At 73.2% G+C, this 57671-nt stretch carries 22 protein-coding genes (1 of these 22 running past the window's edge); 10 read left to right on the top strand and 12 right to left on the bottom strand.

The features are described from left to right. Together ABT336_RS06645 and ABT336_RS06650 are read right to left on the bottom strand one after the other, a co-directional pair. Window positions 1-3041 (bottom strand): beta-ketoacyl synthase N-terminal-like domain-containing protein (locus tag ABT336_RS06645; protein ID WP_350895521.1); only part of this gene is annotated, 3041 nt, incomplete at its 3' end. A gap of 55 nt (window positions 3042-3096) precedes the next feature. Next, complete coding sequence (locus ABT336_RS06650) at window positions 3097-10260, bottom strand: SDR family NAD(P)-dependent oxidoreductase (protein WP_350895522.1); 7164 nt, start codon at window positions 10258-10260, stop codon at window positions 3097-3099. A gap of 829 nt (window positions 10261-11089) precedes the next feature. On the opposite strand from ABT336_RS06650, the gene ABT336_RS06655 reads away from it, so the two are divergent. Further along, window positions 11090-12019, top strand: coding sequence for a sulfite exporter TauE/SafE family protein (locus ABT336_RS06655; protein ID WP_350895523.1), 930 nt, complete (start codon window positions 11090-11092; stop codon window positions 12017-12019). Window positions 12020-12257: 238 nt separating this feature from the next. On the opposite strand, the gene ABT336_RS06660 is transcribed toward ABT336_RS06655, so the two are convergent. The 3 genes from ABT336_RS06660 to ABT336_RS06670 form a co-directional block, all read right to left on the bottom strand. Then, complete coding sequence (locus ABT336_RS06660; protein WP_350895524.1) at window positions 12258-13634, bottom strand: cation:proton antiporter; 1377 nt, start codon at window positions 13632-13634, stop codon at window positions 12258-12260. 61 nt (window positions 13635-13695) lie between these two features. Further along, the gene (locus ABT336_RS06665; protein WP_350895525.1) at window positions 13696-15177 is read right to left on the bottom strand and encodes a class I adenylate-forming enzyme family protein; all 1482 of its coding nucleotides are present in this window, start codon (window positions 15175-15177) and stop codon (window positions 13696-13698) included. A 14-nt stretch (window positions 15178-15191) separates the two neighbouring features. Continuing rightward, window positions 15192-16427 carry a hydroxymethylglutaryl-CoA synthase family protein gene (locus ABT336_RS06670; protein ID WP_350895526.1) on the bottom strand — a complete coding sequence of 412 codons (1236 nt, stop codon included), beginning with the start codon at window positions 16425-16427 and terminating at the stop codon, window positions 15192-15194. Window positions 16428-16556: 129 nt separating this feature from the next. Here ABT336_RS06670 and ABT336_RS06675 point away from each other — a divergent pair, with 129 nt between their 5' ends. Next, the gene (locus ABT336_RS06675) at window positions 16557-17093 is read left to right on the top strand and encodes a DUF1697 domain-containing protein (RefSeq protein ID WP_350895527.1); all 537 of its coding nucleotides are present in this window, start codon (window positions 16557-16559) and stop codon (window positions 17091-17093) included. Window positions 17094-17133: 40 nt separating this feature from the next. On the opposite strand, the gene ABT336_RS06680 is transcribed toward ABT336_RS06675, so the two are convergent. From ABT336_RS06680 to ABT336_RS06695, 4 genes are all read right to left on the bottom strand, one after another. Further along, complete coding sequence (locus tag ABT336_RS06680; RefSeq protein WP_350895528.1) at window positions 17134-17937, bottom strand: Crp/Fnr family transcriptional regulator; 804 nt, start codon at window positions 17935-17937, stop codon at window positions 17134-17136. Between the two features lie 786 nt (window positions 17938-18723). Beyond that, complete coding sequence (locus tag ABT336_RS06685) at window positions 18724-20841, bottom strand: acyltransferase domain-containing protein (RefSeq protein WP_350895529.1); 2118 nt, start codon at window positions 20839-20841, stop codon at window positions 18724-18726. 7 nt (window positions 20842-20848) lie between these two features. Beyond that, window positions 20849-21607: an enoyl-CoA hydratase-related protein gene (locus ABT336_RS06690; protein ID WP_350895530.1), complete on the bottom strand. Its 759-nt coding sequence runs from the start codon at window positions 21605-21607 to the stop codon at window positions 20849-20851. A gap of 36 nt (window positions 21608-21643) precedes the next feature. Next, complete coding sequence (locus ABT336_RS06695) at window positions 21644-22522, bottom strand: DUF6039 family protein (RefSeq protein ID WP_350895531.1); 879 nt, start codon at window positions 22520-22522, stop codon at window positions 21644-21646. Window positions 22523-22732: 210 nt separating this feature from the next. Between ABT336_RS06695 and ABT336_RS06700 the strand changes: the two genes are divergently transcribed. From ABT336_RS06700 to ABT336_RS06730, 7 genes are all read left to right on the top strand, one after another. Continuing rightward, window positions 22733-28501 (top strand): beta-ketoacyl synthase N-terminal-like domain-containing protein, encoded by a 5769-nt coding sequence (locus ABT336_RS06700; protein ID WP_350895532.1) that lies wholly within the window; start codon window positions 22733-22735, stop codon window positions 28499-28501. 25 nt (window positions 28502-28526) lie between these two features. Beyond that, on the top strand, window positions 28527-48752 hold the full coding sequence (locus ABT336_RS06705) for an SDR family NAD(P)-dependent oxidoreductase (protein ID WP_350895533.1): 20226 nt from the start codon (window positions 28527-28529) through the stop codon (window positions 48750-48752). Further along, a complete protein-coding gene (locus ABT336_RS06710) occupies window positions 48749-49684 on the top strand; it encodes an LnmK family bifunctional acyltransferase/decarboxylase (protein WP_350895534.1) in 936 nt (311 codons plus the stop codon). Before ABT336_RS06705 ends, ABT336_RS06710 begins: the two co-directional genes overlap by 4 nt. Next, entirely contained in the window at window positions 49681-49926 is a 246-nt protein-coding gene (locus ABT336_RS06715; RefSeq protein WP_350895535.1) for an acyl carrier protein, read from the top strand. The genes ABT336_RS06710 and ABT336_RS06715 overlap by 4 nt, the downstream gene beginning before the upstream one ends. A 13-nt stretch (window positions 49927-49939) precedes the next feature. Beyond that, entirely contained in the window at window positions 49940-51181 is a 1242-nt protein-coding gene (locus ABT336_RS06720) for a hydroxymethylglutaryl-CoA synthase family protein (RefSeq protein ID WP_350895536.1), read from the top strand. Beyond that, a complete protein-coding gene (locus tag ABT336_RS06725) occupies window positions 51178-52377 on the top strand; it encodes an alpha/beta fold hydrolase (protein WP_350895537.1) in 1200 nt (399 codons plus the stop codon). Before ABT336_RS06720 ends, ABT336_RS06725 begins: the two co-directional genes overlap by 4 nt. Window positions 52378-52549: 172 nt before the next feature. Next, window positions 52550-53803 (top strand): hypothetical protein, encoded by a 1254-nt coding sequence (locus ABT336_RS06730; RefSeq protein WP_350895538.1) that lies wholly within the window; start codon window positions 52550-52552, stop codon window positions 53801-53803. Window positions 53804-53865: 62 nt separating this feature from the next. Here the strand turns inward: ABT336_RS06730 and ABT336_RS06735 are convergent, their stop codons facing one another. The 3 genes from ABT336_RS06735 to ABT336_RS06745 form a co-directional block, all read right to left on the bottom strand. Further along, window positions 53866-54669: an ABC transporter permease gene (locus ABT336_RS06735; protein WP_350895539.1), complete on the bottom strand. Its 804-nt coding sequence runs from the start codon at window positions 54667-54669 to the stop codon at window positions 53866-53868. After that, window positions 54666-55649: an ATP-binding cassette domain-containing protein gene (locus ABT336_RS06740; RefSeq protein WP_350895540.1), complete on the bottom strand. Its 984-nt coding sequence runs from the start codon at window positions 55647-55649 to the stop codon at window positions 54666-54668. The genes ABT336_RS06735 and ABT336_RS06740 overlap by 4 nt, the downstream gene beginning before the upstream one ends. A gap of 75 nt (window positions 55650-55724) precedes the next feature. After that, the gene (locus ABT336_RS06745) at window positions 55725-56963 is read right to left on the bottom strand and encodes a cytochrome P450 family protein (protein WP_350895541.1); all 1239 of its coding nucleotides are present in this window, start codon (window positions 56961-56963) and stop codon (window positions 55725-55727) included. A gap of 203 nt (window positions 56964-57166) precedes the next feature. On the opposite strand from ABT336_RS06745, the gene bioA reads away from it, so the two are divergent. Continuing rightward, window positions 57167-57671, top strand: the beginning of a protein-coding gene (bioA, locus tag ABT336_RS06750; protein WP_350895542.1) for an adenosylmethionine--8-amino-7-oxononanoate transaminase. It continues 851 nt past the right edge of the window; the window shows 505 of its 1356 coding nt (coding positions 1-505); it begins with the start codon at window positions 57167-57169; its stop codon lies beyond the right edge, outside the window.

A 57671-nucleotide genomic window follows, 5' to 3' on the forward strand; every position in this document is an offset into this window, starting at 1 on the left:
GCGTCCTGCCCGGTGTGCTTGAGCAGCGCGGCGAGTTCGGCTGCGGCGCTGGACTCCCCGGCGAGCCGGTTCAGCGCGGTCAGCGCGGCCCCCGGCTCCGTCGACGCGGGTGGGGGCGACGAGCCGGGTGCCACGCCGACGGCGGCGGGGTAACCCCCGGCGGCCGGGCGGTCAGTGGTCGGGGTGGCTGTGGTCGACCCGGCCTTGGCCGGGCTGGGGGCGGTCGGGGTGGGGGAGGTCGATTCGGCGGTGGTCTGGGTGGGGGCGGTCCGGGTGTCGGCGGCCGGGGGCGCAGACGCCTGGAGGCCGAGCAGTCCGGCGGCGTCCGCGCCGAGCCGGACCAGCGGACCACCGAGGTCGAGCTTCATCCGTGGTCCGCGCCGAGGGGTGGCCGGCTTCGCCGTGGTGGTGCGAGGGGCGTCCAGGGCGGCCAGGTTCGGTTCGGCCCCCTCCACCCACAGGGCGGTGGCGACCCGGCGCAGCTGGTTGAGTCCGCCACGGTGGGCGGTGTTCACCGGCAGGGCGAGGTGGTCACGGCCCCGCAGGTTGTCCCCGACCAGGGAGGCCAACTGCCCGGAACCGACCTGGAGGAACACCCGGAACCCGGCGGCGTACATCGCCTCGACCGTCTGCCGGAACCAGACCGGCTCCATCATGTGCCTGACGAAGGTCCGGTTGACCTCGTCCTCGTCGGCCGGGAACGGGGCGGCCAGGGTGGCCGACCAGACCGGCACCCGGGTCGGGTGCACCTGCCACCGGCCCAGGGCGGCCCCGATCGAGGTGAGCCCGTCGGCGAAGGCCGGGGTGTGGAACGCCGAACGGAAGGGCAGCTTCTGGCACAGCACGTTGCGGGACCGCAACGCCTCGACCAACCGGTCCACCTGCGGCTCCGGCCCGTTGACCACCGACTGTCCCGGGGCGTTGTCGTGCGAGAGCACCACCGTCGGGAAGTCCGCGAGCAGCGGGGTCACCTGCTCGGCGCCCGCCCCGATCGCAGCGAAGACGTACCCGGAGACCTCCACCGATTCGGCGTCGAACAACGCCAGGAACTCGTCCATCGTGGTCGTACTGACCTGACCGCTGACCGCGGCGGCGGTCCACTCGCCGATGCTGTGCCCGGCGAAGGCGTCCGGGTGGACGTCGATCCGGGCCAGCGCCGTGTGCAGGAGCCGGCCCACCTCGATCAGCCCGGCCCCGTGCCGACCCAGGTCGGCCGAGGACCACTCGCGGTCGGGCAGCCCGAAGTGCGCGGCCAGGTCGGCGGTGCGCGGGGTGAACTCCGCCTCCAACCCGGGGAAGACGAAAGCGACCTTTCCACCGTCGGCGAGCAGCGGCTGCGGGCTGAACCAGATGTCCCGCCCACCCCGCCACGCCTGGCCCCGGGCGACCGCCTTGCGGGCCACCGCGAGGAGCCGGTCGGTCGGGTCGACGACGCCCAGCCGGCTGCGGCCCGGCGGGTGCCCGTCGGACCCGGCAGCGGTCTGCGCGCCGAGTCGGCGTACCTCGTGGTCGTCGCGGTCGAGCAGTGCGGCGAGCCGGGCCGGGTCCGGTGCGGCCAGCCACAGGACCTGGTCCGGTTCGGTCACCTCGGTACGGGCGGTGACGGTGACCGGAGCGACCGGCGCGCCCACCGACTCCGGGGCCTGCTCGATGATCAGGTGGGCGTTGATCCCGCCGAAGCCGAACGCGTTGATCGCGGCCCGCCGTGGACCGTCGGACTCCCATTCGCGCGCGGCGGCGATCGGGGCGAACCGGGTCGCGGCCATCTCCCGGCGCGGCGACTCGCAGTGCAGGGTCGGCGGCAGGACACCCCGGTGTACGGCGAGCGCCGCCTTGATCAGCCCGGCGATACCGGCGGCGGGCATGGTGTGCCCGATCATCGACTTCACCGACCCGATCACCGGTCTCGGGCCGCCGGCGTACGGGCCGAACACCTCGGCGACGGTGGTCAGCTCGGCGGCGTCCCCCGTCGGGGTCCCGGTGCCGTGCGCCTCCAGCAGCCCGATCGCGTCCGGGGCGGTCGGGTCCAGCCCGGCGGCCCGCCAGGCCCGGCGGATGGCCAGCACCTGACCGGAGACCGCCGGGTTGAACATGCTCGCCGACCGGCCGTCACTGGACGTCCCACTGCCCCGGATCACCGCGTAGACCCGGTCACCGTCGCGCTGCGCGTCGGCGTACCGCTTGAGGACCACCACGCCGGTGCCCTCGCCGATGAGCAGCCCGTCGGCGTCGGCGTCGAAGGGGCGGATCTCACCCCGCCGCGACAGCGCCCGCAACTGGCTGAAGACCGACCAGAAGCTGATGTCGTGCACGTGGTGGACCCCACCGGCGAGGACCGCGTCGAGCCGGCCGTTGACCAGCTCGGTGATGCCCTGGTCGACGGCGATGAGGGAGGAGGCGCAGGCGGCGTCGATGGTGTACGCCGGACCCCGCAGGTCGAGCCGGTTGGCCACCCGGGAGGCGGCCAGGTTCGGCACCAGCCCGATCGTCCCCTCCGGCTGGTACGGCCCCAGCCGCTCGTCGAACTTCTTGCGCAGCAGGTCGAGTCGGTGGGGGTCCAGGTCCGGCACCAGGTCCCGCAGGATCTGCACCACCTGGCTGGACATCCGGACCCGCTGGGCGTACCGGGCCTGGGCGGGGCTGAGGATCCCGCCCCGACCGATGATCACCCCGACCCGTTCCCCGTCGGGGAGCTTCTCCGGCCCGCCGGCGTCGTCGATGGCCCGGGCGGCGACCTCCAGGGTGATCAGCTGATCGGGTTCGATGTCCGGGACCGACGCGGGCATCACCCCGAACCGCAGTGGCTCGAAGGTGGCGTGCTCGTCGACGAAACCGCCCCGCCGGCAGTACATCCGGTCCGGCCGGTGCGCCTGGTCCGGGTCGTAGAACTCCTCGTCCCACCGGTGCGCGGGGACCTCGGTGATGGCGTCCACCCCGTCGACCAGGTTCTTCCAGTAGCTGTCCAGGTCACCGGCGTTGGGCATCAGGGCGGCCATCCCGACGATGGCGATCGGGTCGGGTGGGAACGGGGTGGCGCTCATCGGGTCCTCCGGCGGGCACTGTGGGCGGGGGCCAGGCGGCGGGGCATCGGGGTGCTCACCACCCCGAGGCGGTGTAGACCACCGAGGTGACCGAGGCGTCTGCCCAGGCCAGTTCCCGCAGCAGGGCCAGTGCGCCCTCCTCCGGGTCGATCAGGCCGATGCCGCGCCGGGCGTACTCCCGGCTCAGTTCGGCGGTGACCATGCCGCCGTGTCCGGCTCCGGGTGCCCACGGACCCCAGTGGACGGTGAGGCAGCGGGACCCGGTCCGGCCCGCCCACCTGGTGCCGATGGTGTCCAGGGCGTCGTTGGCGGCGGCGTAGTCGGCCTGCCCCCGGTTTCCGTAGGCGGCGGCGATGCTGCCGAAGAAGACCACGAACCGGGGCTTGCCCGGCAGGTCGTCCAGGGCGGCCAGGACGGTGCGCGCCCCGTCGACCTTGGTGCCGAAGACCCGCCCGAACGACGCCGGGTCCTTCTCGGAGATCAGCTTGTCCTCGATGATCCCGGCGGCGTAGACCAGGGCGTCGAGTCGGCCGTGCTCGGCGTGGAGGCGGGCCAGCAGCGCCCTCGTCGCCTCGGCGTCGCACACGTCCAGGGCGTGGTAGCGGACCTCGGCCCCGGTGGCGGTCAGCTCGGCGACGGTGGCGGCCACCTCCCGGGCGGCCAGGATCTGCCGCGCCTCCCGGTCGATCTCCGCCGGTGACCGTCCGCCCTGCCGGGCCAGCACGGCGACCAGTGCCGCCTTGTCCTGCGCCGCCGCCACCGTCGGGTCCTGCGGTCCCTGCGGCAGCGGGGTACGGCCGACCAGTTCGACCCGGCACCGGCTGGCCGAGGCCAGGACCCTGGCGAACCACGGGGTGATGCCCCGGGCTCCGCCGACCAGCACCACCACCGAGTCGGAGGTCAACCCGAGGGCACCGGCCTCGGCCACCCCGTCGCCGGCCGGTCCGGCCCCACCGGCTGCCAACACGCCCAGCTCCATCGGCACCAGGTCGGTGACGTACCTGTCGCCGCCACGCAGGCGGACCACCGGAGCGTCCCGGGAGATCAGCAGCTCCGTGACGACCTGCCGGGCCACGACCTGTGCCGGCGTACCCGTAGCGGTCGCCACGAACCGGGCGTTGAGCTGGGGGTACTCGCGGGCGATGGTGCGGAACAGACCGGGCATCCCGTCGGCGGCCCCGCCGGCGTGCTCGACCCCGGCGGCGAGCAGCCATCGCGGCCCGGCGGCGAGGGCCCGTTGCAGCAGCGGGAAGACGTCGGGCAGGAGCGGTTCGTCGAGGTGGGTCAGCCCGTCGAGGACGATCACCCCGTCGAAGCCGGTGTCGGCCTGGCCGTCGTCGAGCACCCCGAGCTGCCCGCTGGCACCGTGCGCGCCGAGCATCTCGGCCAGGTACGCCCCGACCTCCCCGCCTCCGGTGATCAGGAACCGGGCACCGGCGAGGACCGTCGCCGGGTCCCCGGGGGACGCGGGCCGGAGGGTGTCTCGGGCGACGAGTCGTTTCGGGGCCACCCCCACTCCGACCGGCGACGGGGACCCGACGCCGCTCGGCGGGGTCGGTGCGGTGGCCGGTCCGGGCGCGGCGGGGGCGACGGTCGTGGCGGTGAGGGTCGCGGTAGCGGTGACGGTGCCGCTCATCCTCTCGTCGAGCCAGGTGACCATGGCGCGGACGGTGCGGGCTTTGACGAGGTCTTCGAGTTCGCTCTCGTCGCCGTCGACGGTGAGGTCGAGTCGGTGGGCCACCTCTCCGGCGACCTCGGCGCGTTTGATGCTGTCGATGGAGAGGTCGGCTTCGAGGTCGAGGTCGAGTTCGATGAGGTCGGCGGGGTAGCCGGTGCGTTCGCTGAGCACGGTGAGGATCGCGTTCTGGAAGTCGCCCAGGCTCGGCCCGGCGGCAGCGGGCGCGGCGGCAACGGGCGCGACGACCGGTGCCGGTACGACGACCGGTGCCGGTGCCGGTGCCGGTGCCGGGGCGGTGGGTGCGGCCGGCAGCGCGGCCGGTACGGCGACCGGGGCGATCGTCGATGGGGCCGCCGGAGCCGGGGCGGGGGGTGCGACCGGTGCCGCCGCGATCGCAGTGGCCAGGGCGGTCCCCCCGTTCGTCGAGGCGACGACCTGACGCGGTGGCGCGCTCGGCGCGGCGGCGGGCGGCGCAGCCGCCGGCAGCATCGGCGCGTGGTGCTGCTCCAGCCGGTGGTCGGAGGAGTACCCGGGGGCCGGGGCCGAGCCGGGGGGCTCACCGAGGAAGGCGAGCATGACGTCCCGCTGGGCGGCGATGATGTCCCGGTTGTTGCGCAGGTACTCGCTGAGCAGGTCGCTGCGGGTGTCCCGGTGACCGGTGACGGGGGCGGCCGGGACCACCGGGACCGCCGGGACGGCCGCAACGGCGGGGGCGGCGGGGGGCGCCGGGACGGCGGGGGCGGTGCCGTTCGCTGGGGTCATCGACAGCTCCTTGACACGTCGGGGAGGGGTCATGCCACCGGGAAGACAGTTGCCGTGCTGGTCCCGGACGAGTTGGCCGTCGACGGTCCAGACCGGACGGCGGGTGGTGGTACCGACCGGGGTGTCCGCACCGACCCGGCCCTGGAACAGCCAGTCGGGGCGGACCGGCAGACCGGCGCAGGCCAGCTCGGCGATCGAGATCAGGAATCCGCGCAGCCCGTCCTGCGGCCCGCGCTCGCAGGCGACCACCTGGTGCGGTCGGCCCGCGAGGACCGCGCCGACCAGCCGGGTGAGCACCTGGCCGGGGCCGACCTCGACGAAGATGCGGGCACCGGCGGCGTACATCGCCTCGATCTGCTCCACGAAGCGCACCGGGGCGCCGATCTGCTCGGCCAGGTGGTGGCGGACCCGGTCGGCGTCACCGCTGTAGGGCGCGGCGGTGAGGTTGGACCAGACCGGGATCCGGGGCGGAGTGATCCGTTGCCCGGCGAGCACCTCGGCGAAGGTCTCCACCGCACCGGCGACCACCGGGCTGTGGAAGGCACAGGCCACCGGGATCCCCTTGGCGGACAGTCCGGCGTCCTTCAGGGCCGCCACCGCCGCGTGGACCTTCACGGTGGGCCCGGAGATCACCACCTGGTGGGGGGCGTTCCGGTTGGCCAGGACCACCTCGCTGGTCAGCCCGGAGGCGGCGAGCACCGTGGCCACCTCGTCGGCCCCGGCGGTGACAGCGGCCATGGTGCCCGGGTCGTCGCCGGTCGCACCGAGGATGGCCTGGGCCCGTGCCCGGCTCAACTCCAGCAGGGTCGGCGCGTCGAAGGCTCCGGCGACGCAGAGCCCGACGAGTTCGCCGTAGCTGTGCCCGGCCGTCATGTCGGGCCGGACGCCGAGGCGGCGCAGCAGGTGGTCGACGGCGAGCCCGCCGATGCCCAGGACGGGCTGGGCGACCCGGGTGTCGCGTACCCGGTTCTCCTGCTCGCGGCGGCCCTCGGCGTCGAAGGCCGCCGGGGGGAAGAGCAGCTCGGCGGCGGACCGGTCCAGTTCCAGGTAGTGGCGCAGCTCCGGGAAGGCGACGAAGAGTTCGGCCAACGCCCCGGGCCGCTGACTGCCCTGCCCGGGGAAGAGGAACGCCACGGTCCCGGGGCCGGACTGCGCCCCGTCGGCCGGTTGGACCAGGCCCCGACCCGGGTCGTGGTCCCCGGCGAGGGCCCGGTGCAGCAGGGTCTCCAACTCGGTGTGGTCCCGGGCGACCACCGCCACCCGTACCGGACCGGGGCGGTGGGCCGAGGTCGCGGCGACCGAGGCGGCCAGCCGGGCCAGGCGGTCCGGTGCGTCAGGGGCACCGTCGGCGGCGAGGTCGGTGAGCAACTGGCGGACCGCGTGGTGGGCGGCGGCCCGGTCGGTGCCCCGGAAGCAGAACAGCTCCGCCGGCCAGCTCCGCCGGGAGTGCCGGGGCTCCGGGGCGTCGGCGTGGGCGGCGAGCACCACGTGGAAGTTGGTGCCGCCGAACCCGAAGGCGCTGACCCCGGCGACCCGCTCGTCCGCCGGTGCCGACCAGGGCCGGGCCTCGGTGAAGAAGGCGAACGGGCTCTGCTGCGGATGCCAGGCCGGGTTGGGACGTCGCAGGTGGATGGTGGGGGGACGGACCCCGTGGTAGAGGGCGAGGGTCGCCTTGATCAGTCCGGCCAGCCCGGCAGCGCACTTGGTGTGCCCGATCTGGGACTTCACCGACCCCAGGGCGCACCCACCCGGTTCGGCCCCGGCCTCGGTGAAGAGTCGGGTGAGGGTCTCCAGCTCGGTACGGTCACCGACGACGGTGCCGGTGCCGTGCGCCTCGACGAGGCCGACCTCCCGGGGTGAGATCCCGCTGCGGTGGTACGCCCGGTCCAACGCCCGCCGCTGCCCCTCGGGACGCGGCGCGGTGAGACCGAGGGCGCGCCCGTCGCTGGCCCCGCCGAGTCCCTTGACCACGGCGTAGATCCGGTCCCCGTCGCGTTCGGCGTCGGCGAGCCGCTTCAGGACGACGCAGACCACCCCCTCGCCCAGGGCGATCCCGTCGCCGGTGCTGTCGAACGGCCGGGACCTGCCGGTCGGGGAGAGCGCGTGCGCGGAGGTGAACATCAGGTAGTCGTTGATGCCGTTGTGCAGGTCCGCGCCGCCGCAGATCATCAGGTCGCTGTCGCCGTTGCGCAGTTCCTTGCACGCGGCGTCCAACGCCGCCAGTGAGGAGGCGCAGGCGGCGTCGATGGTGTAGTTGGGTCCACCCAGGTCGAGCCGGTTGGCGACCCGGCCGGCGATGACGTTGGCCAGGACCCCGGGGAAGCTGTCCTCGGTGACCGTCGGCAGCAGCGGCGACATCTCCTCCGGGACCTCGCCCAGGTAGGCGGGGAGCATGGTGCGCAGGGTCTGTGCGTGACCCATGTCGCTGCCGGCCTCCGCCCCGAACACCACTCCGGTACGGCAGTGGTCGACGCCCGGGGCGTCGTACGGGTACCCGGCGTCGACCAGCGCCCGGTGGGAGACCTCCAGGGCGAGCAGTTGGGTGGGGTCGATGCTGGCCAGCGCCGCCGGAGGGATGCCGTAGCCGATGGCGTCGAAGGGGACCGGGTCGATGAACCCGCCCCACTTGGAGACGCTGATGCGTCCGGTGCGGCCGGGCGGGACCTCGGGGGCGTAGTACAGGTCGGTGTCCCAGCGCTGGGGCGGTACCTCGCCCACCGCGTCGGCACCGGTGAGCACCGTACGCCAGAAGCTCTCCAGGTCGGGGGAGCCGGGCAGGACACAGGCCATCCCGACGACGGCGACGTCAAGGGGGGCCACGTGTTCCTCGATCTCGGGCTCCGGTGGGCTCAGCCGGGCCCGCAGTGCGTGGAGTCGGGCGGCGTGGAAGTCGCGTACCTCGGTGGTGACGGCGTCGTGCAGCTGCGCCACGGTGGTGGTGGCGTCGCGCAGCACCGCCACCTGACCGGCCATGAACAGCCCCTCGGCGGCCTGGACCTGCTCGTCCACCGTCTCGATGACGTCACCGGCGCGGCGCAGACCCTTGCTGGCGATCCGTAGTCGACCGACGTTGAGCAGTTCCAGCCGCTCCCACACCTCGCGGTTCTCCGCCCCGGCGGCGGAGAGCTGGGTACGCAGCCGGTGGAAGTCGTCGACGAACGGGGTGTGCAGGCACCGGGTGGAGTGCCCCGGTGCGGTCTCCAACAGGGCGGTCCGTTCGGCGGTCACCGCCTCCTGCTGGAACAGCGGTTGTACGGCGCCGTGGGTGACCGCCTCGGTGGTGAACAGGTACGCGGTGCCCATCAGCACCCCGACGCGGGCGCCCCGGCGGGCCAGCGGTGCGGCCATGGTGGCGACCATCGCCGCCGACCGGGCGTCGTGGACACCACCGGCGAACAGGACCTGGATCTGTGCGGCGGCGTCCGGTTCGGCGTCGAGGTACTCGTCGAGGACGCTCAGTTGGGCCTCCCAGAGCGGGAAGCTGAACCGGGGTCCGACGTGTCCGCCGCACTCGGCGCCCTCGAAGATGAACTTGCGTGCCCCGGCGCGCAGGAACTGTTGGAGCAGGCCGGGGGAGGGGACGTGCAGGAAGGTGCTGATCCCCTGGTCCTCCAGGGCCCGGGCCTGGGGCGGGCGACCACCGGCGATGATCGCGTACCGGGGGCGGAGTTCCCTGATGACCTCCAGCTGGGCGGTGCGGAGCTCCTCCGGGGCGAACCCGAGCACCCCCACCCCCCAGGGGCGGTCGCCGAGCAGCCCGGCGGTCTCGGTGAGCATCCGACGGCACTTGTCGGCGGAGTTCAGGGCCAGGGCGAGGAAGGGCAGACCGCCCCCGTCGGCCACCGCCGCCGCGAAGGCGGCCTCGTCGCTGACCCGGGTCATCGGTCCCTGGGCCACCGGCACCCGGACCCCGAGTGCCGTGGCCAGTGGTGCACCCGGCAGGAGCAGGTCACCGGCGTCGGGGGAGTCGGCGGCGGCGAGCATCGACGCCCGCAGGCCCCGGACGGCGCTCGCGGTGTCGGTCCACCGCTGGGCGAAGAGCCCGGCCAGCCACCCGTCCTGCCCGATGGGGAGCAGTTCGGAGTCCTCGTCGTGCCGGCCGCCTCGGCGCATTCCCCGGTGGCCGTCGACGAGTGCGGTCTCCGAGCCGTCCATCCGTCGGATCGCGGCGCGTACGTCGGTGGGCAGCTCCGACTCGGGCATGAGGGCGAGCTGGGTGTCCAGGAGGACCCCTGCCGCCCCGCCCACCACTGCGGCTCCGGCGGTACGGGGGCCGATTCCGCCGACCACCCAGATCGGCAGGTCGAGGGTCTGGTCGGTGACGAGTTGCTGGAGCAGGACGAAGGAGCTCAGGTCGCTGACCCGGCCACCGGCCTCCAGGCCCCGGGCTACCAGTCCGTGTGCGCCGGCCGCTGCGGCGGCGCGGGCCTCGTCCCGACTGGTCACCTCCACGACCACCCGGTACCGGTTGGTGATCTCGGCCAGCGGCCAGGGACTGTCGGGGGTGACCAGGAGGAGTTCGACCCGGCCCCGGGCGGCGTCGTCGACCTCGTCCGGGGTGGCCTGACACCCGGCCGGGATCCGGACCCCGATCGGCCCGGGGGACCAGGACGCGGCCTGGCGCAGCGCCCGTAGTGTCCAGTCGTCCCCGGCGGCCAGGTCGAGCAGGCCCCATCCACCACCGGCGCAGGCGGCGGCCGTGATCCGGGGGCTGGGCTCGACGGCCCCGACGGGGTTCACGACCATGATCAGGTCGCGCGTGTGCGGTGCAGCGTTCATCGGGCTCCCACTTCGCTCGCGAGGATCGCGGGGTGACGGGCCGGACGGCGGCCGAACCGGCGGCCACCGAATCGTAATTCGCAGCGATCTATGTTGCAGTCCGTCATAACGTAGCGGCGCTCAGTTACGACCCGGTTAAATCTGCCCCATCCGACGGGGTTGGTGGCGATTTCCTACCAGCGTGGCGGGAATTGTCGGCGGGTTGGCCAGCGAAAACAACTCCAGCTCTCCTGGATTGGCTCACCGGTGATGTCAGGGGTCGATTGCTCGTCTCATTTATGACGCATTGTCATCGCCGGGTTGTCCCTGCGTATGGGGCGTTTGCGGGCTTCCCATCCCACGATGTGGAAGGGTGCTTGTCATGTGTCCGGATGACGGACAACGATCCCTATCCATGTTGTAGGCGTTATTCCCCACCGATTAACTTCGACATCCGAACGGCGGGTGAGGCGACGGCAAATCACCGAAATACCTGGTGGAAGTGGTTCGACATACGCGTGACGACGCTGGCGTTCCCATCCCCCGGCCCCCGGTCGAGGTGCGCGACCGCCGGGGGTACGACAGGTGTCGTTCACCGGTACGGCCGCTCCGGTCCGACGCGGCACCGGGGTCGAAGAGCGATTCTCCGCCACTTCACCGGTTAACAATCATTTCGGCCGACCCGGACGATGTGATTGGTCCCCTTCGTCTCCGACGACATGGTGAGCCGATTTTTCCGACATTCCCGCCAGCCGGGCATACACCGGCCCGCCCCTGGTGTCCGGGGCGTCTCGGCTCCCTCGCTCCGAACAGCTCAGCTCCCATTCCCCTTTTTGATCGGGCGGTAACTGTGCGGAAACTCCTCCTTCTCGCGCTCGTCGGCCTCGGTGCCCAGCTGGTCGACGGCAGCCTCGGAATGGCGTACGGCGTGACCTCCACGACGCTGCTGCTGGCGCTCAACACCAGTGCCGCGAGCGCGTCGGCCACCGTTCACCTGGCCGAGATCGGCACCACCCTCGCCTCCGGAGCCGCCCACTGGCGCTTCGGCAACGTCGACTGGCGGGTGGTCCGCCGGGTCGGCGTGCCGGGAGCCGTCGGGGCCTTCGCGGGCGCCACCTTCCTCGCCAGCCTCTCCACCGAGTTCGCGGCCCCGGTGATGTCGCTGATCCTGCTCACCCTCGGCCTGTACGTGCTGCTCCGCTTCACCGTCGCCGGTCTGCCCCGCGACCGGGTCGGACTGCCGCTGCGCAAGCGGTTCCTGGGTCCGCTCGGACTCGTCGCCGGATTCGTCGACGCCACCGGCGGGGGCGGGTGGGGCCCGATCGGCACCCCCGCCATCCTGGCCAGTGGTCGGCTGGAACCACGTCGGGTCATCGGCTCCATCGACACCAGCGAGTTCCTGGTCGCCGTCGCGGCCAGCGTCGGGTTCCTGGTCGGGCTGGGTGCCGAGAACATCGACTTCGGTTGGGTCGCCGCCCTCCTGATCGGTGGCCTGATCGCCGCACCGATCGCCGCCTGGCTGGTCCGGATCGTCCCGCCCCGGGTCCTCGGGTCGGCCGTCGGCGGTGTCATCATCCTGACCAACACCCGGACCCTGCTGCTCAGCGACTGGGTCGAGGCCGGACCCGGGCTGCGGTACGGCCTCTACCTGCTCATCGTGGTGACCTGGGTGGCCGCCATCGGGTGGTCGGTCCGCCAACACCGCGCCGAGCAGGCCGCCACCCCGGCCCCGGCCGACGACGACACCCCGACGACCGAACGGGCCACCACCTTCCGGTGACCAGGCCCTCAGCCCCGGTGCCGTCCCTCAGCCCCGGTGCCGTCCCTCAGCCCCGGTGCCGTCCCTCAGCCCCGGTGACCAGGCCCTCTGCCCCGGTGCCGTCCCTCAGCCCCGGTGACCAGGCCCTCTGCCCCGGTGCCGTCTCCCGGCACCGGGGCGCAGGCGTCGGCGAGGCGCCCGGCGGGGGACGTGTCGGGGCGGCGGGTCCGGCACCGCCGGTGGTGGATCGGCCGCCGAGTCACACCCGGCCGGGGCCACCCTCGACCGGTGGCGGGTCGGTGCCCCGGTCGGGGCTCGGGACGGACCGGGCCTGCCAGACGTCGTGCTCGATCCGCCGCAGTTCCTCGTCCTCGGTCTGCCCGACCTTCGCCATCGCCAACCGCAGCAGCGGTGGGGCCATCAACGAGGTGACGATGGCGACCAGGATCACCGTCGTGTACGTCGCGGTGTTCAGGACGCCGAGCCGGAGCCCGGTCATCGCCACGATGACCTCGATGACCCCCCGGGCGTTCATCCCGGCCCCCAACGCGAGCCCCTCCCAGGTGGACAACCGGGTCAGTCGGGCACCCAGGTACGCCCCGACGAACTTCCCGAGGATCGCCACCGTCAGGACCCCCACCGCTGTCACAGCGACCTGGGGGTCGACGAGCGCCGTCAGATCCATCCGGAGTCCCGCCATGGCCAGGAAGAGTGGGGCCAGGACCGCCATGACGACGGTCCGCAGTGGCCCCAGCAGGGCGTGCGACGACCGGCAGGGGGCCAGCAGGAGGCCGGCGACGAAGGCACCGAAGACCGGTTCCATGCCGAGGGCGTGGGTGCCGACCGCGCCGGACAGGACGATGACCACGGCGGCGGTCACCGTCGGCCCCGACTGGCCGGAGCGGGCCACCCGGTCCATCACCCGGCGGACCACGAACCGGCCGACGGTGGCGGCGAAGAGGACGAAGCCGACCAGGTAGAGCACGGAGAGCGACACCTGACCGAGGCTGACCCCGGTGGTCGCCGCCGCCGCCACGACGGAGAGCAGGAGCCACCCCACGGCGTCGTCGACCATGCCGGCCGCGAGGGTCAACTGCCCGATGTTGCGGTGCAGCAACCGCATGTCGGAGAGGGTCTTGGCGATCACCGGGATCGCCGTCACGCACATCGCCACCCCGAGGAACAGGGCGAAGACCGGCCGTCCGGCACCCTCCTGCCCGGTGACCGCCGTGGGAAGGGCCAGCCCCAGGAGGATTCCGAGGGTCAGGGGGATCACCAGACCGGTCACGCTGACGGTGACCGCCGCCCCGGTACGCCGGCGCAGCAGCCCGAGGTCCAGGTGCGCCCCGGTGATCCCCACCAGCAGGAGGAGTCCGATCTGACCGACCGCGTCCAACAGGTGGAACTGGTGCGGATCGGTAGGCAGGAGCCACCCGGCGACCCCGGGCGCCACGCTCCCCAGCAGGGACGGGCCGAGCAGGACACCTGTGAACAGTTCCCCGACGATCGCGGGTGCCCCGAACCGCTCCGCGACGGCTCCCAGCAGGCGGGCCACCAGGAGCAGGACGACCACCGCGACGAGGAACACCAGAAGCGAATGCGGGGACAGGGGCGGAACCGGTGCGGCCAGGTTCACGGGCGGACCTCCTTCGGGAGCGGGGGTGCCGGGAGCCGTGCCCGCCGGCACCGGCGGCGAGTCAGCCGAGCATGCGACGGAGTTCGTACTTCAGGACCTTGCCGGTCCCGCCCCGGGGCAGGGCGTCGAGCCGGTGGATCCGGGTGGGGACCTGGTGGGGCTCCAGCCGGTCGGCGAGGAGTCGGGTCACCTCGGCCAGGTCGAGGTCGGCGTCGGCGGCGACGACAGCCGTCACCGCCTCTCCCCGCTCGGGGTCGGGCAGGCCGATCACCGTCGCCTCCCGGACGCCCGGGTGGTCGTAGAGGACCGCCTCGACCTCCAGGGACGACACGAGCCGCCCCCCGGTGGTGATCACGTCGGTACGCCGGTCGAACAGGAACAGCTCCCCCTCGGCAGACACCCGCCCGAGGTCACGGGTCCGGGTCCAGCCACCGGCGTGGACCTCGGCGTTGAGCCGGTCGTCGAGGTAGAGCCGCTTCGGGGCCGTACTGCGCAGCCAGATCTCACCGAGTTCCCCGGCCGGTACGGGGTCGCCCCGGTCGTCCACCACCTGCATCTCGGTGCCCCGACCCGGCCGCCCGACACACATCGGCCGGTCCGGGTCGACGGTCCCCAGCATGATCGCCGGCACCGCCTCGGACTGGGCGTACGCGTTGGCGATGGTGGCGTTCGGCATGGCGGCCACCAGGTCCCGGGCGATCCGGGGCGGCATCAGGGCCGAGGCGTTGCCGATGGTGCGGACCGTGCTGAGATCGTGACGCTCCCGGGGACGGATCCCGGTGAGCCGGATCGCCGTCCACGGGGTCAGGATCAGCGTCCCGCACCGGTGTTCGGCGATCAGCAGGGCGATCTCCTCCGGATCGTCGGGGGAGCAGACGATCAGGGGCGACGGGGTGGTGGTGGCCAGGACGGCGACGGTTGTCGCGCTCGACGTCGTACCCAGGGGCATCGGGGCGAGCAGCGGGGCCGGATCGGTGAGCTGCCCCAGCGCGGCCGACCCCCGCCCGTAGGTCTGGTTGCCGTGGGGGTTGGTGAAGGGCTTGGCCGGGCCGGTGGTGCCGGAGGTGTAGAGGATGTCGGCGACGTCCTCGCCCCGGATGTCCACCTCGACCGGGTCGGAGTCCCCGCCGTCGAGGTCGGTCACCGTCACCGACCACCGGTCGGGGGTGGCAGGCCACGGGGTCACCGACGAGGAGTGGATCACTCCGACCGCCCCGCACTGGTCGAACCTGCGCTGCAACTCGACAGTGGGCAGCCGGTCGTTCGTGTGCACCGCAGTGGCCCCGGCCTTGAGGATCCCCAGGTAGGCGACTGCGTAGTCGATCCAGTCGTCACCGGAGAAGATCAGGGCCACCCGGGCACCCCGGCCGGTTCCGCCGAGCCGTCCGAGGAGGGCCCGGGCCACCGCGTTCGACCTGCGGTCCCACTCGCCGTACGTGATGCCCGTCCTGCCCCGGACGTTTATCGCCTCCTGGTCCGGCATCTGCTCGACGCGGTGTCGCAGCAGGTCGGGAACCACCAGCGCGGCGGTCGGCACACTCATGGAGACTCCTTGCCTCAGCTCCACCGGTAGACCCGGTGGTAGTCCTCGATGCGGTCCAGCAGCAACAGGCCGCGGCCGGTGACGTGAGTGTCCATGATGGACGCGTACGGGGTGGTGTCGAGCCGGGCGTCGCGGACCCCGAAGGCCCGGTCGGCGGCGAGCCGGTTCAGGTCGTCGTACTCGGCGACCGTCAACTCCCGGCGGTCGGACAGCGCCCGGCCCAGCCCACCCCCGTTGGTGGTGGCACCCGCCGGGACCACGCCGCTGAAGAACTCCGACCCGCAGCCGGAGCCGTAGGAGAACAACCCGATCCGGCGGGCCGTGCCGAAGTCGACGTGGTCGACGAGCGAGCACAGGGCCAGGTAGAGCGACCCGGAGTAGAGGTTGCCCACCTGCGAGGTGTAGGTCAGTGACGGTGCCACCCGGGCGACGAAGTCGGCCTCGATCTGCGGTGCGGAGAACCCCTTGGTCTTGCGGAGCAGGGTCCGGTGCGCGCCCCGGACCATCCCGGCGAACGGGATGTGGAAGACGAGGTGGTCGAAGGTGTCGACGATGTCGGCCCCGGCGACCCGGTCCCGGTAGGCGGCGAAGCACTCCTCCAGGCAGGTCAGGTACGCCAGGAGGGAGAGGTCGGAGTTGACCACGTCGACGTCCGGGCGGGGCCGGAGGGTGTCCATGACCTCCTCCGTGTGGCACCCGCTCGCCCCGACGTCGAGGCGCAGGACGTCAGGGGAGCGCCCGACCAGCATCGCGACGGCCCCGGCCCCCTCGGAGGGCTCGTGGTAGCTGCCCGGTGCCGCCACCCCGGCGATGTCGGTCGCCACCACCAGGGCGCGGGCGTCGGGCACCGGGCTGGCAGCGACCAGCGCGGCGGCGGTCTGCAGGGCCGCGGTTGCGCCGTAGCAGGCGTGTTTGACCTCGAAGGACCGGCACCGGGGGCCGAGACCGAGCATGGCGTGGACGTACGTGCTGAGGGGCTTGCCGAAGTCGAGCCCGGACTCGGTGGCGACCACGACCAGTTCGATGCCGGCGCGCTGCTGGGGGGTGAGCGCGTCGACGAGCGGCTTCGCCGCGTTGACCGCGTGGGTCACCTGGTCCTCGCACGGCAGGCTGACCGACCGGCGGTCCATCATCAGGTTGGTGATCCGACCGGGGTCGAGCCCTCGGGCCGCGAACAGGTCCCCGACGTCCAGGCAGGCCCGACCGGGATAGACGTGGATGCTCTCGATTCCGACAGGCGCGGTGACCATCGTCGTCGTCTCCCTCGCCCTCGGGTGCCTGTGACGGTTCTACGGCGGGCCCGAATGCCTGTCTGCTCACTGTTGAGCGCTGGTCACCGGGCGTGTGGCGGCGGGAACACCCGGTTAGGATCCCGATCCATGACGCGTTACGTGGCACTTCTGCGCGCCGTCAACATCGGCGGTGGCAGTTCGATGGTGATGGCCGACCTCCGTGAGGTCTTCGCCGGTTGCGGGTTCGACGGGGTGCAGACCTACATCCAGAGCGGCAACGTGGTGTTCGGCTGCTCCTCCGCCGAGGAGGAGGTCGTCGCCGACATCCGCCGGGGCATCGCCGACCGGTGGGGCAGGGACGTCCCGGTCCTGGTGCGCAGCCTTCCCGAACTGGAGGCGGTGATCGCCGCCAATCCGTACCTCGACCAGCAGGACGACCTGACCAAGCTCCTCGTCACGTTCCTCGACCGGGCGCCCACCCCGGAGACCCAGGACTCCCTGACCTCCCCGGCGGGGGAGACCGGGACCCTGACCCTGGTCGGGCGGGAGGTCTTCGTCCACGTCCCGGACGGGTACGGGCGCAGCAAACTCGGCAACGCCTTCGTCGAGAAGCGGACCGGGGCGCTCGGCACCACCCGGAACTGGCGGTCGGTGCTCAAGCTCCGGGACATGGCTGCGGCCTGACCGGCGCCGCCGCGTCCCCCGGTACGGCGGTCGGCGGTCCTCACCACACCCGGGCGGGCTGGGCCAGGTGGTCGCCGCCACGGCGGTCGACCCGCTGGTCGTGCCCGGCGGCCCGGGACGGGGGTCGGACGGTGCGGCTGTTGTCGGTGGGCCAGAGCCGCAACTGCCAGGGACCCTGTTCCAGGTACGCGACCAGGGCCGGCTCGTTGATCACGAGGTATCCGCCGGGCTGCTGGTCGACGAGGCTGGCCCGGCGGAAGTGCTTGAGGAACAGGCCGACCCGGCTCCGGGTGGTCCCCACCATGCTGGCCAGGTCCTCCTGGGTGATCCGGGCCTCGATCTGCCGGCCACCGGCCAGTTCCCGACCCAGCTTGCGGCCGAGCCGCAGGAGGGTGGCGGCGAGCCGGTGTTCACTGTCCATCGTGACCAGCTGCATGATGGTCTGCTGCTGGTCACGCAGCCGGGCCATCAGGAACCGGTTGAAGTGCCAGCTCAGCTCCTCGTCGTGACAGATCGTCTCCAGGAGCTTCGCCGAGTTGATCCGCCTGACCACGCTGTCGCGCATCGCGGTGGCCGTCTCCTCCCGGGGCATCCCCAGCAGGCTGAGCTCCCCGAAGGTGTCCCCCCGGGTGTGGATCGACAGCAGGCACTGCTTGCCGTCGGTGGACGACGCGGTGGTCTTGATCTGCCCCACCTCGACCAGATAGATCCGCAGGTCATGGTCGCCGGAATTGTAGACCGACCCGCCCTTGGGGATGTGGGTCCGTACGGCGAAGCTCGGTTCGCTCTGCACGAGTTTGAGCAGATTTGAACAGAATAGATCGAAGCCGTTGGAAGTGTTCAAGAAGTCCCCCCGAGTCTTACAGCATACCTATTCGGACAGGTGGCGATCTGTCGTTTTCGCTTTTCTCTGTCGGCGGTGGATCGGCAGGTCCATTCCGCCTGGGGCACTCGTAGTCTGGGTGCCCCGGTGCCGGCTCTCTGTTCTGTTGTGAGCAGACACCGAAGATTGCCCGGGTGCCGCCCGCCCGTGACTCGGCGGCGGGATCGCAGGTGGGAGCGCCAGGGGTGCCCCGCGCTCCGGGGCGCGGCGACCCTGGTCGATTTGACACTGAGAACAGCTGCTCAGAACGGTTTCGGAAGATCCAATAAGGATGATCGAACCGGAGGGGGCAGCAATGTGGTGACCGGGGAGGGTGGGGAGCGCTCCGGGTCGTCCGGCCGTGAGGACGAGGTCATCACGCCTCGTCGAGACTGATTACGGCCGGGTCGTGCATAGGTTGCGTCAACGCGATCCACCCTACCGATCTGGTTTGCTATTCCGTTGCGCTGACCGTTTCTGACGGTGCTGCAAGGTGTTGCACGGTACTGGGCGCAGGTCGCCGACGTGGCCCCTGCCGTATGCCCTGGGTGGAACCGGTAAAGGGTTGCACTTTACCTCGCACGGACATGATCGTTCCGGTCCGTGTTGATGTCATGTTAACAATGGCGGGGGTGGCTGTCTACGCGCCCGTTTGGCTCGAATTCTGTCGGCTGTCGTACTGATTCCGCAGAAAAAAACGAGGGTAAATGGGGTCATCACGGCGAAGGCCGCCACTGTGTACCTCGGGCCGGATCAGGGGCAGGCCGGTCAGTTCGTACCGGGTGCGCCCGCCATCAGCTCCTCGACGACGAGGTCGACGTGGCGTCGTCGCCAGTCGGCCAGCGGGCCGTCCACGGTCAGCCGGTTGAACGTCCCCATGTCGGTGCCACAGGGGATCCGAAAGTCCAGTATTCGACGTCGGTCGCCCCGAACCGCCGCCGCCGTGGCCGCCCGGCAGTACGCCCCGAACACCAACGCCATCCGGTGCCGGTCGTCGACGGTCGGGGCGGCCACCTCGGCCCACACCTCGTCCAGGCTCCGCCCGAACTGGACCCGTTCCACCCCGGCCCGATCTGCGGCCGGGATGTCCTCCAGCCGGTCGTGGCGCAGGTAGAGACGGTACAACTGCTCGGCCCGGGCGGCGTAGAGGGTGCCCCGTCCGGCCACCCGGCTGCGAACCCCCAGCGCGAACAGCTCCGGGTCGGGGGCGTCCCGGACCTCGGTCACGTCCAACCCGGCGAGCAGGTCCTTCGCCTCGTCGGAGGTGGCTGCCTCCGGAGTGCACTGGGCGAGCGTGGTGACCACGACGAAGTCCGCCCCGAGGGCGAACGCCGCCGCCACCGCTGCCGGGGACCCCACCCCCGCCACCCCGACCCGGACCGTCGGCGCCACCCGGTCCCGGTGCCGGGCCAGGGCGGGAACCAGGTCCAACGCGTCACGCCGGACGGCGACGTCGGTCGCCACCGGCGTCGTCGTCGCCCTCCGGGCCGCTGCGGCGTCCAGGTCGCCGGCGGCCACCAGGGCACCCACCAGGTGGGGGTCGGCCGGTCGAAGGAACCCCACCGCCGTGGCCATGTCGTCGGTCAGGACCAGGACCCGCCGGTCCCCGTCGGTGAACCGGTACCGGACCACCTGGGGCGGCACCGTCCTCCGCGCCCCGTCGACCTGGACCGCCCGGACGTCGTGGGACAGGTACAACTGCGCCACCGCCCGGTCGTCCACCCCGGACGTCGGCCAGGCCGCGCCGTACCGGGGCAGGTCCCGGAGCTGCCCCAGAGCCGCCGCGACCTCTGCCGACCCCAGACCGTCGGTGCCGAGGAACCCGAACAGGCCCGCCCCGCCGAGACGACGCAGCAGGGCGGGGGAGGTGACCCCGTGGCCCAGGGCACCCACCAGACACGGGTACCTGATGTCGTACTCCGCCTGCAACACCGTCGAACCGGTGGTCGCACCCCGGCGGGGCGGAACGGGCACCGGCCTGGTCGGCGCGGGTGGGACCGGTGCCGCCCGGGGCGGGGGGACCGACGCCGGTGGTGGGGTGGGGCGGGGAAGCCGGTCGGCGGCCCGGACCCACATCCTGGTCAGCACCTCCCCGGGGCCGACCTCGGTCACCTCGGTCACCCCCGACCGGGACAGGTGGCACAGCGTGTCCCACCACCGGACCGGGCGTACGACGTGGTCGCGGAGCAGGTCGGCAAGGGCGTCGAGGTCGTGCGGCCGGGCTGTCACGTTGCTGATCACCGGGATCCGGGGGGCGGTGAACCGGACCTCCCGCAGCAGCCGCCCGAACTCCTCGGCGGCCGACGCCATGAACCGGGTGTGCGCCGGGACGCTGACCGCCAGGGGTACGCACCGTCCGGTGCCGTGCCGGCGGACCGCCTCGACGACCGCCCGGACACTCTCGGCGGTGCCGCCCACCACGAACTGGTCCGGCAGGTTGTGGTTGGCCAGTTCCAGGTCGGGCAGCCCGGCCAGGGTCCGCTCGACCCACTCCAGGGGGAGTCCCAGCAGGGCGGCCATCCCGCCGCCGGAGACCCGGTCCATCACCTCGCCCCGACGGACCACCAACCGCAGGGCGGTCTCGAAGTCGAGGCTCCCCGCGACGTGCAGGGCCGCGAACTCACCCAGGCTGTGACCCGCCACCACGTCCGGTGGGGGGCCGTCGGCCGACGCCGCCCGGGCGGCCAGCGCACTGACCACGAAGACTGCGGGTTGGACGTACCGGGTCTGCCCCAGGTACTCGCCGTGGACGTCCCGGCAGAGGTCCCGGACCGGCACCCCGATGATCTGCCCGGCGGTCTCCGCCAGGTCGGGGAACCTGTCGAACAGCTCCGATCCCATGTCCCGGTGTTGCGAGCCCTGACCGGGGAACAACCACGCCCGCATGGCCGGATCACCGCTCCCAGGGGTAGCGCCCGTGGTCGACGAAGTCGGCGATGCGACGACGGACCACTGGCGAGGACATCAACCTGCCGAACTCCGCCACCGCCACCGACCCGGCCCGCTCGTCGATCGGGGCCAGCCGGTGGAAGTACCGCTTCGCGTCGCCGATGATCTCGCCGTCCAACCGGACCAGGCGGAACACCAGTTGCCGCAGCACCGTCTCCGGGGTCTCGGACAGCTCGTCGACGAGGTGGATCCGGTGGGCCTCCCGGGCGTCGACCACCTGGGTGCTCAACGTCGCCGTGTACGCCTTCTGGAAACCGACCCGGCGGACCAGGAACGGCAGGACACAACAGGGCAGGAGCCCCCACAACGCCTCGGGAAGGGCGAAGGTGCTGCGCGGTGTGGCGTGGACGACGTCACTGGCGGCGGCGAGACCCACCCCACCCCCGGCGACCCGGCCGTCCACCTGGGACACCACCACCCGGTCGGTGGTGGTGAACCGGGTCAGCAGGTCGAAGAAGGCCTGCCCACCGTCGGCCGACCCGCTGTCGGCGGCGGCCGTGGCGAAGTCCATCCCGTCGCTGAACACCCCGTCGCGGCCCCGGAGCACCACCGCCCGACAGGTCGGGTCCCCCTCGGCGGCGTCCAGGGCCGCGTTCAGGTCGGCGATCACCTCGTGGTCGATCCCGTTGCGCCGGTGGGGCCGGTCCAGCGTCACCTGGACCAGCCCCGGCTGGTGTCGGACGTCGACGGTCCGGTACGTCATCGACGCCGGCCCGTGCGGCGGCGGGGTCGGCTCGGATCAGTCATCCGCACCGGGCACCTGCGGAAGGAGCAGGGTGTCGCGGATGCTGCCGGGGATGAACAGCCGGTCCCAGCCCCCACCGCCCTTGGACTCGTGCAACCGCTGCCTGCCGAACACCTCCCGGAGCATGTCGGGGCTGCGCTCCAGGGCCGCCAGCTCGTGGTAGTCCTCCGGCGACCGCAGGTGGACGAGCTGGAACAGGTGGTCCTGCTGACCCCAGGTCTGCTCGTAGAGGGTGGCGGTGACCCGCCCGGCGAGCCGCTCGTTGACGACGTGCTGCCAGTGGGCGAGGAACATCCGTCCCTCCTCGCGGTACTCGTACTTCACGTCCGAGGTCCGCATCAGGACGGCCCCGGCGGTGGCGGTGTTGAGCTGGTCCTCCGGTGCCTGGTTCAGCTGCGATGCCGCCGGGGGCACGAAGGTGGCACCCTCGGCATGGTCGTCGTCGTGGTCCATCCCGTGCTGCGGGATCAGGACGTCCTCGTGCAGACTGCGGTGGACGAACATCCGGTCCCAGTTGCCGCCCCCCTTGGTCGGGAGCCGGTCCTCGTCGGAGATCCGCCGGAACTCCAGGTCGTGGTCGACCATGTTGAGCAGGATCCCGTAGTCGTTCGGCGACTTCAGATGGATGAACCAGTGCATCCGGTCGCGTCGGCCGAACGTCTCCTCGAAGGCGAACGACGTCGCCACGCCCTCCTGCGACTCGTTGATGTACCGCAGCAGGTCGACGCTGAACCGGCGGCCCTCCGCCGAGAACTCGTACGCCAACTGGCCCACCCGGTGCAGGATGAAGCCGGAGTTCATGGAGTGCAGCACCCGCTCCAACGGCAGGGCGGACTGGTGCAGCGCCGTGAAGGGCGCTCGGGTGGTGGTCATCGGGGTCGCTCCCTCTCGTTCGGGACGTCCCTGTTCTACCCGTACCGCCTCGGGGCTTTCTGCTCACCGTTGAGCCCTGTCGACGGGTGCACCAATCGTTGGATATCGACGCCTGCTCAGTGTTGAGCAGGCGGTTGCCCGGCCCACTCCTAGCGTGGGGCCCGGGCCGCGGACGGTCGGCCCACACCCCTTCCCACCCGGGCAGGTGCCGTGACGCAGCAGTCGAAGAACCCCCATGCGGTAGTCCTCTCCGCCGCCGGCCCCACCCCGCTCCGGCACTGCGCCGAGCGGCTGCGCCGACACGTCGAGGACTCCGTACCACGACCCGACCTCGCGGAGGTCGCGTACACCACGCAGGTGGGGCGTACCCCGCTGGCGTACCGGCTGGCGGTGTTCTGCCGGGACCACCGGGACCTGGCCGACGGGCTCGCCGCGTTCCTGCGCGGCGACCCGACCGACGCCGTCCGGCACGGGATCGCCGGTCGGGACCCGGGTGGCCCCACCCCCGACACCGAGCTGGACGCGGCCACCGCCTGGGTGTCCGGACGGGACGTCGACTGGCGGCGGTACTGGCCGACCCCACCCCGTCGGGTCCCGCTGCCCACCTATCCGTTCGGGGTCACGGCCCCCGCCACGCCGGCCGTCGGGTCGGCCCCCGAACCGGGGGTCGTCGGGGAGCTGGAGCGCTACCTCGTCCGGGTGTACACGGAGGTCTCCGGCAACCCGGCGGGCGTCGTCGCCCCCCACCGTCCCCTGACCGACATCGGACTGTCGTCGTACCTGGTCACCGAGGTGAACACCCGGTTGGAACAGGACCTCGGCGTACGGACCCGGACCCTGTTCTTCGAACACGGAACCCTCGCCGAGGTGGCCGCCGCCCTCGCCGCCGCCGGTCACCACGCCCCCACCCGGACACCCGGCCAGCACGCCCCCCACGACGGTCCCGCCCCGACACCCGCCGCCGCTGCGCCCCCGCCCCCCGGCCCTGCACCTGCCGCCGCAGCATCCCCGCCCGCTGCCGCCCCGGCCCCGGCTGCCGCCGGGGGGTCGGCGGTCGGCCGGGCGGTGTCGGCCGGGCACCGTCAGCAGACCACGGAGATCGCGGTGATCGGGGTCGCCGGGCGTTACCCGAGGTCACCGGGGCTCGCCGAGTTCTGGGACAACCTGGTCCACGGCCGCGACTGTGTCACCCCCCTGCCGCAGGACCGGGCCCGCCCCGGGTGGCCGGTGGAGCTGATGGAGGGCGGTTACCTCGACCAGGTCGACAGGTTCGACCCGATGCTGTTCGGGATCACCCCCCGGGACGCGGCCCTGATGGACCCGCAGGAACGGCTCTTCCTGGAGGTGACCTGGGAGGCCCTGGAGAGCGCGGGATACCCACGGACCCGGCTGCGACGGCGTCACCACGGCTCCGTCGCCGTCTACGCCGGGGCGATGTGGAACGAGTACCCCTACTTCGGGGTGGAGCAGACCGGGCAGGGCTTCCCCCAGGACACCGGTGCCACCCTCGGCGGGATCGCCAACCGGGTCTCGTACCACTTCGACCTGCACGGGCCGAGTCTCACAGTGGACACCATGTGCTCCTCCGCCCTCGTCGCCCTCGACCTGGCGGTCCGGTGCCTGCGCCAGGGCGACGCCGAGGTGGCGATCACCGGGGCGGTCAGTCTCAGCCTGCACCCGAACAAGTTCCGCCAGCAGCAGCGGATGACCCTGACCGCCACCGACCGGCGCAGTCGCAGCTTCGGCGCGGGTGGGGACGGTTTCGTTCCCGCCGAAGGAGTGGGGGTACTCGTCCTCAAACCCCTGGACCGGGCGCTCGCCGACGGGGACCCGGTGCACGGGGTCGTCCGGGGTACGGCGGTGGTCCACGCCGGCCGGACCAACGGATACCTGGTGCCCAACCCCGCCGCCCAGGCGGAGGTGGTACGCCGGGCGTTGCGGGCCGCCGACACCGCCCCCACCGAGATCGGGTACGTGGAGGCGCACGGCGCCGGGACGGCCCTCGGCGACCCGGTGGAGATCGACGGCCTGACCCGGGCGTACGGGGACCTTCCCGTCGCCGGCATCCCCATCGGATCGGTGAAGTCGACGATCGGGCACACCGAGGCCGCCGCCGGGCTGGCCGGGCTGACAAAGGTCCTGCTGCAACTGCGGCACGGCGTCCTCGCCCCGTCCCTGCACGCCGACGACCTCAACCCTGACGTGCCCTGGGACGCGGTGCCGTTCCGGGTGCAACGGGACCGGGCCGAGTGGCGGGGCCCCCGGGTGGCGGGGATCAGCTCCTTCGGGGCCGGTGGGACCATCGCCCACGCAGTGGTCGCCGCCCCGCCCACCCGGGACCCCGCCCCGCCCCCGCCTCCCGGCCCCCACCTGGTGGTCCTCTCCGCCGCAGACGAGGACCGCCTCGCGGCACTCGTCGACCGGGTGGCCGGGCACCTGCGCTCCGGGCGCACCCCGTCCACCGAGGACCTGTGGGCGGCGGTACGCCGGATCGCCGCCGGTGCGGGCGGTGCCGGGGCAGCAGAGGAAGCCGCCGCCCTGCTCGCCGGGGGCGGACCCGCCCTCGCCGACGTCGCGTACACCCTCCAGGTCGGGCGGGAGCCACTGCGACAGCGGCTGGCCGTCGTGGTCGAGGACGTCGGGTCGCTCGTGGACCGGCTGGACCGGTACCGCAGTGACCCGACGGTGATGATGGGGCGCGCCCCGGCCGCCCCCGACCCGACCCGACCGGTCCTGCCGGTGACCGGTACGGAGTCGTGGGCCGAGATCGGTAGGCACTGGGTCGACGGTGGTCCTGTCGACTGGGAACGCCTGCATCCGTCCCGCCGGTCGGTGGTCGACCTGCCGTCGTACCCCTTCGCGGGACTCCGGTGCTGGGCCCCCGAGCCCGCCCCGGCCCCGGCCCCGGCCCCGGTCGAGCCGCCCCCGCCGTCGGCCATCTCGGCCCCGGTCGAGCCGCCCCCGCCTGCCCCGGCCCCGCAGGTCGCTGCGGAACCCGCCGGTGGGGAGGTTCCGCTGTATCGCAGAGGGTGGCGGGCCGAGGAGGTGACGGCCGGGTCGATGCCGGACCTGACGAGCGTTGTCTGCCTCGGTGGTGCCCCCGGGACCGTCGCGGCCCTGGGCGTGACGGGGGTCCGGGACGAGGTCGACCTCACCGGGGTCCTGGCCGACCGGCCGGACGTGTCAGGTCTGCTCCTACTGCCCGGCGAACCGGACTGGGAGACCCGGGTGGCTGTGGTGCGGCGGCTGCTGTCGGCCCGCCCCCGGACCCCGCTGCGGATCGTCCAGGTCGCCGACGCCGACGTCCGTACCGCCGGGTTCGTCCGGGCACTCGGGGCCGAGTACGCCCGGGTCACCGCGACGGTCCTGGACACCGACCGGGCCGACGACCCGGTCGACGAGATCCGCGCCGAGTGGACCCGCCCCGACCCGTACGGGCTGGTCCGGTACCGGGACGGCCGACGGCACCGGCCGCACCTGGAGCCGGTGTCCGCGCCGTACGTCCCGCTGCGGTGCGACCCCGACGGGGTGTACCTGGTGACCGGCGGGACCCGGGGGACCGGTGCCCTGGTCGCCCGACACCTTGTCGACCACGGGGCACGCGCTGTCGCCCTGGTCGGGGTCCGGCCCACCACCGACACCGCCCGGGCCCTGACCGACAGGGGTGTCCGGGTCCTCCAGCACAGCGGCGGTTTCCCGGGGATCGGCCGGTTCCTGGACCGGGTCCGGGCCGAGCTGGGGCCGCTGCGGGGGGTGGTCCACTGCGCCGGTACGGGCGGTCAGGGCAGTCCCGCCTTCGTCCACAAGGCGACAGCCGACATCCGCGCGGTCCTCGCCCCGAAACTCGACGGGTACGAGGACCTGGCCCGACTCTGCGCCGACGACCGGCTCGACTTCTTCTGTGTCTTCTCCTCCGTCTGCGCCACCGTCCCGGCCCTGGCCGCCGGGGTGTCCGACTACGCGACGGCGAACGCGGCAGTGGACGAGCTGGTCCGGGCCGAGATCGCCGCCGGTCGGACCGGGATGCGGGCGGTGGACTGGCCCCAGTGGGCGCAGACCGGGTCGACCAGCGGCCTTCCCAACCCCTGCGCCCCGGCCGGGATCGCCCCCCTGGACGACGCGGCCGGACTGCGGGTCCTGGACCGGGTCCTGGCCCTGCCGGTGGGGGAGGTCGTCCTGCCCGTTCCGCCGCTGGGACCCGGCCCCGACCCGGACGCCCTCCTGCGGGTACGCCCCGACCGGCCCGCCGGGCCGACCTGGCTGGCCGGTCTCGTCGCGGAGGTGATCGGCGTACCGGAGCGGGACCTCGATCCGACCGTCGAGTTCGGTGACCTCGGTGTCGACTCGGTCCTGCTGGGGGAACTGCTGGTCGCCGTCGAGGGGCGGCTGGGACGTCCCCTCGACCCGGCGACCCTGCTGCTCCATCCCACCCTGGAACAACTGACCGACCACCTCGCCATCACCACACCGCCCACCACCATCCCTCAGCCGCCCACCCCGGCGGTCGAGGACGTGTCGCCGAGCCCGGCTCCGGGCGGTCGCGCGGACCCGGTGCCGGGCGACCGGTCGGGTGAGACTGTCGACAGGCGGATCGCGATCGTCGGGATGGCCGTCCGGGTCCCCGGCGCGTCCGACCCGGCCACCTTCTGGGCGAACCTCCTACGGGGCGACTGCGCCGTCACGGAGGTGCCACCCGGTCGGTGGGACCACCGGGTGTGGTACTCGCCGGAGCCGTCCCTGGGCCGGTCGATCAGCAAGTGGGGTGGGTTCGTCCCCGGCGTCGAGGACTTCGACCCGGGGTACTTCGACATGACCGACGACGAGGCGCGGTGCCTCGACCCGGCCATCCGGATGTTCCTGGAGGGCACCGCCGAGTGCTTCGCCGAGGCCGGGTACGACCAGGCCGAACTGCGCGGCCGGCGGGTCGCCGTGGTCGCCGGGGCCCGGCTGTCCGACTACGGCCGACGGGTCCCGGTCCGCTCCGACGTCCTGCGGTCGGACCAGAACTTCATCGTCGCCCGGGTGGCCCACCACTTCGACCTGCGCGGCCCGAACCTCGTCGTCGACAGCGCCTGCTCGTCGTCGCTGGTGGCGGTGCAGACCGCCTGCCGGAGCCTGCTCGCCGGTGAGTCCGAGTTGGCGGTGGCGGGTGCCGTGGAGGTCCTCCTCGACGAGCACACGTACCTCGACCTCAGTGCCGCCCGCGCCCTGTCACCGACCGGCCGGTGCCGGACGTTCGACGCCGACGCCGACGGGTTCGTCCCCGGTGAGGGGTGCGTCGTCGTCCTGCTCAAGCCGCTCGCCGCCGCCCTGGCCGACGGGGACCGGGTGCACGCGGTGATCGAGGCGGTGGCGGTCAACAACGACGGACACACGATGGGGGTCACCACCCCCAACCCGGCCGCCCAGGCCGACGTGGTCCGGCAGGCCCTGGCGATGGCGGGGCGGACCCCCGCCGAGGTCGGGATGGTGGAGGCGCACGGCACCGGGACGATGATCGGCGACCCGATCGAGTTGCGGGCCCTGACCGAGGTCTTCGCCGGGCAGCCGGTCGGTGGCATCGAGGTGGGCAGCGTCAAGTCCAACCTCGGACATCTGCTCAGCGCCGCCGGGATGGCGGGGTTGGTGAAGGCGGCCCTGGCGGTGGAGCACGGGCAGATCCCGCCGACGCTGTTCTGTCGGGTCCCGAACCCCCGGTTCGACGTCGGCCGCTCGCCCCTGCACGTCACCACCGCCACGGCACCGTGGCCGCCCGGTCGGGACCGGGTCGCCGGGGTCAGCTCCTTCGGACTCGGTGGCACAAACGCCCACCTGGTGCTCAGCGCCGCCCCACCGACGACACCGCGCCGGACGCCCCTGCCCCCACCGGTGTTCCGTCGCCGTCGGCTCTGGCTCGACGGCCGGGCCGAGCCCGATTCGCAGCGTCCGGAGCCGCTGGTCGCCTCCCTGCTGCACATGCAGGTCGCCACCCGTGACTGACAGTCGTCCCCGCAGGGAGGTTCCCATGTCCGGCATCGAGTCCCGGGTGCACCTCACCCACAACGACTTCGTCATGCAGAACCACCGGTTGCACGGCGTGTCGGTGATGCCGGGGGTGGTCTTCTTCGACCTGGTCTACCGGGCTGTCGTCGCCGCCGGGTGGGACCACCGGCGGATCTGCGTCCGGGACACGGTCCTGGCCGAGGCGATCGTCACGACCGAGGGGTACGACCGGGAGATCGTCCTCACCATCGACGAGGAGGGCGTACACGGGCGTCCCTTCCGGGTCCGGAGCCGGTGGCTACGCGACGGCGAGCCGGTGTCGGGGTGGCGGGACAACGCCCACGGCCTGGTCTGTCGTACCGACGATCCGCTTCCGCCCCCGGTGGACCTGGCGGTCCTGCGCGCCGCCGCCCGGCGGGAGGACCTGGCCACCCTCTACGCCCGGGCGGCCCGGGAACAGATCCGGCACGGCCCGGCGATGACCTGCTCCGGAACCCTCCACGTCGGCGACGGCCACCTGGTGGCGGAGCTGACCAGAACCGTCGTCGACCCCGCTCAGGACGCCGGATTCCACCTGCACCCGGCCTCGCTGGACGCCTCCACACTGGCCGGTTTCGGGCAGGTCACGATGCCCACCGACGATCCGTTCGTGCCGATGTTCGTCAGGGAACTGCGTGCTCCCGAGCCGCTCCCGGCGACCTGCCACGTCCACGTCGCGTCCCCGGAGCGGCTGGCCCCGTCCGGAGACGTGGTGACCACCGACTACACGGTCCGGGACGCCGACGGCCGGTTCCTGGCCGGGTTCACCGGGCTGACCTGCAAACGGATCCGGGAACCCGGACTGATCCACCGCCTCCTCGACGACCTCCCGAGCGCCGTCGCCGGTCTCACCACCGCGCTGCGGGAGGCGGTCGCCGGGATGCTCCGCCGGCCCGCCGGTGAGGTCCCCACCGGGGTCGGCTTCTACGACCTGGGCCTGGACTCGGTGGCCCTCCTGCGGCTGACCGACCGGGTGGAGGAGCTGGTCGGGCGGCAGTTGTACCCGACCCTGCTCTTCGAACACAGCACCATCGAGGCGCTCGCCTCCCATCTGGCGGAGACCCTGACACCACCGCCGTCCCGCCCGGACACCGCCGTGACCCTCGTCGACGTGTGGGAGGAGACCGACCTCCCGGAGCCGTCCCCGGTGGAGCCGGTGGTGGTGGCCGAGGTCGCCCCGCCCGGGTTGACAGGTCCTCGGGTGGCCACTCCCGACGCCCTGCGTACCCTGTCGTCGCCTCCGTCGGCGGTGGTGGTGGTCTCCGACCGGCCTGCCGAGGACCTGTGGCGGGCTGCCGCCGCCCTGGTCGACGTCGGTCCCTGCGACCTGGTGGTGGTGACCACCGGGGAGCCGACCCCGGAGCGGGCCGCCACCGGTGCCCTGGCCCGGACGGTCACCGTCGAGGTGCCCGCCCTGCGGTGCCGGTTCCTGAACGTGTCCGACCCGGCCGAGGTGGCCGTCGCGGTCCGCCGTGAGCTGGGCGTCGCCGAGGTGGAGCCCGAGGTCCGGTACGTCGCCGGACGGCGACGGGTCCGCCGGTGGCGCGAGGTCGACCTGACCGGCTCCGTCGACCCGTGGCGGCAGGGCGGGGTGTACCTGGTCACCGGGGGTTCCGGGGGGTTGGCCGACCTTCTCGTCCGGCACCTGACCACCGGGTACGCGGCCACTGTCGCCCTGGTGTCGCGAACCCGTCCGGCCGACGACCTCGTCGGGGCGGGTGAACGGGCCGGGGGACTGGTGTACCCGGTCCTGGCGGACGTGACGGATCCGGTGGCGGTACGGCGTGCTGTCGCCCAGGTCCGCGACCGGTTCGGCCGTATCGACGGGGTGTTGCACTGCGCGGGGGTGACCCGGGACGGGGTGTTCTTCCGGGGTGACCCGGCCGACCTGGCCACCACCACCGCCCCGAAGCTGGCCGGTCTGCGTCACCTGGACGAGGCCACCGCCGCCGACGACCTCGACTTCCTGGCGGTCTTCTCCTCCGCGTCCGCGGTGGTGGCCAATCCGGGCCAGGGTGCCTACGGGTACGCCAACGCCACCCTCGCGGAGGCGGGTCGGCGGGGGCGGGGCCGTACCGTCGTGGTCGACTGGCCCCTGTGGGCCGACGGGGGGATGGCCGTCACCCCCGAGGTGGTCCGCCGCTCCGGGGCCGCCACCGGGCAGACCCCCCTGCCGACCGACGTCGGGCTGGACCTGCTCCGGCGGGCGCTGGGGGCCGGGCATCCCCGGATCCTCGTCCTGCACGGCGATCCGACCCGGATCCGGGCCCTGGTCCCGACCGTCTCTCCCACCGCCGCCCCTCCCACCGCCGCTCCTCTTACTGCCGTCTCTCCCACCGCCGCTCCTCTTACTGCCGTCTCTCCCACCGCCGCCTCGGACACCGACCTCGACGCGGTGGCGGTGGTCGGGCTGGCCGGCCGGTACCCGGGTGCCGCCGACGTGGCCGAGTTCTGGCAGGTCCTGGCCGACGGGCGGGACGCCGTCACCGAGGTCCCCGCCGACCGGTGGGACCACTCCGAGGTGTTCGACCCGGTGAAGGGAACACCCGGCCGGACGTACGCCAGGTGGGGCGGTTTCCTGACCGGGGTGGACCTCTTCGCCCCCGCGTTCTTCGGTGTCTCCCGACGCGACGCGGAGCGGATGGACCCGCAGGAACGCCTCTTCCTCACCACGTCCTGGCACGCCCTCCAGGACGCGGGTCACCCGCCCGAGTCCCTGGGTGGGGAGACCGTGGGCGTCTACGTCGGGGTGATGTGGAACCACTACCAGCTCGTCGGCGGAGCCCCCGACGGGGTCGCCCCCACCGCCATGCACTGCGCCGTCGCCAACCGGGTGTCGCACACCTTCGACCTCACCGGGCCGAGCCTGGCTGTCGACACCGCCTGTTCGTCCTCGCTCACCGCGGTCCACCTGGCCGTGGCGGCCATCCGGCGGGGCGAGTGCACGATGGCGGTCGCCGGCGGGGTGAACGTCACCGTCCACCCGCAGAAGTACCTCCAGCTCGCGCAGGGCCAGTGGTTGTCGACCGACGGTCGGTGTCGGGCCTTCGGCCGCGACGGCACCGGCTACACCCCCGGGGAGGGGGTGGGGGCTGTGGTCCTCAAGCCGCTGTCCCGGGCGGTCGCCGACGGTGACCACGTGTACGGGGTCATCAGGGCCACCTCGGTCAACCACACCGGCCGGACGGCGGGAGCCACCGTACCGAGCCCGCAGTCCCAGGCAGCCCTGATCCGACGGGCGCTCGCCGACGCCCGGTGGGACCCCGCCACCCTCGGGTACGTCGAGGCCCACGGCACCGGCACCGTCCTCGGTGACCCGATCGAGGTCGAGGGGCTGCGCCAGGCGTTCCGGGGCGGTGCCGTGCCGACCGGCTCCTGTGCCATCGGGTCGGTGAAGTCCAACATCGGCCACCTGGAGGGCGCGGCCGGGGTCGCCGGGCTGACCAAGGTCCTCCTGCAACTGCGCCACCGTCACCTCGTCGCCTCCCTGCACGCCGACGAGCTCAACCCGCACATCGACTTCGACGACGCACCGGTGCGGGTGCAGCGGGTCGGGGAGCCCTGGACCGTCCCCGAGGGCGGGACCCGACGGGCCGGGGTGAGCGCCTTCGGGGCGGGCGGCACCAACGCCCACGTCCTGGTCGAGGAGTTCGTCCCCGCTCCCCGGACCGTACCCACCGGACCGGCTCTGGTGGTCCTGTCCGCCCGTACCGCCTCCGACCTGCGCCGGTACGCCGCCGTGGTGGCCGCGGGGCTGCCGACCGGAGCCACCGCAGTGCCGGCGGTGGCGGACCGTTTGGGCGTACCCGCCTCCGCCCTGGACCCGGGGAGCACCCTCGGGGACCTCGGGCTGACCGCCGCCGACCTGGTCGGTCTGGTCGGTGTCGACGGGTTGGCCGACCTGACCGACCGGACCCGACTCGACGGGATCGAGGTGGACTCGGGGGTCGCCGACATCGCCTTCACCACCCAGGTCGGGCGAACCCCGATGCCGGTACGGCTGGCGGTGGTGGCGGGTACCGTCGCCGAGCTGCGGGCCGCCCTGCACGGGTACGCCGAGACCGGGCAGGGCGGCCCGACGGTGGTCCTCGACGGCGTACCGGGCCCCGTGGACCCTGTCGACCTGTTCAAGGCCGGTCGCCTGGCCGACCTCGCCCGTCACTGGGTGGGCGGGGGTGAGGTGGACTGGCACCGGTGCCACGGGGACTCCCGACCCCACCGGGTGTCCCTGCCCGGCTACCCGTTGCCCGAGGAACGGTGCTGGATCGGGGCCTGGGAACCGGCCCCGGCCGATGCCGGACCCCTGTCCCCACAGCCTGCCGCGCCGGTCGGACCACAGTCTGTCGCGCCGGTCGGACCACAGTCTGTCGCGCCGGTCGGGACGCAGGGGGGCCCGGAGGTGATGGTCACCGGCCCGGACCTGGACGTCCGGTTCCTCGACCACGGGGTGGCCCTCCTGGTCATGCGGGCGACGATGTTCACCGCCGGGCTCCTCGACGGACTCCGGTCGACCTTCGACGAGATCGAGCGCCGCGACGACGTCCGCGCGGTGGTGGTCACCGGCGAGGGGCCGGTGTTCAGCATGGGCGGCACCCCGGAGGCGCTGCGGACCCTGGCCGAGGGGGAGGGGACCTTCACCGACGCGTCCTTCGTCTACGAGGGACTGTTGAGGTGCACCCGTCCGGTGGTGACCGCCGTGTCGGGCCACGCCTCCGGCGGCGGACTCGCCTTCGCCTGTTACGGCGACATCGTCCTGCTCGGCGAGGAGTCGGTCTACAGCGCCAACTTCACCAGCTACGGGTTCACCCCGGGCATGGGGGCGACGTACGTCCTCGAACAGCGGTTCGGTCCGACGCTCGCCGCCGAGATGCTGCTCACCGGGCGGTCGATCACCGGGGCCGAACTGCACCGTCGCGGTGCCACGGTGACCGTCCTGCCCCGTGCCGACGTGCTTCGGGCGGCCCTGGACCTGGCCCGGGCGATGGCGGAGAAGCCCGCAGACTCGGTGCGGACCCTCAAGACAGAGCTGGCCGGGCGGATCCTCCGTCGGCTCCCCGACGTCATCGACAGTGAGGTCCGGATGCACGAACGGGTCCTGGGTGCCGAGTCGGCCGACCGGGTCCGGGACCACTTCGCCCGGGTCACCGCGTACCGCAACACAGTGGACCCGGCCCCGCAACGGCCCATACCCCCTGCGGTGGTGGAGACGCCGGTGACCGAGGCCCGGGAGCCGGCCGAGAGCCCGGAGGTGGCAGAGAGCCGGGACGTGGCCGAGGTCAGGGCGGCGGTCGAGGAGTTCCTGGCGGCGCTGCTCTACCTGCGACCGGGTGAGATCACCCCGGAGCGGAGCTTCTCCGACCTGGGGCTGGACTCCATCGGCGCGGTCGAGCTGGTCCGGGACCTCAACCGGCGCTTCGGCACCGACCTGGACTCGGTCACCGTCTACGACCACCCGACCGTCACCGATCTGGCCGACGCGGTCCTGCGGGCGACCGAGAAGTCCGCCGCCCTCCGCGACCAGGCCGCCGCCCCTGCCCCCACCCCTGCCCCGGTCACCGGCGCTGTCCCTGCTTCCGCCCCGGTCACCGGGGCCGTCCCAGCCCCCACCCCGGTCACCGTCGCCGTTTCCGCCGCACCTGCTCCCACCGAGCCGCCGCCGTTGACCCTCACCGTCGGCCCGGTGCCCCTGGCCGACGGCCGGGTCGACCCTCGCCCGGCGGTGCCCGTCACCCCGGTCCGGGTGGACCTCGACCCGCCCGACGGCGGTTCGCCTGACCGACGGACGCCCGACGGCGGTTCGCCCGCCCGCCGCACCCCGGACAGCAGCCGCGCCGCTTCCGACCATCGGGCAGGGGTTCCGGTACCGCCGGTCCCGATCGCCGTGATCGGCATGTCCGGGCGGTTCCCCGACGCACCGGACCTCGCCGCCTTCTGGGCGAACCTCGCGGCGGGTCACTGCGCGATCCGGGAGGTGCCGGCCGACAGGTGGGACCTGACCGACAGGTACGACCCGGACCCGGCCGCCCTCGGCACCACCCGTAGCCGGTGGGCGGCGCTCCTCGACGACGTCGACGCGTTCGACGCCGGACTGTTCCGGATCTCGCCCCGCGACGCCGAGGCGATGGACCCCCAACAGCGGCTCTTCCTGGAGCAGGCGTGGGCGGCCCTGGAGGACGCCGGACACGCCGGACGTCCACTGCGGTGCGGGGTCTTCGTCGGGTGCGCGGCCGGGGACTACGCCGAGGTTCTCGACCGGGCGGGGCAGGGCGACACGAGCGAGGCGTTCCTCGGCACGTCCCCGTCCATCCTCCCGGCCCGGATCGCGTACCTGTTGGACCTGACCGGCCCGACCATGGCCGTCGACACCGCCTGCTCCTCCTCGCTCACCGCCGTCCACCTGGCCTGCGAGAGCCTCCGTTCGGGCGAGTGCGACACCGCCGTGGCCGGGGGAGTGGCGGTCATGTGCACCCCCCGGATGCAGGTCTGGACCAGCCAGACCGGGATGCTGTCGCCCACCGGGCGGTCCGCCCCGTTCGACAGCGCCGCCGACGGGATCACCCTCGGTGAGGGCGTCGGGGCCGTCGTCCTCAAACGCCTCGACCGGGCGTTGGCCGACGGAGACCACGTCCACGGGGTCCTGCTCGCCGGGGGGATCAACGGGGACGGCCGTACCAACGGGATCACCGCCCCCAGCGCCGGTTCCCAGGCGGCCCTGCTGCGGGAGGTCCACGCCCGGGCGGGGGTGCCGGTCAGCTACGTCGAGACCCACGGGACCGGCACCGCCCTCGGTGACCCGATCGAGGCGAAGGCCCTCGTCGGAGTCCTCGGACCGGACTGCGCGATCGGGTCGGTCAAGGCCAACATCGGACACACCACTATGGCCGCCGGCATCGCCGGCCTGCTCAAGGTGCTCCTCTGCCTGCGGCACCGGCAGCTCCCGCCCACCCCGGTCACCGACCCGATCGACGGGCCGCCGGTGGTCCGGACCCTCACCCCGTGGGTCGGGGAACGGCTCGTCGCCGGGGTCAGCTCCTTCGGGTTCAGCGGCACCAACTGCCACCTGGTGGTGGCCGAGGCCCCCGCCCGGACCCCACTCCCGGCTCCGGAGGCCGCTACCTGTCACGTCGTGGTGCCGGTCTCCGCCCGGACCGCCGCCGCCCTGACCGAGCAGGTCGACAGGTTGGCCCGACACCTCGACTCGACGGCCGTCGACGTCCGGGACGTGGCCACCACCCTCACCCGGGGCCGGACCCACCATCCGGTACGCGCCGCGTTCGTCGCCGCCGACCGGGACGACCTGGTACGCCGGCTACGCGGTGGACCACCCCGCGCCGACGCCCCCGCCGACCTGGTCGCCGCCGCCCACGAGTGGGTGGCCGGTGGGGAACCGGACCGTCTTCCCCCGGTCACCGGTCGGCGGGTGCCGCTGCCCGGCTACCCCTTCGCCCGGGACCGTTACTGGGCCGGGCGGGAGGAGCGGGAGATCACCGTCGACCCGGCCACCCCCGTCGTCGCCGACCACCGGCTCGACGGTCGGCAGGTCCTGCCCGGCGCGGCCTTCCTGCACCTTGCCCTCGGCGTCGGGTCGTCCCCCGTCGGCGGGGTCCGGTGGCTGCGCCCGGTCGTGGTCGACACCCCGACGACACTGGTCCTCACCGTCGCCGACCGGATCACCCTGACCGCCCCGGACGGAACCGTCCACGCCGAGGGACGGCGTCGCCCGGCGGGACCCGTACCGGCGGACGTGGACCTGGCCGCCGTGGAGGCCCGGTGCCCGCACCGGCGACCGGCCGACGACCTGTACGCCGCCTTCGACCGGGCGGGCCTGCGGTACGGACCCACGTTCCGGGTCCTGACCGAGGTACGGGTCGGCGTGGACGAGGCCCTCGGCACCCTCTCCGCCCGTCCCGGCGACGACGTCCAGATCCTCGACGGGGCGATGCAGACCCTCGTCGGGCTGGTCCGCCCCGACTCCCGGCCGCTGGTCCCCTTCGCCGTGGAGTCGGCGGTCCGGACAGGTCCGCTGCCGGCCGCCGCCCGGGTCCACGTGACCCGACGCGACGAGCACCGGTTCGACGTACTTGTCACAGACGAGGGCGGGTCGGTCCGGGCCCGGCTGGACGGGGTGACGCTGCGCCCGGGACCCGGAACCGAGGTGACCCGGTACGCGCCGACGTGGCGGTACGCACCGACCCCCACCCGGGCCCGCCCGTCAGGTCGGGTGGCGGTGCTGCACACCCCGGCCGCCACCGCCCTGGCCACGGCCCTGAACCCGGACGTGGCACTGCCGCTGGGGGAGTTGCCGTCCGGTCCTGTCGACACGGTCCACGTCCTGGCCGTCCCCGCCGACCCGGACGACCCCCCGGAGCAGGACCGGTCCACCCTCGACGCCTTCCGGCTCGTCCGGCACCTGATCGCGCAGGGCGCCCACCGGCGTCCCCTGACCCTGACCTTCGTCGTGGCGTACGTGGTGGGGCTGGCCGACGAGCCGGTCCACCCGCACGCGGCGGGGCTCGTCGGACTGGCCGGCGCGGTCGCCGCCGAGTACCCGCAGTGGGCTGTCACCTGCGTGGACGTCGGGGGCGGCGACCCGGCCACCCTCGCCGAGGCGATCCGACGGGAGGACGGGACCGACAGGCTCGTCGCCGTCCGGGGAGACCGTCGGCTGGTCCGGACCCTCACCCCGGCCACCGGGACGTCGGCGGCGGTGCCGCTGCGCGACGACGGGGTGTACCTGCTGGTGGGTGGGGCCGGCGGGCTCGGTGTGGAGGTCAGCCGACACCTCGCCCGAACCCGGCGGGCCCGGCTGGCGTGGATCGGCAGGTCCGCCGAGGACGATCGGATCCGGGACCGGGCCGCCGAGGTGGAGGCGCTGGGAGGCCGGGTGGCGTACCTGAGCGCCGACGTCACCGACCCGGTGGCGCTGCGCCGGGCGGTGGCCGAGGTCCGCGCCCGGTTCGGCCGGATCCACGGCGTCCTGCACACCGCGATCGTCCTCGACGACCGTCCGCTGTTCCGGCTCGACGACGAGGCGTTCCAGGCGGTGGCTCGGCCCAAGGTCGCCGGGTTGGCCGCCCTCGCCGCCGCCGTCCGGGACGAGCCCCTCGACTTCCTCGCCCTGTTCTCCTCCGCCCTGTCGTACGCCCCCGCACCCGGGCAGGCCAACTACGCCGCCGCCAGCACCTTCGAGGACGCGTACGGGCTCCACCTGCACCGGTCCGGTCTGCCGGTCCGAGTGGTCAACTGGGGGTACTGGGGCAGCGTCGGGGTGGTGGCCGGGGCCGACTACGCCGCCCGGTTCCGTGCGCTGGGGATCGACTCGATCGAACCCGACGAGGGTGTCCGGGCCCTGGAACAGGTCCTGGCCGCCCCGGACCGGCAGATCGCCGTCCTCAAGGGCACACCGGCCGGGCTGGCCCTCCTCGGCGTCGTACCGTCGGCAGCGTCGGTGACCACCGGCGGACCCGTCTCCGTCCCGGATGCCGTGGCCACTCCCGGACCCGTCTCCGTCCCGGATGCCGTGGCCACTTCCGGACCCGGACCGGGCGGCGCTGCGGCCGGGGAGGACGACCTGGCCCGGTCCCGGGCGGGGTTCCGGACCCTCGACGGCCTGGCCCGCGACCTCCTGCGCGGTCTGCACCTGCCGGTGACCCCGTCGGGTACGGGTCCGTCCGCCCGGCTCCGGGCGGCAGTCGACGCCGCCACCGCCACCGCCCCCACCGGGCTCACCGCCGAGGCGGTGCTCGCCGCCCATCCCGACCTGGCACCCCACGTCGAGTTGCTCCGGCGCTGCGTCACGGCCCTGCCCGGGGTCCTGGCCGGGACCGTCGCCCCGGTCGAGGCGCTCTTCCCCGCCGGGTCCACCGACCTCGTCGCCGCCGTGTACCGGGGGCAGGCGGTGGCCGACTTCCACCACCGGCTCCTGGCCGACCAGGTCGCCCGGGCGGTGCGCGGGGTGACCGGTCGTGCCCCCCGGGTCCTGGAGATCGGGGCGGGGACCGGGTCCGCGACCACCTTCGCCCTGCCTGCCGCCGCCGGGGCTCGGTACCACTACACCGACGTCTCCACGGCCTTCCTGCGGGAGGGGGAGCAGCGGTTCGGATCCGGGCACCCGGAGCTGGAGTTCGCCCTCCTCGACATCGAGCGGGACCCGGTGGCCCAGGGCTTCCCGGCGGGGGGCTACGACGTGGTCCTGGCGACGAACGTCCTCCACGCCACCGGGGACGTCGTCGGCAGCCTCCGGCACGTCCGGACGCTCCTGCGGCCCGGCGGGGTCCTGCTGGCCAACGAGGTCACCCGACACAGTGACTTCCTCACCGCCACGTTCGGGCTGCTCCCCGGCTGGTGGGGGTACACCGACCCGACCCGTCGGCTGCCCCACTCGCCGCTGCTCACCCCGGCCCGGTGGCGGGTGGCCCTGGCCGAGGCCGGGTTCACCTGCACGGTCCTGGGCGCCCCCGGGGTGGCCGAGGACGAGCAGGAGCAGGGGGTCCTCGTCGCCACCGCCGGGCCGTCGGCCCCGTCCGGGTCACCGTCGCCGCAGGCGGTCCGGGCGTACGTCACCGACGTCTTCGCCGAGGTTCTCAAGTTCCGTCCCGCGGACCTCGACGACCAGGTCACCTTCGACAACTTCGGCGTCGACTCGCTGGTCGGTCAGCGGATCGTGCACCGGTTCGAGACCGACCTGGGGGAGTTGCCCGCCACCCTCCTGTTCGAGCACCTCACGATCGCCCAACTCGCCGAACACCTCCGTGCCACCCGGCCCGCCGCCCTGGCGGCCCGGCTCGCCGAGGAGACCCTCCTGACGGCGGCCGTCCCGTTCCCACCGACCGGCGTCCCCACCACCCCCGACCCGTTCCGGTCCGCCCCGACCGTTCCCGACCCGTCCTCTTCCGACCCGTCCTCTTTCGACGTGTCCCCTTCCGGCCTGTCCCCTTCCGGACCGGCCGTTTCCGGGGTGTCCGCCGTCGGGCGGGACGTCGACCGGCCGGAGCCGATCGCTGTCGTCGGGGTGACCGGCAGGTACCCGGGGGCCGCCACCGTCGAGGAGTTCTGGCACAACCTGGTCCGGGGGACCACCTCCGTCACCGAGGTACCCACCGACAGGTGGGACTGGCGGACCCACTTCGACCCCCGCCGGGGACGCCCCGGGCACACGTACGGCAGGTGGGGTGGGTTCCTCACCGACGTGGACGCCTTCGACCCCGCCTTCTTCGGCATCCTGCCCCGGGACGCCGCCGCGGTCGACCCGCAGGAACGGCTCTTCCTGGAGACCGCCTGGCACCTCCTGGAGGGGGCCGGATACCTGGGCTCCCGGCACGTCCGGGAGACCGGAGTCTTCGTCGGCACCATGTACGGGTCGTACGGCCGGATCGCCGCAGCCCAGGGTTGGCCGGCCGGGCGGTACACCGACGGGCACTCCGCGTACTGGTCGGTGGCGAACCGGGTGTCCCACGTTCTCGACCTCACCGGACCGAGCTTCGCCGTCGACTCGGCCTGCTCGGCCTCCCTGACCGCCGTCCACCTGGCCTGTGAGAGTCTCCGGCGCGGCGAGTGCGCGATGGCCGTCGCGGGTGGGGTCAACCTGGTGCTGCACCCCGCCCACCTGATCGCCCTGTCGTCGATGACGATGCTCGCCGACGACGGGACGTGCAAGGTCTTCGACGCCCGTGCCGACGGGTTCGCCCCGGGGGAGGGGGTGGGTGCGGTCCTGCTCAAGCCCCTCTCGGCGGCCGAACGTGACGGCGACCGGATCTGGGGCGTCCTGGAGGGCGGGTTCGTCAACGCCGGGGGCCGGACCGCCGGGTACACGGTGCCCAACCCCAACGCCCAGGCCGACCTGGTCGCCGAGGCGCTGCGCCGGGCCGGAGTCCGACCCGGCGACATCGGGTACGTGGAGGCCCACGGGACCGGGACCGCCCTCGGTGACCCGATCGAGATCGCCGGTCTCACCCGGGCGTTGGGCACCACCGGCCGGTACGCGGTCGGCTCGGTCAAGGCCAACATCGGCCACCTGGAGGGGGCTGCCGGGATCGCCGGCCTGACCAAGGTGCTCCTACAGATCGCCAACGGGGTCATCGCCCCCTGCGCCAACCTCGACACGGTCAACCCGAAGATCGACCTCCCGGACTCGGTCACCCTCCCCACCGAGGCGGTCCCCTGGCCGTCCCCGAGACGGGCCGGGATCAGCTCCTTCGGAGCCGGGGGCGCCAACGCACACCTGGTCGTCGCCGAGCATCCGAGGTCACCGGAGCCGCCGGTGGACCCGGCCGGGCCGCACGCCGTACTGCTCTCGGCCCGGACCGAACCGCAGCTGCGGGCCCTCGCCACGGCCCTCGCCGACCTGGTCGAGCAGCGGTCACCGGCGCTGCACCGGTTGGCGTACACCAGCCAGGTCGGTCGGGCCGAGCTGCCGCACCGCCTCGCGATGGTGGTCTCCGACCCCGCCGAACTGGTCCGCCGGCTGCGCGCCGGGGAGGTGCAGACCGGGACCGTGGTCGTCGACGACCCCCGCCGGGACCTGTTCACCGGCCCGGACGGGACGGACCTGGTCACCGACCTGCTCGACAGGCGTCTGCTCGACCGCCTCGCCGCGATCTGGGTACTCGGGGTGCCCGTGGACTGGACGCGGCTCTGGCCCGCCCGCCCCCACCGGGTGGCGATGCCCCCGTACCCGTTCGACAGGCAACGGCACTGGCTGCCCGAGCCGACCCCGCCCGTCGGGGACCCCTGTGTCTACCTGCGCCCCCGGTGGCAGGACGCTCCGGCGTCCGGGGCGGGGGCGGCACCCCGGCGGGTGCTGGTGGTCGGGTCGGGGCCGACGTTCGGCGGGACCCCCGACGAGCCGTCCCCCGACCTCGTGGTGATCCACCTTCCGGCCGCACCCGGGTCGCTCGCCGACGAGGTCCGGGCGGCCCTGCACGACCTGCTCCGGGTGACCCGTCCACTCCTGGCCCGTCCCGGGACACCGTTGCTGCGCGTGGTGGTGACCGCCCCCGACACCCGACCCGCGTACGTCGCCGTCGCGGCGGCCCTGCGCACCCTGGCCCTGGAACACAGCCGGTTCTCCGGTGCCCTCGTCCTCGGCGAGCCCACTGTCGCCGACCTGCGACACGTCACCGGGGAGCCCGAGGGGCGGGTGTCCGAGGTCCGGTACGTCGACGGGGTCCGGCAGGTCCGCCGGATGGTGCCGTTCGATCCGCCTCCGCCTCCGCCCGCCCCGGCCGGTGGGGTGTACGTGGTGGTCGGCGGCACCGGGGCGGTCGGCGGACACCTCGCCCGGCACCTGATGTCGACCCGGGAACCCCGGGCCGTGGTCCTGGTCGGGCGGACCGCCCCGACGGAACCGGTGGACTTCGTGGCCGCCGACCTGACCGTCGAGGCCGACGTCCGACGGGCCGTCGCCGAGATCAGGGGCCGGTACGGCCGGATCGACGTCCTGGTCCACGCCGCCGGGATCAACCGGGACGCCCGGGCCGTCACCAAGTCCACGGACGACGTCGACCGGGTCGTCGCGCCGAAGGTGTTCGGCCTGCACCACCTGATGTCGGCGCTCGACGACGACCCGCCCGAGCAGGTCGTGCTCTGCTCGTCGGTGGCCGGTCGGACCGGCAACCTCGGCCAGGTCGACTACGCGTACGCCAACGCCTTCCTGGACGAGTTCGCCACCGGCCGCCCCGGCACCGTGTCGGTGTGCTGGCCGCTCTGGGCCGACGGGGGGATGACTGTGGACGACGCCACCCGCCGACAGTTCGCCCGCCGCTGGGGCAGCGCCCCCCTGGCGACTGTGGACGCACTGCGGGCCTTCGACCGGACCGTGGCCGCCGCCGAACCGGTGGTGGCGGTGTTCCGGCCGGTCGAGACTCCCGGAGCCGGAGCCGGAGCCGGAGCCGGAGCCGGAGCCGGGACTGGGGCCGGGACTGGGGCTGGGGCCGGGGCCGGGGTGGTCGGGGCTGGAGCCGGGGTGGTCGGGGCTGCTCCGTCGCCCGTGGGTGCCGACCTCGACGCCGAGCTGCGGGTGCTCGCCGCCGGGTTCCTGTTGGTGGAGCCGGAGGAGGTCGAGCCGGACACCGCCCTGCTGGACCTGGGATTCGACTCGATCTCGCTCACCGAACTGGTCGACGGGGTGAACGAACGGTTCGGGCTCGACCTCCTGCCGACGGTCCTCTACGAGTGCCCCACACTGACCGCCTTCGCCGACCACCTCCGTACCGTCGTGACCCAGACCGAGGAGCCATCCGCCGCCTCTGCGGTGCCGGACCCTGCGCCCGCCGCCACGCCGGTCGCCGCCGCCCCGTCGGTCGCCGCCACTAAGCCGGTCGCCGCGCTGTCGTTCGTAGCCTCGCCGTCGGTCCTCCCGACGGTCGCCGAGGTCGTTGCGGACGACGCGGTGGCGGTGGTCGGCATGGCCGGGGTCTTCCCGGGCTCACCTGACCTGGAGACCTTCTGGGCGCACCTGACCGCCGGGGACGACCTGGTCCGGGCCGTCCCGCCGGACCGGACCGACCTGCTCGCCCACCCCGCGACCGGGGGAGTCCGGGCCGGTTTCCTTGACGACGTACGGACCTTCGACGCCGCCCGGTTCGGGATCTCACCCCGGGAGGCGGCGCTGATGGATCCGCAGCAGCGGATATTCCTGCACACCGTGTGGCAGGCGGTCACCGACGCCGGGTACCGCCCCGCCGACCTGGCCGGATCGGAGACCGGCCTCTTCGTCGGGGTCTCCGCCTGCGACTACGACGACCTCCTGCGCGACCACGGGGTCCCGGTCGAGGCGCACACCGCCAGCGGCCTGGCCGACTGCATCCTCGCCAACCGGGCGTCGTACGTCTTCGACCTACGGGGTCCCAGCGAGGCGATCGACACTGCCTGCTCCAGTTCCCTGGTCGCCGTCCACCGGGCGGTCGGCGCGCTGCGCTCCGGTGAGTGCTCGACGGCGCTCGCGGGCGGGGTCAACGTCCTGCTCAGCCCGGGTCTGTTCGTCGCCTTCGGGGACTCCGGGATGCTCAGCCCCGACGGGCGGTGCAAGACCTTCGACGCCGCCGCCGACGGGTACGGGCGCGGCGAGGGATGCGGGGTCGTCGTCCTCAAACCCCTGCGGGCCGCCCTCGCCGACGGTGACCAGGTGATCGGCGTGATCCGGGGCAGCGCGGTGAACCACGCCGGGCGGGGACCCTCGTTGACCGCCCCCAACCCGCAGGCCCAGGCGCAGGTCGTCGCGCGGGCGTACCGGGCTGCCGGGGTCGACCCGTCCCAGGTGTCGTACGTGGAGACCCACGGGACCGGTACCCGCCTCGGGGACCCCATCGAGATCGAGGGGCTGAAGAAGGTCTTCGCCGGGGTGGAGACCACGGTCTCCCTCGGGGCGGTGAAGACCAACATCGGTCACCTGGAGGCCGCCGCCGGTATTGCCGGTCTGATCAAGGTCCTCCTCGGTCTCCGGTACGGGGAACTGCCCCCGACCCTGCACCAGCGGGAGCCGAACCCGTACCTGCGGCTCGCCGGCACCCCGTTCACGGTCCTGGACCGCCGTCTGCCGTGGACCGGACCCCGGGTGGCCGGGGTCAGCTCCTTCGGGTTCGGGGGCACCAACGCCCACGTGGTGGTGGCATCCCCGCCGCCGGCAGCCCCCTCCCCGGGTCGGGGGCCGTGGCGACTCGTCCTCTCCGCTGACTCCGCACCGGCCCTCACCACCTACCGACGGCGGGTGGCGGAGATCCTCGCCGAGGGACGGGACCTGGATCGGGTGACGTTCACCCTCCAGACCGGCCGGGAGTCCGGTGGGCACCGGTTCGCCGCCGTCGTCGACGGTGCCGCCGAGGCGGTGGCGGTCCTCCTCGACGGGGTGTCCCCCCGACTCGACGACCCGACCCGGGCCTGGCTCGACGGCGTCGACGTCGACTGGGCCGGTACGTGGGACCACGTCCCTGCGCGGATCTCGGTACCCGCCCCGCCGCTGGGCGGACGACAGTACTGGTTCGACCGACCGGTCCCGGCACCCTCCACCGGCGGAACACCAGATCGCGAGAAGCCCACGGCGTCGCCCGCCGAGAAGCCCACCCCGTCACCCGCCGCGAAGTCGTCGGTGTCACCCGTCGAGACGCCGACGGTCCCGGTCCGCAACGGCAGGATCGTCCTGCGGGACCCCGCGGCCCTCCGGCGACCCCCCACCGAGCCCGCATCACCTCCCGCCGGACCACCCCCCGTCGCGCTGCCGACCACCTCGGCCGCCCCGACCACGCTGGTGCCCTCGGCGACCCCGACCACCACGGCGCCCTCGGTCGCTGCGGCGTCGGCGGATGGTCCGGTCACCCCGGAGGTCGTACCCGGCGACCCGACTTCGATCGCTCCCGCCGTGGCCCCGGGGGGAGGGGCCGACGGGACCGAGGTGGCCGACCGGGTCCGGGAGTGTGTGGCAGGGGTCCTCGGTACCGAGGCGGCGGACATCACCGCCGACACCGCCTTCTCCGACCTGGGTCTGGACTCCATCTTCCGGATGGAGCTGGCCCGGCTGGTGATGGCGACCTTCCCGGTCGACCTGACAGCGGCGGACCTCTACGAACACGACACCGTCGACGCCCTGGCCGCCTTCCTCACCCGGGCCGGTGCCCGGGTCACCCCGCCCGTCGAGACCTCGCCCGATCCCACTCCGCCCGTCCGGACCCCACCCGATCCCGTCCCGCCCGTCCGGACCCCGACCGTGGCGTCCTCGGGGCCGGTGGCCGGGGAACCCGTGACAACGCCGACGGTCACCGAGACGGTGACCGAGGTCCTCGGCCATCCGGTACGCCCCGGGGCGACCTTCACCGAGGCCGGACTGACCTCGTTCGACATGCTCCGGGTCGTCGCCGCCCTGGAGCAGCGATACGGTGCCCTGCCCAAGACCCTCCTGTTCGACCAGCCGACCCTCGCCGACCTGGACCGGTTCCTCGCCGACCGGGAGGTACGCGACAGGCGGCCCGGGGCCACCACCCCGACCGTCGAGACCGCGGAGGAGGTCGACGGGGAGCCGGTGGTGGTCCGCAAGCGGACCCTGGCCGACCGTCCGGCCCTCCGGGCTGTCGTCGAGGACCTCGACAGTCGGTACGCAAAGGAGGGGGGACTGGCCGGTCGGGACATCGCGCCGTACGCCTTCGTCGACGCCTCCCGGCAGGGCTACGTGAACTTCTCCGTCCGGGGGACCGACCTGTTCGCCTGGAGCTTCGTCGGTGCCGTCGACCACTTCCGGGAGCTCGTCGCGCAGTGGGTGGCCTGGGCCCGGCGGCTGGGTCTGCACCCAAACTTCCTGTCGTTGGAGCATCTGACCGAGGTGGCCGGGGAACCGGTCACGGCCACCCCGTTCGGCGCGGTGCAGCGACTGCCGGACCTGTCCACGTTCACCACCGCCGGTGGACGGATGCAGCGGCTGCGACACCTCCTGCGCCGCTTCGAGCGGGCCGGGGCGTGCCGGACCGAGGAGTACACGATCGGGGCCGACCCGGAGACGGACCGGCGGATCGCCGAGATGATGGACTCCTGGGGCCGGGGCAAGCAGATGGTCAACCCGTACGTCGGGGTGGTCCGGGCGGAGGTCCTGGCCGGCACCCTGGACCCCCGGCACCGGGTCTTCCTCACCCGGGTCGACGAGGAGCCGGTCAACACGATCATCGTGACCCGGATCCCGTCGGAGAACGGGTACCTGCTCGACCTGGAGTTCTATCCGGACACCATGCCCACCGGGGGCGTCGAGTACGCCATCGTCCGGATCATCGAGCAGACGGTGGCCGAGGGGTGCACCTCCTTCAGCTTCGGGGCGAGCTTCGGGGTGGCGATCACCGAGTCGCCGAACGCCGACCCGGCGGTCGCCGCCGCCATCGAGGAGCTGCACTCGGTCGGTGTCTTCGGCCCGGGAAACTTCCAGTTCAAGAACAAGTTCCGCCCGGTGAACGTGCCGATCTACCTGTGTCAGCCGGCCACCGGCGACCGTACCTCGGTCACCGACGTCATCCTGATGATCGCCGACCCGGACCTGACCGGACCCGCCGCCGTGGCCTCCCCGCCGCCGACCGTTCCCGGGCCCCGGCCGACGCCGACGTCGGCCGCCACCGGAGCCCGCGCCACCCCGGCGGGGCCCTCCCCGACCACGCCGGAGCGTCCCGATCCGACCAGTGTGGCGGGACGGACGGCGATCCTCGCCGCCCACGGGTACAACCCGTTGACGGTGCCCGACGGGCTCGTCCCGGTGGACCTGGTCACCGACTCCTGGGCCGAGCGGGCCGACCCCGCCGTCGAGGCCAGGATGCGTGACCTGGCCGACCGGACCGACCCGCCGCCGCTGTCCGGATCCGACTGGCTGCCCTTCGCCGAGGTGGTGCCCACCCCGTCCGGGCGGGCAGCCGAGGCCCTGCTCTGCCGGTGCAAGCCGGGGCGGCGGGGGGTCGTCGTCCACACGTCGGTCTTCCCCACCTGGATGCTCGCCCTCACCGACGTCGGGTTCGAGCCGGTGTCGGTCGGCGACGGTCGACGGCTCGACCCGGCGGAGGTGGCGGCGGCGCTCGACGACCGGACCTCCTTCGTGGTGGTGGAGGCCGCGAACAACGCCGGCGGCGGGCGGCCGGTCGGCCTCGACGAGCTGCGGGAGGTACGCCGGATCACCCGGGCGCACGGCGTCGGGCTGGTCCTGGACGCCAGCCGGATCCTGGAGAACGCCCTCCTGCTCACCGCAGGGGACGACCCCTGGCCGGTGGTGCGGGAGATGTTCGACCTTGTCGACACCGCGACCCTCAGCCTCACCAAGGACTTCGGCGTCACCGCTGGCGGACTGCTCGCCACCAACGACCGGGAACTCGCCGCCCGGCTCCGCGACGACCTGGCCCGTCGGGGGGCGCAGGTCGACAGGGCCACCCGTACCCGGATGGCGGCGGCGCTGGCCGACCGGGAGTGGGTGGCCGGCACCGTCGGGCGACGGATGGCGGCGGTCCGGTCCCTGGGGGAGGGCCTGCGGGAGCGGGGCGTCCCGGTGGTCGAACCGGTGGGCGGGCACTGCGTCCTGCTCGACGTCGCCCGGATGCCCGGGTTCGCCACCCAGGACCACCCGGTGATGTCCTGCCTGGCCTGGCTCTACGCCGGGGTCGGGGTTCGGGGTGCACCCCACCTGGCCGTCGGGGGACTGGCCACGGCGGTCCGGCTTGCCGTTCCGGTTGGGTACGGGCCGGCGGACGTCGCCGGGCTCGCCGACCGGATCGCCGACCTCGCGGCCCGGCCCGGCCCGGTCACCGAACTGGTCACCGGCGGGGTACGGAGCCCCGGGGAGGCAGCCCGGGCGGTCTACCAGCCGGTCGACCGGGTGCCCGAGGACGTACGGGAGGCACTGCGTGAGCGGCGTCGCCCCGCCGACGGCAACGCCGACGTCCTGCGGGAACACCAGCCGGACATCCGCCGGGACGTCGTCGCCGTCGACGGCGGTGAGGTGGAGGTCTTCACCGCCGGACAGGGGCCGACGCTGCTGCTCCTGCACCCGTTCAACATCGGGGCCGGGGTCTTCGCCCACCAGTTCGCCGAGCTGTCGGCGACGTACCGGGTGGTGAGCGTCCACCACCCCGGGGTCGGTGCCACCACCGCCGTGACCGACCTGGGCCTCACCGGACTGGCCACCCTGGCCCGGGAGGCGCTGCACCACCTGGGGATCACCACCCCGGTGCACGTGGCGGGTGCCTCGTTCGGCGGGCTGGTCGCGCTGACCTGGGCGTTGACCTTCCCGAACGAGACCGCCTCCCTGGTCCTCCTGGGCAGCTCCTACAAGATCGGCAACCGGGTGGGGGAGATCAACAGGCTCGCCGTCGTGGCCGCCGAGGACCTGGACCGGACGATCGCCGGCAGCGGCTCGGCCCGGCTGGCCGGGGAGCGGGCCGCCGCCGAGGCGCTCCTGCTGCGCTGCGAGAGCATGGACCCGCAGACGGGACTGCGGTACCTCGACGTCTTCGCCGAACGCCCCGACCTGGCCGACGCGCTGGCGCAGATCACGGTGCCGACGCTGATCGTCCAGGGTCGACACGACACCGTCATCCCGGCCAAGACGGCACACCTCCTGCACGGGCTGATCCCCGGGGCCCGGTACGCCGAACTCGACGACGCCGGCCACTTCCCCTACCTGACCAGTCCGACCGCCTGCAACGAACTGCTGTCGGAGTTCCTCGCCACGGTCCCGACCGACCGGGCGGTGACGGCGTGAACGTCCTGGCACCGGGGCTGGTGGTCACCGGATCCGACGGCACCACCCGTACCGAACTGGTCCGGCCGGGGATGTGCGGCCCGGGTTCCCTCTTCGTCGGCCAGGTGGGGGACTGGACCTGGGACACGGTGAGCGCGGTGACCGACACCAACGTCTACACCGCCCGGGACGTCGGCGGTGCCCCCACCTACCTGGCCTTCCACTACCTCGAGGTACGGGGCGGGCCGGGGCTGACGGTACGCGGGTTGACCTTCGGTGACGTGCTCCGGGTCGACTCCCGGGCGTTCGGGTTCGGCAGCGAGTCGGTGCTCACCCTGCACGAGATCCGGCGTACGCCGCGTCGGGCGGGTCGGATCGACCCGGACCGGTTCCACGCCTACGAGGACCCCGACTGTCTGTACGCCCGGACGTTCAACAGGTGGGTGGTCCGGGGGGCCTCCGGCGGTAACGGGGACCTCTGTTCGGCCTCCCCGGTCGGGTTCCGTCACGACCACCTGCCCACCCTGCCGACGACCCATTCGCCTCGGCGCGCGTACGCCCGACTGCGGGACCTGGCCTCCGCCGTACCCCCGGCCGACGACAGGTCGCGGCTGGTGGTCGACTACCCGGTCGATCCGAGCCGGGACCTCAACGGTGTGGGGCTGCTCTACTTCGCCGCCTACTTCTCCATCGTCGACTGGGCGGTGCTGCGGTTGTGGCGTCACCGGGGCGGATCGGACGCCGGTTTCCTGCGCCGGACCGTCCTGGACCAGCGGATGAGCTACCTGGGCAACGCCGACGCCGGAACGGTCCTGCGGGTGTCGGTGACCCATCACGGCGGTGGGGACGTCCCCGGCGCCGACGAGTCGATCCGGGCGGTCCTGACCGACCGGGACACCGGCAGACCGATCGCGGTCGCCGAGCAGCAGGCCACGACGGGAGGAACCCGATGACCGACCGGTCACACGTCCGGCAGGTGGTCCACGAGGTGATCACCGAGATCCTGCCGTCGGTCCGTGCCGAGGACATCGACGGGCGGCAGCACCTGAAGGATCTCGGGGCCGACTCGGTCGACCGGGTCGAGATCATCCTCGGGGTACGGGAACGACTCGGCGTCACCGAACCGCTCGCCAGCTTCAGCGACCTGCCCGACCTCGACCACCTGGTCGCCTTCCTCACAGAGGTGACGGCGTGAGCGAGGTGACGGCGTGAGTGTGGGGATCGAGGCGCTGAACGTCCATGCGGGGCTGGCCCGGATCCCGGTGGCCGACCTGTTCGCCGGTCGGGGCCTGGACCCCGCGCGGCTGGACAACCTGATGATGGAGACCAAGTCGGTCGCCCTGCCGTTCGAGGATCCGGTGACCCACGCCGTCAACGCGGCCCGGCCGGTCGTCGAGGCGCTCGCCCCGGCCGACCGGGAGCGGATCGAGCTGCTCGTCACCTCCACCGAGTCCGGGGTGGACTACAGCAAGTCCGTCGCCTCGTACGTCCACGAGCACCTGGGGTTGAGCCGCCGGTGCCGGGTGATGGAGGTCAAGCAGGCCTGCTACGCCGCCACCGGCGCCCTCCAACTGGCCTGCGGATATCTCGCCTCCGCGGCGTCGCCCGGGGCCCGGGCGCTGGTGATCGCCACCGACGTCTCCCTTGTCGACGAGGGGGCGGGGTACACCGAACCGGCGATGGGCACCGGGGCTGCGGCGGTCCTGCTCGGGGAGCGGCCGGCGGTCCTCGACGTGGACCTGGGTGCCTTCGGCGTGCACAGCTACGAGACCCTCGACTCGGCCCGCCCCGGCCCCCGGTTCGACATCGCCGACGCCGACCGGTCGCTCTTCGCGTACCTGGACTGTCTGACCCACTCCTACCGGGACTACACCGACCGGGTCGGTGGGGTGGACTTCGCGTCCACCTTCGCGGGGCTGGTGATGCACACCCCGTTCGCCGGGATCGTCCGCGCCGCCCATCGCAAGCTCGCCCGCGACCACGGGGTCGCCGACGTGGCGGCGGACTTCACCAGTCGGGTCCTGCCCGGCCTGGTCTACCCCCGGCAGGTGGGCAACCTCTGCTCCGGGTCGGTGTACCTCGCCCTGGCCAGCATGGTCGACCACCTCGGGTCGACCGACCCGGTCCGGGTCGGCCTGTACGCGTACGGGTCCGGGTGCGCCTCGGAGTTCTACAGCGGGGTCGTCGGCGTGGACGCCGCCGCCACGGTGGGTCGGATGCAGATCGGCGACCAGTTGGCCGCCCGGTGCCGGCTGACCTTCGACGAGTACCGGCAGGTCCTGGCGGCCAACGCCGACTGCCTCGTCCCGGTGGCCGACCGGACGGTGGACCCGTACCGGTGGGGGGAGTTCGTCGACCGGGTCGGCCTGCCCCGGACCGTCCTCGCCTGCACCGGTGTCGACGGCCACCACCGCCGGTACGACTGGATCAAGGTCGGGGGTGTCCGGTGAACCCGCCGCCGTCGGCCGGTCCGGTGCACCCGGCCGACCTGACCGACGCCCTGCTGGCCGCTGCCCCGCTGCTGTCGGCACTCCCGCAGCCGGCACGGGTCCGGTGCGACGACCCCGGCACCGGGGACCTGCTCCGGCGGACCTGCGTGTCCCTGGGCCTCCCGCCGGTCACCCCGGTCACCGACGCTACCGACCTCGGCCCGTTCGAGCGGGTCCTGGACGGCCTGCTCGGTCTCGCCGACCGCCCCCCGCAGCGCGATCCGGCCGGACCATCCTCGGTCGACCTGGCCCGTCGACGGGACTTCACCGCCTGGGCCCACCGGGTCGACGTGTCCACCTCCGACGGGGCAGCGCTTCCCACCTGGTACGCCGGGGACCGGTCCCGACCGGCGGTGCTGATCGCGTCGGCCTGCGGGATGCCCGCCCGGCTGGCCGAGCGCTGGGTACGCCGTCTCGCCCGTGACCACTTCGTGGTCGTCCCGCAGACCCGGGGCCTGTTCGCGCCCGACCCCGCCGGGCGGGTGGACGTGATCACCCAGGCCGACGACCTGGTGACGGTGCTCGACCACCTCCGTCTCGACCGGGCGCACCTGATCGGTCTCTGCGGCGGTGCGGTGCTGGCCGTGGTCGCCGCCGCCCGTCGACCCGACCGGGTGGAGTCCCTGAGCCTCTGGCACGGCGACTTCGACCTGGGCGGGGAGAGCCCCAAGACCGACCACCAGCGCAACCTCCAGGCCCTGATGGAGATGGCCGCCCGGGACGAGACCCGGGCCGCTGCGGTGCACGCCGTCCTCGCCCACACCATGCTCGGGGTGGCCCCGCCGGGCCTGGCCCACCTGGTGGTCTACCCGTACGTCCGGCCGGACCTGCTGCACAGGTACTGCCGGCTCAACGGGGCGATCATGGCGACGGACCTGCGTCCGTACCTGACCGGTCTGTCGCACCGGACGTTGGTCGTGACCAGCCGGGACGACCGGACGGCTCACCCGGACGGGTCGCGGGCGGTGGCCGCCCGGATTCCGGACGCCGTCCTGCACGTCACCGAGCACGGTGACCACCTGTCGCTCTTCCGCGCCGGGGACGCCCTGATGGACCTGGCGGTGCGGTTCGTCGCCGGGGACCCGCCCCGCCCACAGACACCCACCCCGGTCGGGGTGGGCGACGACCACGAGCCACCGGGAGGAGGTGTCACATGAAGGTCCAGACCAAGGTCGAGAAGGCCAAGAAGGAGCTGTCGGTCCGCAAGCTCGAATCGGTGAAGGCCAGCGCGACTGTCGCCTGCATCCAGGCGTGACGTCCTGACGACCGGGGGTGGGGGGCGACCCCCACCCCCGGTTCCCCGTCGTACCTCGGCAAGGAGGTTCCCAGGTGAGCCGGTTCCCCTTCGACGCGCCGGTCACGGTCCATCCCTTCACCGCCCGCCGCGACGGCGACGAGGCCGTCGTCGGCGACGCCCGACACGAGACGTTCCTGGCCATCCCGGTCGAGGCGCTCGACCTCCTGGAGTGGCTCGCCGAGGGCGTCACCCTCGGCGAGGCCGTCAGCCGGTACGAGGAGCGCCACGGCGACACTCCCGAGGTGGAGCCGTTCCTCGACACCCTGGCCGGTGAGGGTTTCGTCGCCCCCGCCGGTGGCGCCCCGGCCCCGCCGCAGCCGTCGCCCCCACCCGGGCGGGTGTGGAACCTCGACCGGCTCTCCCCGTCGACAGCCCGCCGGCTGCTGGGGGTCCCGGTGCTGGCCGGATGCGGTGCCCTGGTCGTGGTGGCGGCGGTCCTCGCCGCCGGTGAGCCGACGGTCCTGCCCGGCCCGTCCAGCCTGGCCTTCGAGACGAACTTCTCCGCCTACCTGTGGACGGTGATGGCGATCGCCGCGGTGGGGCTGCTCGGCCACGAACTGGCCCACGTGGTGGGTGCCCGGGCCGCCGGTGTCCCGGCCCGGATCCGGGTCGGCAACCAGATGTACGCCATCGTCGTGCAGACGGAGATGTCCGGGATCTGGCTGGTCCCCAAACGACAGCGGTACCTCGCCCTGCTGGCCGGGATGATCGTGGACCTGACCGGGGCCGCCGTCCTGGTGATCCTGCTCTGGGTGGACCGGGTCGGGCTCGCCGGATATCCCGAGCCGGTCCGGATCGTCCTGTCCGCCGTCCTGTTCACCCACTTCGTCAGGCTGCTGTGGCAGACGTTCGTGTTCCTGCGGACCGACCTGTACTACGTGGCGGTGACCGCGCTGGGCACCCGCAGCCTGATGGCCGACACCGACGCGTACCTGCGGAACGTGGTCCGTCGGGTCCTGCGTCGCCGGCTCGTCGACACCTCCGGCGTCGGCCCCCGGGAGATGCGGGCGGTCCGGCTCTTCTCGGTGGTCTGGCTCGCCGGCCGGATCCTCGCCCTGGTCGTCCTCGTCACCGCGACTCTCCCGCTGCTGGTCTACTACGCCGGTCGGGTTCTCTCCCTGGTCCGGGGTGAGCCCGTGACCGGCACCTTCACCTGGGTCGACGTCCTGTCCATCGCGGCGTTCGTCTTCGTCGTCGAGGGCGGTGGGGTGGTGATGTGGATCCGTTCCCTGCTCCGGGCCCGGCGGGCCCGTCGGCAGGCCCCCGACCGGGTCCTCGTCGAGTAGGACACCGGCGGACGTGCGACGGCCCCCGGGAGTGTCCCGGGGGCCGTCGACAGTCGGTACGGTTACCGGCCCACCGCCCGGCGGTACTGCCGGATCGCCAGCGGTACGGCGATCACCAGGATCAGTCCGACCCACAGCAGTGAGGCGGCCACCGGGTGCTGCATCGGCCAGACGTCCGGGCGGGCAGCCGCCGGGCCGACGATCCCGAACTGGTCCCGCAGCGCCTGCACCACCGCCGACACCGGGTTCCACTGGGCCACCGCCCCGAGGACCGTCGGCATCGAGTCGATCGGCACGTACGCGTTGGAGAGGAACCCCAGGGGGATGGCCACAGTGAAGCCGGTGCTGCTCACCACCTCGGGGACCGGGGCGGCCAACCCGACCAGGGCCATCAGCCAGGACAGCGCGTAGGCGAAGGCGAGCAGGACCGCGAACCCGACCAGGGCGTCCAGGAACGACGACCGGACCCGCCACCCGACGACGAGGCCGAGCAGGGCGGTCACCGAGATGACCACCGCGTTGTTCACCACGTCACTGGTGGTCCGTCCGACGAGCACCGCCGACCGGGAGATCGGCATGGACATCAACCTGTCGACGATGCCGTTGCGCACGTCGGAGGCGATCGCCGTACCGGTGTTCACCGCCCCGAACAGGACCGCCTGGACGAAGATGCCGTTGAGGAGGAACTCCCGGTACGACACCCCGGGAAGGTCGATCGCCCCGCCGATGACGAACCCGAACAGCAGGGTCATCATCGCCGGTGCCACGGCGGAGTTCACCAGCAGGTCCGGCACCCGCATGATCATGCGCAGGTTCCGGCGGGCGATGACCACACCCTCGCCGAACGCCGTCACGACACTGCTCATCGGACTCCTTCCGGGGACTGCGCTGCCTCGGGGGCGGGGGCGGGGGCGGGACGGTCGGTGAGGGCGAGGAAGACGTCGTCGAGCGTCGGTCGGCGAAGTGCCACGTCGAGCACCCCGACGCCCGCCTCCCGCAACCGTCTGGTGCTCGCCAGGAGGGTTTCCACCCCGTCGTCGACCGGGACACCGAGGACCCCCGCGGCGTCGTTGACGACCACCGGGCCGGTGCCCACCGTGGCCAGGACCGTCCGGGCCGTCTCCAGGTCCGCCGCAGGGTCGACGGTGACCTCCAGCCGTTCCCCGGAGACCTGACCCTTGAGCTCGTTGGGGGTGCCCCGGGCGATGACCCGGCCGTGGTCGACGACGACGATCTGGTGGGCCAGCCGGTCGGCCTCCTCCAGGTACTGGGTGGTCAGCAGCAGGGTGGTCCCGCCGGAGACCAGGTCGCCGATGGTGTCCCACAGGGCGGCCCGACTGCGGGTGTCCAGGCCGGTGGTCGGTTCGTCGAGGAAGAGCACCGACGGGGCGACGATCAGGGAGGCGGCCAGGTCAAGCCGACGCCGCATCCCCCCGGAGTAGTCCTTGGTCCGTCGTCTGCCGGCCTCCACCAGGTCGAAGTCGTGCAGCAACTCGTCGGCGCGTTCCCGGCTGCGCCGTCGGCCCAGGTGCAGGAGCTGCCCGAGCATCTCCAGGTTCTCGAAGCCGGTCAGGTTCTCGTCCACGGCGGCGTGCTGACCGGCCAGGCTGATCCGGCGGCGGACCTCGGCGGCCCGGGTCACCACGTCCAGCCCGTCCACTTCGGCCCGGCCACCGTCGGGGGTCAACAGGGTGGTCAGCAGGCGTACGGCGGTGCTCTTGCCCGCCCCGTTGGGCCCGAGCAGCCCGGTCACGGTGCCCCGGGGCACCCTGAGGTCGAGCCCGTCCAACGCGGTGACCGCGCCGAACTTCTTACACAGGCCCTCGGCGACGATCGCGTCGGCCACAGGCGTTCCTCCTCGACGGATCGGAGCGCCGCCCGGCCGCGCCACTCCGGGACGGCCGGGTCGACGCCGAAGTGGTCAGAACCGCACGGACAGCGAGCTGAGTCCGCGCAGGGTCAACCCGGGACGCCAGGCGGCGTCGACGGGTTCGTTCGCCGGACGCAGCTGCGGCATCCGGGCGAGCAGGGTGGTGAGGGCGATCTGTCCCTCCACTCGGGCCAGCGGGGCACCGAGACACATGTGGGCTCCCCGGCCGAAGGCCAGGTGCCTGTTGCCCGACCGTCTGATGTCGAGGCGGTCGGGGTCGGTGAAGCGGGCCGGGTCACGGTCGGCGGCGGCGAGGACCGCGATGATCATCTCGCCCCGGGCGATCGGCTGTCCGGCTATCTCGGTGTCCTCGGCGGCGAACCGGGGGAAGCTGATCTCGATGGGTCCGTGGAACCGGAGCATCTCCTCGACGGCGGAGGGGGCCAGGCCCGGGTCCGCCCTGAGCAGCTCCAACTGCTCGGGGTTGCGGAACAGGGCGAGGACCATGTTGCCGATCAGGTGTTGGGTGGTGCCGAGCCCGCCGACCACGAGCAGGGCCACCATCTTGAGAAGTTCGTCGTCGGTCATCCGCTCGCCGTCGGCCTCGGCCAGGGTCATCCGTGAGATCAGGTCGTCGCCCGGGTCGGCCCGCTTGGCCACGATCAGGGCGTCGAGGTAGCCGACGAACTTCTCGATCTCCGCCATCACGTCCATCGGGCTCATCCCGGCCGGGGCGGACTGCGCCGAGGTCGGGTCGAGCGAGAGCAGCAGCTCCGACCAGAGGCGGAACCGGTTGCGGTCGTCGCGGGGGATGCCCAGCATGTCGGACATCACGGTCAGGGGCAGCGGCACCGCGAAGTCCTCGACCAGGTCGAAGGTGCGGTCCGGGCGGGCCAGCAGTCCGTCGACGAGCTGGTCGGTGATGGCCTGGACGCCGGGGCGCAGCGTCTCCACGTACTGCGGGGTGAACGCCGCCTGGACCAGCCGGCGCTGGCGGGTGTGGTCCGGCGGGTCCATGCTTCCCATGCTCCCGCCGAGGAGTCGGACGACTGCCTCCGGCAGGGCCGGGGCGCCACCGTCCCCACCCGATGCCGGAGGGCTGGTCCGGAACCGCTGGTAGTCGGTGAGGAACCCGACCGACTCCTCGTACCCGGTGACCAGCCAGACGTCCTGACCGGTGGGCATCCGGACCCGGGCGACCGGGGCGGTCTCCCGGAGGGCGGCGTACGCCTGGTACGCCGACTCCCGCGACTGGGCCGAGGTCAGATCGAGGTCGTGCGAGATCGTCACGGGGGCGTCCCCTTCCGTTGCACCGATGGCGGCCGGGGGCGTCCCAGCCGCACTGGTTGAGCATTCCCACCGCCCGCGACCACCTCTGCTCAGAGTTGAGCAGGCGGGGTTCTGCGCAGAACTGCGCAGACGACGTCCTGGTGGATCCGGTGATACTGCGGCGTCCCGACCCGGTTCCCCCAAGCCGATGGAGCGCCGAACGCATGGACGTCGACCTGACCGAGACCGAACGGCTACGGACGCTGGACCAGCAGCACGTGTGGCATCCGTACACCCCGACCGACGCGTACCTGAAGGCCAAGCCCCTGGTGATCGAACGAGGGGAGGGGGTCTACCTGTACGACAGCGACGGCAACAAGTATCTCGACGGTGGCTCCTCCCTGGGCGTCAACATCCACGGCCACCAACGTCCGGAACTCAACGAGGCCCTGGCCGCCCAGGCCGCCCGGATCGCCCACACCACCCTCTACGGGATGACCCACCCCGGGGCCGCCCAGCTCGCCGAACGGCTGGTCAAGCTGGCCCCCGAGGGCATCGACCGGGTCCTGTTCCTGGAGAGCGGTTCCAGTGCCGTCGAGACGGCCATGAAGATGGCCTTCTCGTACTGGGTGTTCAAGGGCGAGCCGCAGCGCAACAAGTTCGTCTCGATGACCGGGGCCTTCCACGGCGACACCACCGGGGCGCTCTCGGTCGGCCAGATGACCATCC

This window comes from Micromonospora sp. NPDC000207 (assembly GCF_040300925.1).
Classification (GTDB): Bacteria; Actinomycetota; Actinomycetes; order Mycobacteriales; family Micromonosporaceae; genus Micromonospora.

Bases quoted from the DNA above. Each gene is read 5' to 3' on its own strand.
- ABT336_RS06665 (WP_350895525.1), bottom strand. From the start codon at position 15,177: ATGAGTGTGCCGACCGCCGCGCTGGTGGTTCCCGACCTGCTGCGACAC.
- ABT336_RS06650 (WP_350895522.1), bottom strand. From the start codon at position 10,260: ATGAACGCTGCACCGCACACGCGCGACCTGATCATGGTCGTGAACCCC.
- ABT336_RS06675 (WP_350895527.1), top strand. From the start codon at position 16,557: ATGACGCGTTACGTGGCACTTCTGCGCGCCGTCAACATCGGCGGTGGC.
- ABT336_RS06705 (WP_350895533.1), top strand. From the start codon at position 28,527: ATGTCCGGCATCGAGTCCCGGGTGCACCTCACCCACAACGACTTCGTC.
- ABT336_RS06685 (WP_350895529.1), bottom strand. From the start codon at position 20,841: ATGCGGGCGTGGTTGTTCCCCGGTCAGGGCTCGCAACACCGGGACATG.
- ABT336_RS06695 (WP_350895531.1), bottom strand. From the start codon at position 22,522: ATGACCACCACCCGAGCGCCCTTCACGGCGCTGCACCAGTCCGCCCTG.
- ABT336_RS06690 (WP_350895530.1), bottom strand. From the start codon at position 21,607: ATGACGTACCGGACCGTCGACGTCCGACACCAGCCGGGGCTGGTCCAG.
- ABT336_RS06735 (WP_350895539.1), bottom strand. From the start codon at position 54,669: ATGAGCAGTGTCGTGACGGCGTTCGGCGAGGGTGTGGTCATCGCCCGC.
- ABT336_RS06670 (WP_350895526.1), bottom strand. From the start codon at position 16,427: ATGGTCACCGCGCCTGTCGGAATCGAGAGCATCCACGTCTATCCCGGT.
- ABT336_RS06715 (WP_350895535.1), top strand. From the start codon at position 49,681: ATGACCGACCGGTCACACGTCCGGCAGGTGGTCCACGAGGTGATCACC.